General features: G+C 51.5%; 51 protein-coding genes and 1 other RNA gene (2 of these 52 running past the window's edge). 30 read left to right on the plus strand and 22 right to left on the minus strand.

Annotation, left to right across the window (positions count from 1 at the left end; genetic code table 11):
* The 6 genes from FDX19_RS14955 to ttrS all read right to left on the minus strand — a co-directional run.
* A protein-coding gene (locus tag FDX19_RS14955; protein ID WP_137383314.1) for a YdhW family putative oxidoreductase system protein crosses the window boundary here: on the minus strand, positions 1–35 show its 5' end (the start). It extends 634 nt beyond the left edge of the window; 35 of the gene's 669 nt are visible here — the first part of the coding sequence; its start codon is at positions 33–35; its stop codon lies beyond the left edge, outside the window.
* Between the two features lie 9 nt (positions 36–44).
* On the minus strand, positions 45–2,147 hold the full coding sequence (locus FDX19_RS14960) for an aldehyde ferredoxin oxidoreductase (RefSeq protein WP_137383452.1): 2,103 nt from the start codon (positions 2,145–2,147) through the stop codon (positions 45–47).
* 120 nt (positions 2,148–2,267) lie between these two features.
* Positions 2,268–2,894 carry a ferredoxin-like protein gene (locus FDX19_RS14965; RefSeq protein WP_005122832.1) on the minus strand — a complete coding sequence of 209 codons (627 nt, stop codon included), beginning with the start codon at positions 2,892–2,894 and terminating at the stop codon, positions 2,268–2,270.
* A 499-nt stretch (positions 2,895–3,393) separates the two neighbouring features.
* Positions 3,394–3,603, minus strand: coding sequence for a fumarate hydratase FumD (fumD, locus tag FDX19_RS14970; protein ID WP_040233753.1), 210 nt, complete (start codon positions 3,601–3,603; stop codon positions 3,394–3,396).
* A gap of 93 nt (positions 3,604–3,696) precedes the next feature.
* Positions 3,697–4,281 carry a tetrathionate respiration response regulator TtrR gene (gene ttrR, locus FDX19_RS14975; protein ID WP_137383315.1) on the minus strand — a complete coding sequence of 195 codons (585 nt, stop codon included), beginning with the start codon at positions 4,279–4,281 and terminating at the stop codon, positions 3,697–3,699.
* The gene (ttrS, locus tag FDX19_RS14980; protein WP_137383453.1) at positions 4,256–5,989 is read right to left on the minus strand and encodes a tetrathionate respiration histidine kinase TtrS; all 1,734 of its coding nucleotides are present in this window, start codon (positions 5,987–5,989) and stop codon (positions 4,256–4,258) included. Before ttrS ends, ttrR begins: the two co-directional genes overlap by 26 nt.
* A 226-nt stretch (positions 5,990–6,215) precedes the next feature.
* Between ttrS and ttrB the strand changes: the two genes are divergently transcribed.
* The 3 genes from ttrB to ttrA are packed head-to-tail and all read left to right on the plus strand — an operon-like array spanning position 6,216 to position 11,034.
* The gene (ttrB, locus tag FDX19_RS14985) at positions 6,216–6,950 is read left to right on the plus strand and encodes a tetrathionate reductase subunit TtrB (protein ID WP_368666077.1); all 735 of its coding nucleotides are present in this window, start codon (positions 6,216–6,218) and stop codon (positions 6,948–6,950) included.
* Positions 6,951–7,976 (plus strand): tetrathionate reductase subunit TtrC, encoded by a 1,026-nt coding sequence (gene ttrC / locus FDX19_RS14990; RefSeq protein ID WP_137383316.1) that lies wholly within the window; start codon positions 6,951–6,953, stop codon positions 7,974–7,976. It abuts the gene before it with no gap.
* Positions 7,969–11,034, plus strand: a complete 3,066-nt coding sequence (gene ttrA / locus FDX19_RS14995) for a tetrathionate reductase subunit TtrA (RefSeq protein WP_137383317.1) — start codon at positions 7,969–7,971, stop codon at positions 11,032–11,034. The genes ttrC and ttrA overlap by 8 nt, the downstream gene beginning before the upstream one ends.
* Positions 11,035–11,112: 78 nt before the next feature.
* On the opposite strand, the gene FDX19_RS15000 is transcribed toward ttrA, so the two are convergent.
* The 3 genes from FDX19_RS15000 to FDX19_RS15010 are packed head-to-tail and all read right to left on the minus strand — an operon-like array spanning position 11,113 to position 13,630.
* Entirely contained in the window at positions 11,113–11,925 is an 813-nt protein-coding gene (locus tag FDX19_RS15000) for a MetQ/NlpA family ABC transporter substrate-binding protein (RefSeq protein WP_137383318.1), read from the minus strand.
* Positions 11,926–11,946: 21 nt separating this feature from the next.
* On the minus strand, positions 11,947–12,615 hold the full coding sequence (locus tag FDX19_RS15005; protein WP_137383319.1) for a methionine ABC transporter permease: 669 nt from the start codon (positions 12,613–12,615) through the stop codon (positions 11,947–11,949).
* Positions 12,608–13,630 (minus strand): methionine ABC transporter ATP-binding protein, encoded by a 1,023-nt coding sequence (locus tag FDX19_RS15010; protein ID WP_137383320.1) that lies wholly within the window; start codon positions 13,628–13,630, stop codon positions 12,608–12,610. Before FDX19_RS15010 ends, FDX19_RS15005 begins: the two co-directional genes overlap by 8 nt.
* Before the next feature lie 508 nt (positions 13,631–14,138).
* Here FDX19_RS15010 and FDX19_RS15015 point away from each other — a divergent pair.
* The 7 genes from FDX19_RS15015 (at position 14,139) to lpp (ending at position 20,807) form a co-directional block, all read left to right on the plus strand.
* Positions 14,139–15,365, plus strand: a complete 1,227-nt coding sequence (locus FDX19_RS15015; RefSeq protein ID WP_137383321.1) for a PfkB family carbohydrate kinase — start codon at positions 14,139–14,141, stop codon at positions 15,363–15,365.
* A gap of 12 nt (positions 15,366–15,377) precedes the next feature.
* Positions 15,378–16,115 (plus strand): glutamine amidotransferase, encoded by a 738-nt coding sequence (locus FDX19_RS15020; RefSeq protein ID WP_137383322.1) that lies wholly within the window; start codon positions 15,378–15,380, stop codon positions 16,113–16,115.
* Between the two features lie 61 nt (positions 16,116–16,176).
* Positions 16,177–17,070, plus strand: a complete 894-nt coding sequence (locus FDX19_RS15025; RefSeq protein WP_137383323.1) for a proline iminopeptidase-family hydrolase — start codon at positions 16,177–16,179, stop codon at positions 17,068–17,070.
* A 20-nt stretch (positions 17,071–17,090) separates the two neighbouring features.
* A complete protein-coding gene (locus FDX19_RS15030) occupies positions 17,091–18,434 on the plus strand; it encodes an APC family permease (protein WP_137383324.1) in 1,344 nt (447 codons plus the stop codon).
* Positions 18,435–18,648: 214 nt separating this feature from the next.
* Complete coding sequence (locus FDX19_RS25495) at positions 18,649–18,843, plus strand: hypothetical protein (RefSeq protein ID WP_245163452.1); 195 nt, start codon at positions 18,649–18,651, stop codon at positions 18,841–18,843.
* Between the two features lie 7 nt (positions 18,844–18,850).
* Positions 18,851–20,263: a pyruvate kinase PykF gene (pykF, locus tag FDX19_RS15035; protein WP_137383325.1), complete on the plus strand. Its 1,413-nt coding sequence runs from the start codon at positions 18,851–18,853 to the stop codon at positions 20,261–20,263.
* A gap of 307 nt (positions 20,264–20,570) precedes the next feature.
* Positions 20,571–20,807 carry a murein lipoprotein Lpp gene (lpp, locus tag FDX19_RS15040; protein WP_003029373.1) on the plus strand — a complete coding sequence of 79 codons (237 nt, stop codon included), beginning with the start codon at positions 20,571–20,573 and terminating at the stop codon, positions 20,805–20,807.
* A gap of 67 nt (positions 20,808–20,874) precedes the next feature.
* On the opposite strand, the gene FDX19_RS15045 is transcribed toward lpp, so the two are convergent.
* The 8 genes from FDX19_RS15045 to FDX19_RS15080 form a co-directional block, all read right to left on the minus strand.
* Positions 20,875–21,879: a L,D-transpeptidase family protein gene (locus FDX19_RS15045; RefSeq protein ID WP_137383455.1), complete on the minus strand. Its 1,005-nt coding sequence runs from the start codon at positions 21,877–21,879 to the stop codon at positions 20,875–20,877.
* 123 nt (positions 21,880–22,002) lie between these two features.
* Complete coding sequence (sufE, locus tag FDX19_RS15050) at positions 22,003–22,419, minus strand: cysteine desulfuration protein SufE (protein ID WP_137383326.1); 417 nt, start codon at positions 22,417–22,419, stop codon at positions 22,003–22,005.
* Positions 22,420–22,431: 12 nt separating this feature from the next.
* Positions 22,432–23,652 (minus strand): cysteine desulfurase SufS, encoded by a 1,221-nt coding sequence (gene sufS / locus FDX19_RS15055; protein WP_137383327.1) that lies wholly within the window; start codon positions 23,650–23,652, stop codon positions 22,432–22,434.
* A complete protein-coding gene (gene sufD, locus FDX19_RS15060; RefSeq protein ID WP_137383328.1) occupies positions 23,649–24,920 on the minus strand; it encodes a Fe-S cluster assembly protein SufD in 1,272 nt (423 codons plus the stop codon). The genes sufS and sufD overlap by 4 nt, the downstream gene beginning before the upstream one ends.
* Positions 24,895–25,641 (minus strand): Fe-S cluster assembly ATPase SufC, encoded by a 747-nt coding sequence (sufC, locus tag FDX19_RS15065; RefSeq protein WP_137383329.1) that lies wholly within the window; start codon positions 25,639–25,641, stop codon positions 24,895–24,897. Before sufC ends, sufD begins: the two co-directional genes overlap by 26 nt.
* A 16-nt stretch (positions 25,642–25,657) precedes the next feature.
* The gene (sufB, locus tag FDX19_RS15070; RefSeq protein WP_061067803.1) at positions 25,658–27,145 is read right to left on the minus strand and encodes a Fe-S cluster assembly protein SufB; all 1,488 of its coding nucleotides are present in this window, start codon (positions 27,143–27,145) and stop codon (positions 25,658–25,660) included.
* Positions 27,146–27,153: 8 nt separating this feature from the next.
* On the minus strand, positions 27,154–27,522 hold the full coding sequence (sufA, locus tag FDX19_RS15075; RefSeq protein ID WP_137383330.1) for a Fe-S cluster assembly scaffold SufA: 369 nt from the start codon (positions 27,520–27,522) through the stop codon (positions 27,154–27,156).
* Between the two features lie 497 nt (positions 27,523–28,019).
* Positions 28,020–28,895: a LysR family transcriptional regulator gene (locus FDX19_RS15080; protein WP_137383331.1), complete on the minus strand. Its 876-nt coding sequence runs from the start codon at positions 28,893–28,895 to the stop codon at positions 28,020–28,022.
* 122 nt (positions 28,896–29,017) lie between these two features.
* Here FDX19_RS15080 and FDX19_RS15085 point away from each other — a divergent pair, with 122 nt between their 5' ends.
* Positions 29,018–29,869: a Vmh family MBL fold metallo-hydrolase gene (locus FDX19_RS15085; RefSeq protein WP_137383332.1), complete on the plus strand. Its 852-nt coding sequence runs from the start codon at positions 29,018–29,020 to the stop codon at positions 29,867–29,869.
* Between the two features lie 70 nt (positions 29,870–29,939).
* Here FDX19_RS15085 and FDX19_RS15090 read toward each other — a convergent pair whose 3' ends face one another.
* The 3 genes from FDX19_RS15090 to FDX19_RS15100 form a co-directional block, all read right to left on the minus strand.
* Positions 29,940–30,128 carry a YdiH family protein gene (locus tag FDX19_RS15090; RefSeq protein ID WP_005120249.1) on the minus strand — a complete coding sequence of 63 codons (189 nt, stop codon included), beginning with the start codon at positions 30,126–30,128 and terminating at the stop codon, positions 29,940–29,942.
* Between the two features lie 77 nt (positions 30,129–30,205).
* Entirely contained in the window at positions 30,206–30,616 is a 411-nt protein-coding gene (gene menI, locus FDX19_RS15095) for a 1,4-dihydroxy-2-naphthoyl-CoA hydrolase (protein ID WP_137383333.1), read from the minus strand.
* On the minus strand, positions 30,613–33,669 hold the full coding sequence (locus FDX19_RS15100; protein WP_137383334.1) for an FAD-binding and (Fe-S)-binding domain-containing protein: 3,057 nt from the start codon (positions 33,667–33,669) through the stop codon (positions 30,613–30,615). The genes menI and FDX19_RS15100 overlap by 4 nt, the downstream gene beginning before the upstream one ends.
* A 213-nt stretch (positions 33,670–33,882) precedes the next feature.
* Here FDX19_RS15100 and ydiK point away from each other — a divergent pair, with 213 nt between their 5' ends.
* The 9 genes from ydiK (at position 33,883) to FDX19_RS15145 (ending at position 43,280) form a co-directional block, all read left to right on the plus strand.
* Positions 33,883–34,992, plus strand: coding sequence for an AI-2E family transporter YdiK (gene ydiK, locus FDX19_RS15105; RefSeq protein WP_137383335.1), 1,110 nt, complete (start codon positions 33,883–33,885; stop codon positions 34,990–34,992).
* A gap of 188 nt (positions 34,993–35,180) precedes the next feature.
* Positions 35,181–35,288: antisense sRNA RprA (gene rprA, locus FDX19_RS15110), an RNA gene on the plus strand.
* Positions 35,289–35,482: 194 nt separating this feature from the next.
* Positions 35,483–35,839, plus strand: coding sequence for a YdiL family protein (locus tag FDX19_RS15115; protein ID WP_137383336.1), 357 nt, complete (start codon positions 35,483–35,485; stop codon positions 35,837–35,839).
* A gap of 146 nt (positions 35,840–35,985) precedes the next feature.
* A complete protein-coding gene (locus tag FDX19_RS15120; protein ID WP_137383337.1) occupies positions 35,986–37,206 on the plus strand; it encodes an MFS transporter in 1,221 nt (406 codons plus the stop codon).
* Between the two features lie 242 nt (positions 37,207–37,448).
* Positions 37,449–38,684, plus strand: a complete 1,236-nt coding sequence (locus tag FDX19_RS15125; protein ID WP_137383338.1) for an MFS transporter — start codon at positions 37,449–37,451, stop codon at positions 38,682–38,684.
* Positions 38,685–38,705: 21 nt separating this feature from the next.
* Positions 38,706–39,572, plus strand: coding sequence for a quinate/shikimate dehydrogenase (gene ydiB / locus FDX19_RS15130; protein WP_137383339.1), 867 nt, complete (start codon positions 38,706–38,708; stop codon positions 39,570–39,572).
* Positions 39,573–39,606: 34 nt separating this feature from the next.
* Positions 39,607–40,365, plus strand: a complete 759-nt coding sequence (aroD, locus tag FDX19_RS15135) for a type I 3-dehydroquinate dehydratase (protein ID WP_137383340.1) — start codon at positions 39,607–39,609, stop codon at positions 40,363–40,365.
* A 154-nt stretch (positions 40,366–40,519) separates the two neighbouring features.
* A complete protein-coding gene (locus FDX19_RS15140; RefSeq protein WP_137383341.1) occupies positions 40,520–42,115 on the plus strand; it encodes an acyl CoA:acetate/3-ketoacid CoA transferase in 1,596 nt (531 codons plus the stop codon).
* 13 nt (positions 42,116–42,128) lie between these two features.
* A complete protein-coding gene (locus tag FDX19_RS15145) occupies positions 42,129–43,280 on the plus strand; it encodes an acyl-CoA dehydrogenase (protein ID WP_040233722.1) in 1,152 nt (383 codons plus the stop codon).
* A 54-nt stretch (positions 43,281–43,334) separates the two neighbouring features.
* Here FDX19_RS15145 and FDX19_RS15150 read toward each other — a convergent pair whose 3' ends face one another.
* Complete coding sequence (locus FDX19_RS15150) at positions 43,335–44,225, minus strand: AraC family transcriptional regulator (RefSeq protein WP_137383342.1); 891 nt, start codon at positions 44,223–44,225, stop codon at positions 43,335–43,337.
* A 509-nt stretch (positions 44,226–44,734) separates the two neighbouring features.
* Between FDX19_RS15150 and FDX19_RS15155 the strand changes: the two genes are divergently transcribed.
* The 5 genes from FDX19_RS15155 (at position 44,735) to fadK (ending at position 49,811) form a co-directional block, all read left to right on the plus strand.
* Complete coding sequence (locus tag FDX19_RS15155) at positions 44,735–45,499, plus strand: electron transfer flavoprotein (RefSeq protein ID WP_137383343.1); 765 nt, start codon at positions 44,735–44,737, stop codon at positions 45,497–45,499.
* 21 nt (positions 45,500–45,520) lie between these two features.
* Positions 45,521–46,456: an electron transfer flavoprotein subunit alpha gene (locus tag FDX19_RS15160; protein WP_137383344.1), complete on the plus strand. Its 936-nt coding sequence runs from the start codon at positions 45,521–45,523 to the stop codon at positions 46,454–46,456.
* Positions 46,457–46,513: 57 nt separating this feature from the next.
* Positions 46,514–47,803: an FAD-dependent oxidoreductase gene (locus tag FDX19_RS15165; protein ID WP_137383345.1), complete on the plus strand. Its 1,290-nt coding sequence runs from the start codon at positions 46,514–46,516 to the stop codon at positions 47,801–47,803.
* Complete coding sequence (locus FDX19_RS15170; protein ID WP_137383346.1) at positions 47,800–48,093, plus strand: ferredoxin family protein; 294 nt, start codon at positions 47,800–47,802, stop codon at positions 48,091–48,093. The genes FDX19_RS15165 and FDX19_RS15170 overlap by 4 nt, the downstream gene beginning before the upstream one ends.
* An 80-nt stretch (positions 48,094–48,173) precedes the next feature.
* Entirely contained in the window at positions 48,174–49,811 is a 1,638-nt protein-coding gene (gene fadK / locus FDX19_RS15175; RefSeq protein WP_137383347.1) for a medium-chain fatty-acid--CoA ligase, read from the plus strand.
* 67 nt (positions 49,812–49,878) lie between these two features.
* Here fadK and ppsA read toward each other — a convergent pair whose 3' ends face one another.
* A complete protein-coding gene (ppsA, locus tag FDX19_RS15180; protein ID WP_137383348.1) occupies positions 49,879–52,257 on the minus strand; it encodes a phosphoenolpyruvate synthase in 2,379 nt (792 codons plus the stop codon).
* A 329-nt stretch (positions 52,258–52,586) separates the two neighbouring features.
* Here ppsA and ppsR point away from each other — a divergent pair, with 329 nt between their 5' ends.
* The 5 genes from ppsR to chuS form a co-directional block, all read left to right on the plus strand.
* Positions 52,587–53,420 (plus strand): posphoenolpyruvate synthetase regulatory kinase/phosphorylase PpsR, encoded by an 834-nt coding sequence (gene ppsR, locus FDX19_RS15185; protein WP_137383349.1) that lies wholly within the window; start codon positions 52,587–52,589, stop codon positions 53,418–53,420.
* A 126-nt stretch (positions 53,421–53,546) separates the two neighbouring features.
* Entirely contained in the window at positions 53,547–54,593 is a 1,047-nt protein-coding gene (aroH, locus tag FDX19_RS15190; RefSeq protein ID WP_137383350.1) for a 3-deoxy-7-phosphoheptulonate synthase AroH, read from the plus strand.
* A gap of 209 nt (positions 54,594–54,802) precedes the next feature.
* A complete protein-coding gene (gene hemP / locus FDX19_RS15195) occupies positions 54,803–54,991 on the plus strand; it encodes a hemin uptake protein HemP (RefSeq protein ID WP_137383351.1) in 189 nt (62 codons plus the stop codon).
* Between the two features lie 72 nt (positions 54,992–55,063).
* Positions 55,064–57,049, plus strand: a complete 1,986-nt coding sequence (locus FDX19_RS15200) for a TonB-dependent hemoglobin/transferrin/lactoferrin family receptor (protein ID WP_137383352.1) — start codon at positions 55,064–55,066, stop codon at positions 57,047–57,049.
* A 47-nt stretch (positions 57,050–57,096) separates the two neighbouring features.
* On the plus strand, positions 57,097–57,671 hold the 5' portion of the coding sequence (gene chuS, locus FDX19_RS15205; RefSeq protein ID WP_137383353.1) for a hematinate-forming heme oxygenase ChuS. Its footprint extends 454 nt past the window's final position; 575 of the gene's 1,029 nt are visible here — the first part of the coding sequence; it begins with the start codon at positions 57,097–57,099; its stop codon lies off the right edge, out of view.

The following is a 57,671-nucleotide window of genomic DNA, read 5'->3' on the forward strand; positions in this document are numbered from 1 at the left end:
TCTGCAGGGGCCAGGTCGTTACTCACGTACGTCATCTGCGTTCCTTACGCCGGCAACAGATTGTGTGCAGCCAGATCGGCTGCCACATCCTCAAGGCCGAGGCGGTGAAGGGTGTCGCGAGTTGGGCAGCCCAACGCCGGGTCCCAGCCCATTTCCTGATAGAACATCGTAAGCGACTGACGCATATCTTCCCGGTCCATCTTGTCGGTCCCTTCGGTAAAGACCGGGATCTTCGGATCTTTATCGAACACCCAGGAACAGATCAGGTCGTGCTCATTACGCATATCCATGGTTTGCATCAACTTGACGGTATAAGCACGATGCAGGGTAAAAATGCGCTCCGCGGCCAAATCCAGACTAGCCTGCGTTGTTTCATCCCCCGTTACGGCCTGGAAGAATTTCGCTTCCAGATCGAGGTCTCCGCGATAGTTTCGACTCTTCAGTGGCGAAACCGTCATAGGCCAGACCCAGTTGCACAGCGTAACCGCATTGTGCAGACAAACTTTCATCAGCGTCCATTTGGCGTATTTGATTTTGGCGGCATTAATCGGGGTGTAGTTTTTGGTTTCATCGTAGGCATCCTGTGAACCAAACAGTTCGCCCGCCACTTCACGCTGTAGCGCCAGCGGTAAACCAGAGCCGATAAAGTTGATATGGGTGTGCGTCATACAGTCGCGGTTGAACATACAGTTGGTGATCGCCCCCACCTGCGCCGAGGCTTCGTTCGCATGGTGAACAGGGAAACCAAACGGCGACCACAGTTTGTTCTTCGCGTAACCCCAGTACTCTTCGCCTAAATTCCAGCGTTCTGCAATCGCGTAGGAGCCATCTGCCAGGTGGCTGAGTTCACCCACGCGATGCGCCAGTCGATAGTAGAAATCTTTGATAAAGTTCGGATCGCCTGCTTCCAGTTGATCCCAACGGATCTCTGCATACTCTGCCGCAGGTAACACCCGCTTAAAGACGCCTTTGGAGTAGCAGTACGTAAAGTCACGATGCAACTGACCGTAGTTACACCAAATACCATAATCATCGAACAGGTTCAGGCCAACCAGGTTTCCTACGACGCGTCCATCGTCTTTATCGTCGAAATCTTTCGGCCCATTCGGGAAAATAGTGGTATGTACAAAGTTCGCCACGCATGTATTCCCGCCGGTACTCGGCACACCAAAATCTTTCACTCGGGGAACATTGAGTTGCGACATGCAGCGAATTGGACATGAATGGCAGCCACTCATTTTGACGGTGTACTTCTCAGCGGCCGGGCCGAGATCAAACACGGATTTATGGGTACGAAAACCGACCGTATTCTGGTTTCCCGGAGGAATTTCCCCCGTTTCGATTGGCCCTCCTTCCGCAGCGCCCCAGAACAACCCTTTGCGGGCCGTCCAGCGCGAATTCGGTGAAGAGTATTCAGCCCAGGCTTGTGGCGTGCTCGGCACAACATGGTTGTTGTTGGCGCCGATAAGCTCGGTCATCATGTAGTCATTAAGCCGCTTCATCTCTTTGCGATCGGCAATATTGACCCCCTGGGTCCCCTCTACCGCAATGGCCTTCAGGTTTTTCGACCCCATGACTGCGCCAGTGCCGGCCCCGCCGCTGTGGTTACGGCTGTTAATCATGCAGGAAAGCGGAACGAGGTTTTCACCCGCCTGACCAATGGCTGCAACGCACGTTTCCGGGCTGGTGATACGGCAAATTTCTTCGGTAGTTGCGCGCGTACCCTTACCCCATATGAAGTCCGCTTTTTCGATGCTGACCTTATCGTCTTTGATGTTGATCCAGACCGGAGACGGTGATTTCCCTTCGATAATAATGGCGTCGTAGCCCGCGAATTTCATTTGTGCGGCAAAGAAACCGCCCATATGGGCATCGACCACTAAATTGCCTTTGGTAAATGTCGATAATGAGGTGATATTGACGCGAGAACTGCAGGGTGCGCCTGAACCGGTTAGCGGCCCGGTCGCGAAAACCAGCTTATTTCCTTCATCAAAAGGTTTGGTGCCTGGCTGGACTTCGTCGTACATAATTTTATAGCCAAAGCCCATCCCACCGACAAATTTCTTAAATTTACTGGAATCTTCAACGGTGATATTACCCGTGGTGAGATTGACCCGTAAAATATTACCTGTCCAACCATTAGCCATCATGTTTTCCTTTGCAAGAAGGTCCGATAGATATACTCGCCACCTTTCAGGCAGTTCTTTTATTCAAAAACTGCAATTTTCTGGCATTAAATGACGCGTATCAGGCAGCCCTGCTATCCATCAAACAGTAATATCTTTCCACTCGATAATTTTTAATGCCCCAGTCGGACAAGCATTAGCGCATTCCCCGCATAAAACACATTTTGAGGATTTCTTCGTTACGGTATTAACGGTCGCCATCATCCATGGGCAGGCCGTGGTACAGGCACTGCAGCCAATACAGCGTTTATGATCTACGGCAATGCAACCGTCTTCCTGTTTCCAGGTAATTGCGCCAATCGGGCAGACTTTCATGCACTGGGGATCTTTACACTGACGGCAAGTGTCTGCGGTGTAGTTTAAATCGCCGTACAACCCGCCACCGGACCCGACTCCATCATCGCCAAAGAAGTAGTTACGATGAATTTTGATGCGGGAAAAGAAGGTGCCAACAGCGCCATCGTTATAATTAGTACAGGAAATTTCACAGCGATGGCAGCCAGTACAGCGGGCTCGTTGAGTCACCAGCACCCCTTTCGGCGTATTGATAAGTCCGACGGTGCCGCTATCGATATCTTCCTGCTTACAACCCAAAAGGGATAGCAGCGCGGGGGCAATCGTTAATCCTGCCAGACCTTTCCCTGATATACGCAGAAACTCAAGCCGCGTTAAACCACAATCTAAAAATGGACGATCAACCTGGTTCATTTATTTCGCATCCTCTTCGCAAACGCTGTAGTAGCAACAGATCCAGGCTAATTTTAATGAATGCAGATCAGGTCAAATCGGCCATAAATGTTGCCAACAACACGTGAATTTTTGCCCTAACCTGATCGCACAGATGACGGTGGTTAAACTGAATCAATCCATACCCTAAACACGGGTATAATCCTTTAGGGTTAGGCGGATAAATAATGTGGTTATTCCCCCGCTGTAACCTTGATCGTTATCAATTAAAAATCGGAAGGAAAATAATTAATGTGGAGTGATATTTATTATCATTAAGCGAGATTGAAATAACATTTCATATGCATGAAAAATATTTGGGAGTGCAATCACAAATACTGTGTTATATACCACTCGATATATAACAAAATACATAACGAAATTTGTAATTTTAGTGACCGAACTAAATTATATTTATTGGAAGATAACGAAAATGAAAATAAGAGGACGGCAGAATAATTCTACCGCCCTCTTTTATGGATTAACCGGCCAATGCTTTGATCACCGTCTCCATGGCCTGTTTTTCTAACTCACTGCGCTTCACACGCTGATTGGCGAGGGTTGTTCTCAGTACGCCAGCAATGACGATATGCTTAGGCTCTTGCCCCAGATCGCGCATTTCCAGCACTACTTTACCGACTACTCTGCACATCTCGCGGTACAGCTCGTCGTCTTTGGTCTGATTTCCCATATTCACCCGCTCGTCATTAACTCAAACCCACAGCATATATCACTCTGGCGAATTAGACAAAAATCCAATGAAAATCAAATAAATGTCACAATTTTACTGGATCCGCTGAAATCGATTTACCAGCTCGGCAAGGCTTCCGGCCTGCATTTTTTCCATCACCCGCGCCCGATGCACTTCAACCGTGCGAACGGCAATATTCATGGCATCGGCGATTTCCCGATTTATCAATCCCTTTGCAACCAGATTCGCCAGTTCTCGCTCCTTCGGCGTAAGTTGCTGATAGCAAGCAACGATTTCCTGCCGCGAAAAAGCCGCTGCCGAGGCCTGCAGAGCATTTTCCAGCGCAGCCTGTAGCGGCGCGGCTGAAACCGGCTTCTGTAAGAAATCGACGGCTCCGCGCTTCATTTGTTCAACCGCCATGGGCACATCACCATGCCCGGTAAGAAATACCACCGCCAGGGTGCTCTCGCGCTGACGCATTGCTTCATGCACGGCATGGCCATCCAGTACCGGCATGCGCATATCCAGCAGCAATACGCCGACCTGGTGCAGATCGGCCTGAGCCAAAAACGTTTCGCCCTGCTCCCAGCAACGTACCTCATACCCCATACTTTCCAGTAAAAATGCACAGGCCTGAGTCACCGCTATATCGTCATCCAACAGATGAATTATCGCCACAACGCCCTCCTTCCTGTGTTTGCTTAAAATATAATGTCACCACTGCGCCCGCCAGACCGTCAGGCGCAGGGTGATTTTTGATGCTAATGTCGCCATTTGCGTAGCGAACCAGTCGCTGACAAATGGCCAGCCCGAGTCCCATCCCTTCCTTGCGGGTGGTCATAAAGGGCTGGAATGCCTGATATAACTGCGCATCGTCGATCCCCCCGGCGTTATCCTGCACCAGGATGCGCACACCATGCTCCTCACTGCACGCGGAGAACCACACCGTTTTTGCCCCCGCCTGGGCCGCGTTTAGTACCAGATTAGCCAGAACCTGCTCCAGCAAAACGGTCGGCAGTGTAACCGTAAGCGAATTATCGACCTGCGTGTGTAACGCGACCGTCGGGAATTGCTGCGCCATGCGTAGTAACTGCCAGACATGATGGATCGCATCATGAACGTTAATGGGCTCCCAGTCGTCGGTCATCACCGGATTTCCCTGCGCCTGACTGACCCACTGACGTAAATTGCGTAGCGTATCGGCGCCCCGCTGCGCCTGCTCGTCAATCTGTTCCAGGGCGGGTAACAACGGATGCTGCTGATCCTGGCCGCGCAGACGAATCAGACAGCCCTGTGCATAGTGGCGGATAGCCGAAAGCGGCTGGTTAAGTTCATGAGCGAATCCGGACGTCATCTCCCCCAGCACACTCATTTGACGCGCGGTTTCCAGCGCCTGTTCCTGTTTGCGCAACAGCACATTGTTACGCTCAAGCAGTCTTCCGCGTCGGCGGACCAACAGCATGACCCAGATGTAATTGAGCGTCAGCAACAACAGGACGATACCCGCCGCCCCCATGGCCAGACGATGTTGAATAAACCAGCTTTTGACATCCAGCCAGAGTTGGCGCTGCTGTGGGTGCTGACGGACATCGCGCAGCAAGGCTTCTACTTCGCGGGTCGAGGCCGGCGCGCCCCAACGAAAGGCGGCGTTTTGTGGCGCGTTAAACAGTACCCGCGTCACGCGATCGGCGAGTTCATCACTGACCGCGGGCAAGGCAGCAAACGACCAGTCAGGATAGAGCGGCGTGCTGGTTACGCAAGGAATTGACGTTGGATAGGTAATCACGGGCCTAAAGTCCGCTTTGCGGATTAGCCCTTCTTCATCCATTTTTTCCAGCAGACACACGGGCACAATCACCGCCTGAACCGCTTTTTCACGTAATAAATACAGCAAGGCATCGGCAGGAAAGCCGGTAAACGTCAGACGTAAATCACGCTCAGGGCGCAAACCCGCATCGCTAAGTGCTTTGTATCCCAGCAAATAACCGCCAAATGCCTGAGCATCAATGGCACCTACCGTTTTACCAATCAGATCGTGAGCATTCACAATCCCACTGTCACGCCTGACGAGGACAGCACTGCCAATCACGTTGCTGGTTGCCTTTCCGCCACGCGTAGAGCGTAATGATGCCAGCCAGCGAAGCGCTGCATGGCTGTTTAGCTGCACGAATTGCGCAGGATTGGTGACCACAAACTGGACGGTTCCACGGTTAACCGCCTCCTGCATCTGCTGCAGATCCAGCGGTTGAATATGAAACTGTTCACCCGGGATTTGCTGATTTAACAGGGTTTCCAGCGGTTGCCAGTGGGTACGGGTAGAGACCTCACCACGCATCGCCAAAACACCTACATTCCACGAACCTGCCCATGCCACGCTGCCGAGCATCCACACGGAGGCCAATAGCGTCAGACAGCGAAAGACGTTACATCCCACTGAATTATCCCTGTCAATTATGTTGTTTTAGATCAACAACAAGCCGGGTATGTGGTTAACCACAATAGAGTACCCCCATCACGATTTTTACACTGTAAATCATTGAGATTCTTTATTCATCACACGCAAATTAACGGCGTGACCAATGTTTCGTTGTTGCATCGTGACGGGAGAAAATATGGACAGCAGTAAACGGCAGTTTCTCCAGCAACTGGGCATCCTGACCGCTGGCGCATCACTGGTTCCCCTGGCACAGGCCCAGTTTCCCTTTTCGCCTGAACGGCATGAAGGATCGCCTCAGCATCGCTACGGCATGCTGGTCGATCTGCGTCGGTGTATCGGCTGCCAGGCCTGCACCGTGAGTTGCGCGATTGAAAACCAGACGCCGCAAGGTGAGTTTCGTACCAGCGTGAATCAATATCAGGTGCAACTTGAAGGCCAGCAAAGCGTCACCAACGTCCTGCTGCCGCGCCTGTGCAACCATTGTGATAACCCCCCTTGCGTGCCGGTGTGCCCGGTGCAGGCTACCTTCCAGCGCGAAGATGGCATTGTGGTTGTCGACAACACCCGCTGTGTCGGCTGCGCCTACTGTGTGCAGGCCTGCCCATACGATGCACGGTTTATCAACCATGAAACGCAAACCGCTGATAAATGCACTTTTTGCGTTCATCGACTGGAGGCGGGCCTGCTCCCGGCCTGCGTCGAGTCGTGCGTTGGCGGCGCGCGCATCATCGGTGATATCAAAGATCCACACAGCCGGATTTCTCAAATGCTGCAGCAACATCATGACGCCATCAAGGTCCTGAAACCGGAAAGTGGCACCTCGCCGCACGTGTTCTATCTGGGCCTGGATGAGGCCTTTGTGACACCATTAATGGGGCGTGCCCAGCCCGCGCTCTGGCAGGAGGTTTAAATGAACCCGACCCTGATTATCGAAGAGGTTCTGACGCATCCACAGGACGTAAGCTGGTTACCCTGGGCGGTGCAATATTTCTTTTTTATCGGCATTGCCGCCTGCGCGGCACTGTTTGCCTGCGTGCTCCACTGGCGCAAAAAGGAGAGGCCGGAGTTAGAAAACCTCACGCTGCTGATAGCCCTGACCTGCGCGATTACCGCACCGTTGGCACTGACGGCTGATTTACACCAGACGGCACGCGTCTGGCATTTCTATGCCTACCCCACACCGTGGTCATGGATGCCGTGGGGGGCGCTATTTTTACCGCTGTTTACCGGGTTTTTAGGGCTGTGGTTTATCGCACAGCAGGTTAAGCGATTAACCGCAAAAAGTTACAGCGTCACGAAATGGTTGGCCGTGGGCAGTGCGCTGTCGGCGATTGGACTGTTGGTCTATACCGGTCGCGAGGTCTCTATTGTTGAGGCGCGCCCGATCTGGTTCAGCTACGCCTTCCCGGTCGCGATGTTCCTCAGTGCCCTGCAAACGTTCCTTGCCCTGCTTATCGCCACGGTGAAAAACGCAGGGACAACATTACCGCGTCAACTGGCATGGGGACAGATAGTCACGCTGTGCGCGCTGGCTATCGTGGTGGTGATATGGGCAAGTGGCAACACGCTATCGGGGTCGGCAATTCGCCAGTGGCTGGATGTGGCGGCTTCCGCACGGCATTACGCCCTCGGCTGGATTGCACTTTGGGTGACCTCACTGGGTCTTTGCGCCCTGGTGTTACGCCATCCGTTATCACTGCCATTCCGTATTTCGCTGGCAATCAGCGCAATGGCATTGTGCTGGCTGATGCGCTGGACATTACTCATTCAGGTACAGACCGTACCGAAATTTAACGCCCAGTTTAACCCCTATACCCTGCCCGGTGGCACTGATGGCTGGCTGGCTATTCTTGGCACTTTTGGCCTGTGGGTCGCACTGATCATTATGGTTCGTGAAGCCCTGAACGCGATCGCAAGGAGAATGCAACATGGCTAATTTAACTCGTCGTCAGTGGCTTAAAGTCGGTCTTGCCGTCGGGGGCATGGTGACCTTCGGCCTGAGTTATCGGGACGTGGCAAAGCGTGCGATTGATGGTTTGCTTGACGGAACATCAGGAAAAATAACCCGCGACCGTATCTTTGGTAATGCACTCATCCCCGAAGCACATGCCCGGCCGCGCTGGCAACAGAATCCGCAGCAGGTGATCTCCATGACGCAGTGTTTCGGCTGCTGGACGCAATGTGGCGTGCGTGTCCGTGTTGATAACGAACAAGGCAAAGTGTTGCGTATTGCGGGCAACCCGTACCATCCACTATCTCACGAACACCACATTGACTCCTCTGTTCCCTTTGCCGCCGCGATGGAACAACTGGCGGGCGAAACTGGCCTCGATGCCCGCTCCACCGCCTGCGCTCGCGGTGCAACGTTACTTGAAGGCCTGTACAGCCCACTGCGTATTCTGGAGCCAATGAAACGCGTGGGTAAACGTGGAGAAGGCAAATGGCAGCGCATCAGCTTTGAGCAACTGATCAACGAAGTGGTGGAAGGCGGCGATCTGTTCGGCGAAGGCCACGTTGACGGTCTGCGCGCGATCCACGATCCCGATACGCCGATTGATGCCCGACACCCCGGTTTCGGCCCAAAATCCAATCAGCTACTGGTCACCAATACCAGTGATGAAGGACGTGATACATTTTTGCGCCGCTTTGCCCTGAACAGTTTCGGCAGCAAAAACTTCGGTGCACATGGCGCGTACTGTGGTCTGGCCTATCGTGCCGGGTCTGGCGCGTTGATGGGCGATCTGGATAAAAACACCCACGTAAAACCCGACTGGGATAACGTCGAATTTGCGTTGTTTATGGGAACGTCTCCAGCACAATCCGGCAACCCGTTTAAGCGCCAGGCACGGCAACTCGCCAGTGCCCGTTTACGTGATGACTTCCGCTATGTTGTGGTTGCACCAGCCCTCCCCCTAACGACGGTGCTTGCCGACGATCGTGGGCACTGGCAGCCCGTACGCCCAGGGACGGACTCCGCACTGGCGATGGGGATGATCCGCTGGATAATTGAAAAGCAGCGCTATAACGCTGATTACCTGGCTATTCCTGACGTACAGGCCATGAAGCAGGTCGGGGAAAAAAGTTGGACCAACGCTACCCATCTGGTCATAACTGACGAAATTCCAACGCTCGCCGGTCAGCATTTAACGCTGGCGCATTTACGCGCAGACGCCGCCAACGAACCCACCGTCATTAACGAAGCCGGAGAGATCGTCGCCGCCAGCAGTTGCCAACGTGCCCAGCTGTTCATCTCCCGTGAAGTCACGCTGGCCGGGGGGCAAACGGTCACGGTAAAAAGTGGCTTCCAGTGTCTGAAAGAGTCCGCAGAGAAACTGTCCATGGCGCAATACAGCCAGCAGTGTGGCGTTTCTGAGGCAGACATTGGCGCACTGGCCGATGCGTTCACCCGTCACGGACGGAAAGCGGCAGTGATCACCCACGGCGGGATGATGGCGGGTAACGGTTTTTATAATGCCTGGTCGGTAATGATGCTCAATGCGTTGATCGGGAACCTGAGTCTCGAAGGCGGCGTGTTCGTCGGCGGCGGTAAGTTCAACGGTGCAACTGACGGCCCGCGCTACAATATGGACAGTTTTGCCGGGAAGGTGAAACCTAAAGGTCTGAGCATTGCCCGCAGCAAGACAGCCTATGAGTCTTCCGAAGAGTACCGCAACAAAGTCGCTGCCGGGCAATCGCCTTTCCCGGCCAAAGCGCCCTGGTATCCGTTTGTCGCAGGCCAGCTTACCGAATTACTGGTTTCAGCACTGGAGGGTTATCCGTATCCGCTAAAGGCCTGGATCTCCAACATGACCAACCCGTTTTATGGGATTGCGGGCTTACGCGGCGTGGCAGAAGAAAAGCTTAAAGACCCTGCGCGTTTACCGCTGTTTATCGCGATTGATGCGTTCATGAACGAAACAACCGCGCTTGCGGATTATATCGTACCGGACACGCATAACTTCGAAAGCTGGGGATTCAGCGCCCCATGGGCCGGTGTCGCCAGTAAAGCCACCACCGCCCGCTGGCCCGTGGTCAGGCCCGCCACCCGTCAGACCGCTGACGGTCAACCCATCTCGATGGAGGCTTTCTGCATCGCGGTGGCAAAGCGCATTGGTCTCCCCGGCTTTGGCGACAATGCCATTTCCGATCCACAGGGCAACGTGTATCCGCTCAACCGCGCCGAAGATTATTATCTGCGACTTGCCGCCAACATTGCCTTTATGGGCAAAGCGCCGGTGGCAGAGGCACGGGAAGAGGATATCACGCTGACCGGGGTGCAACGAATCTTGCCGGTGATGACCCAAACGTTAAAAGCCGATGAGGTGAGTCGCGTGGCGTTTATCTATTCGCGCGGTGGTCGTTTTGCGCCAGACAACAGTGGTCGGGTCGATAACCGCGTCGGCAATGCGTGGGAAAAACCTCTGCAAATCTGGAATGCGGATGTCGCGGCCCACCGTCATGCAATTACCGGCGAGCGCTACAGCGGCTGTCCGGCCTGGTATCCTTCGCGCCTCTCTGACGGGCGTTCAGTGGAGGAACTATTCCCTGAGCAGGAATGGCCGCTGAAGTTGATTTCATTTAAATCGAATACCATGTCCAGCGCGTCGGCCGTGATCCCCCGGCTGCATCATCTTAAGCCGGTCAATCTGGTGGCGCTCAATCCGCAGGACGGCAAGCGCTATGGTTTATCGCACGGCGATACTGTTCGCATCACGACGCCGGGTGGGCAGGTTGAAGCGCAAATCAGCTTACTGCAGGGCGTAATGCCGGGGGTAATCGCGATTGAGCATGGCTATGGACATAAAGAGATGGGCGCTGCGCAGCATACGCTCGACGGTGAGCCGATGCCGTTTGATAAAAAGATAAAGTCAGGGATCAATATCAACGATCTGGGTTTTGCGGATCCGACACGAAAAGTGGCCAACACCTGGCTGGATTGGGTTTCAGGAGCCGCGGTACGTCAGGGGCTACCCGCAAGGCTTGAGCGAGTGTAACTCGGGTGTCGGATGGCAACGCTAACGCGTTTTATCCGGCCTACAGCACAGCTGTAGGCCGGGTACGGCAAAAGCGGATCAGTTATTAACCGGGATAACCGCGCCTTTATATTTGGTGCGGATCCAGTCCTGGATCTCTTTTGAGTGCAGCACATCAACCAGCGCCACGATATCCTTTTTCTTCTCATCACCGCGATGAACGGTAATGATATTGGCATACGGGTTATTTTCACCGCTTTCTACAGCAATCGGATCTTTCACCGGATCCAGCCCGGCGTCGATGGCGTAGTTGGCGTTAATCACGACCGCATCCCCTTCTTCATTGTTATACATCTGCGGTAACAGCGCCGCTTCAACGTTAGGTAAGAACGTCAGCTTTTTCGGGTTCTCTACGATGTCGCTAATGCGCGCCGTCACTTTATCCACCCCCGGCTTCAGCTTGATCACGCCCTCTTTTTCAAAAATCGACAGAATACGACCTTCTTCAGATACCGCATCACGCATGATCACCTTGCCGCCTTCCGGCAGATCCTTCAGTGACTTCACCTTTTTCGAATAGATACCAATCGGCTCGATATGAATCGCCCCGGCGCTGACGAAATCATAGGATTTGTCGCCAGCATGATCTTTAATCACGCTATTCAGGTACGGGATATGCTGGAAATAGTTGGCATCGATCTCACGACCCGCCAGGGCGGTGTTCGGCAGAATGTAGTCCTGGAATGGTTTAATCTCCAGGTCTATCCCTTGCTTCGCCAGAATCGGCTTGGCCTGCTCAAGGATCTCCGCATGGGGTACGTTTGACGCGCCAACGGTCAGCGTATCAGCCCAGGAAGCAAAGCTCAGGGCACTTAGGGTTGCTGCTGCGAGTAATGTCAGTGATTTTTTCATAATGATGGTTTCCGTATTTTATTAGCGTTTATCTAACAGAGAGGTGATCACATCGCCGCAAAGCTGAATGATGAAGACGATGAGCAGAATCGTGACCGTCGCCACCAGCGTGACGTCGCTGTGGTTGCGCTGGAATCCTTCCAGGTAAGCCAGGTTCCCTAAACCACCGGCACCAATCACCCCCGCCATCGCGCTGTAGCTAACCAGGGCAATCAGCGTCACGGTGATCCCGGACACCAGAGCGGGTGAGGATTCCGGCAGTAAAACCCGAAAAACAAGCGTCGTCAGACGTGCGCCCATCGAGCGCGTCGCTTCAATAACGCCTTTATCTACTTCACGCAGGGCGATTTCGACCAGGCGTGCGTAAAAAGGTGCAGCGCCCACAATCAACGCGGGCAACGCGGCATTCGCACCAAGAATGGTGCCAACGATTGTTTTGGTAAAAGGTATTAACAACACGATCAGAATGATGAACGGGATCGAGCGGAAAATATTGACCACCAGCGAGATCCCGCTATACAAGGCGCGGTTCTGGAATAGTCCACCGCGTGCGGTCAGGAACAGCGCCAGCCCGAGTGCAATCCCAAGGACAAACGTTGCCGCGCCAGAAAGTGCCGTCATATAGAGCGTTTCCTGGGTCGCTGCCAGCAGTTGGTCCCACTTCAGATGGGGAAACAGATCTTCAGGCATGTTGAATCACCTCGCCTTCAATGTCGCTGTGGCGCAGGTCGGCCAGAATATTGCTGAGTTGTTCTTCGGTAGCCACGACGTGCACCCAAAGCTGACCGAACACGCCATGCGCGGTTTGCGTCATCTTGCCGTGCAAAATGTTAAACGGCAGGCCATAGCGCAGGGTTAATTCCCCAACAACCGGCCGGTGAGTGCGCTGCCCGGTAAAAGTTAACTTGATCACGACACCGCCCAGTTCGCTTGCCAATTGCGGATTAAACTCCTCTTCTTCGGTGTATTGGCTCACCTGCCGCACAAACTGTCGGGTAATCGGCTGCTGCGGATGGGTAAAGACAGTAAGTACATCGCCCTCTTCAACCACCCTGCCGTTTTCCATCACCGCGACGCGATCGCAGATTTTGCGCACCACATGCATCTCGTGGGTGATCAACACGATGGTTAAGTTGAAGCGACGGTTAATATCGAGCAGTAACTCCAGAATCTGATCGGTGGTTTGCGGGTCCAGCGCCGAGGTGGCTTCGTCACACAGCAGTACATCAGGAGTATTCGCCAGCGCACGGGCGATCCCTACGCGCTGCTTTTGGCCGCCGCTGAGCTGCGATGGATAGGCATTTTCGCGACCGCTCAGACCGACAAGGTTAATCAGCTCGGCCACCCGCGCCTTAATCGCGGCTTTCGGCGCACCGGCAATTTGCATAGAGAAAGCGATATTTTCACTAACGGTGCGTGACCACAGTAAATTAAAGTGCTGAAACACCATGCTGATTTTCAGCCGTGCCTGACGCAACGATTCCCCGCGGGCGGCGGAAATAGCGTGGCCGTTAATCGTTACGCTGCCGGAGGTCGGTTTTTCCAGACCATTGAGCAAACGTATTAAGGTGCTTTTTCCCGCCCCGCTGTAACCAATAATTCCGTAAATCTGCCCCTGTTCAACCGTCAGGTTGACGTTATCGACAGCGGTAATAGCAAGCCTGCCTGGCGTAAACACTTTCGAAATATTTTTCAGGACAATCATGTCGTTTGGGTATCCGCTGCTGCTTATTGTTATCCTGCTAGTGCTTTTGGCTATTTAGCAGTATGGATGTCCAAACGAGTGTAATCAGCGAGATGATGTTTTAAAATGAATTAAAACGAATTTGATATAACTTTAAGGAATATCCATACCGCAACAAGAGACTCAGCCCGCGGTCACTTTCACATCCGAGTGGGCTGACAGCATGAAAATTTTTCTGAAATATTTACTCACTGACTTACAACTGGCCAAAGCGTGGTTATTTAAAACTGAATCGAGCAAGCCAACACCTTTATAAGGAGCGTTCAAAAATTGCATCACTGAGATATGACAATCATCACAAACTGTAGCCCCGCAAGTGTAAGCATATAAGAACTAAAAAAATGAAATCGTCTTTTTATCCTGCGTGATAATTTGGTTTTGCTTCCGGTTTACAGCATGATCTGTGATTCATTTCACCACATGTCAACATTACTCTAAATACAATTCAACGAAATACACGGAGGCTTTAATGTTTAAAGAAGAAAGGCGCACCACTATTCTTAACTTGTTGATCAAAGATCATAGCGTAAGCGTAAGTAAACTTGCCGTTCTTTTTAATGTTAGCCGGGAGACTATTCGTTCAGATCTTTATTATTTTCAGAAAACAGGAATGCTGGTGCGTTGTTACGGTGGTGGTATTGTTAATCGTCAGGCGTTAAGCAAACTTATTACTGAAAATAAAATAGATATCTCCGGCACTATAGCAACTCCGGCAAACAAAGATATTCGCTTAAACAAAGAAGGGGCTAAAATGTCGGGCAAAGTTTGTATTTTAGGTTCATTTAATATTGACGTATCCGCTACTGTGCCGTGGCTGCCTCAGAGCGGTGAATCTATCCTCGCAAGCCAGTCCGGTTTTTATCCAGGAGGAAAAGGCGCTAACCAGGCTCTGGCCGCAAATAATGCGGGTGCTGATATTCATTTTATTTTTAAAGTTGGCAAAGATCAGTTCAGCACTTTCGCACTCAATCATATTATTCAATCGGGCATCAACTCCTATTGTGCCTATCAAACCGATGATGCCCCCACCGGGAGTGCACTCATTTATGTTTCAGCGGAGGATGGTGATAATATCATCGCCATCTATCCCGGTGCTAATATGTCGCTGAGCAAACAAGAAATTAATGAACAGCAGGGTTATATCTCTGAAGCCGATGTTCTACTGATGCAACTGGAGACAAATATCGATGCTATTGAAGAGTTCGTGCGCCTGGGTAAATTAGAAAACAAAACTATCATTCTTAATCCAGCACCCTATACTAAAAATATCCACCATTTATTATCTTCCATCGATATCCTGACACCTAATGAAACCGAGGCTTCGTTTTTGTCAGGTATTACCATTGCCGATATTGATGATGCAAAAAAAGCAGGAAATATCATTCTGCAGTCAGGTGTTAAGAAGGTCATTATCACTCTTGGCGCGCAAGGATCATTGCTGTGCGAACATCACCGAACGTTGTTTATCCCCGCCTGGAGTGCCGTCGTCAAGGATGCCGCGGGCGCGGGTGACGCATTTAATGGCGCACTGGCCACCTCACTTGCCCGGAAATCAGACCTTGTGTCAGCCATTCAGTATGCCTCTGCCTTTGCTTCACTGGCAGTAGAACAAGAAGGCGCATCGAGCATGCCGCAACATGAGCAGGTACTGCACCGGATGCGCACTCAATCGCATGAAATTGTTAATATCAAATAATAGGATATCAGTATGAAAATTTTATTTATCGGTGAGTCATGGCATATTCATATGATTCATTCTAAGGGATATGACAGCTTCACATCCAGTAAATACGAAGAAGGTGCTGACTATCTCTTATCCTGTCTGCGCCAGCAGAATATTACTATCGACTATATGCCAGCGCATATTGTACAAACCCGTTTTCCGCAAACCGCAGCGGAACTCGACGTATACGACGCGATCGTGATTAGTGATATTGGCAGCAATACCTTTTTGTTGCAAAACAAAACCTTTTATCAGATGAATATCATCCCGAATGCGTTAGCGCTGATTAAAGAATATGTCTCCAATGGCGGCGGTCTGTTAATGATTGGCGGATACCTGTCCTTCACCGGCATTGAAGCTAAAGCGAATTATAAAAACACCTTGCTGGCCGACGTTTTGCCGGTCGAAATGCTGGACTATGACGATCGCGTTGAAATTCCAGAAGGATGCAGCCCAATCAACACTGATGAGCAACATGTCATTACGCAAGATCTGACGCAGTGGCCCCCCTTACTCGGTTATAACAAACTGCACGCCAAAGTAAACGCGACAACGCTGGTCAAAATAAATGACGACCCGCTATTAGTTCTCGGTGAATACAATAAAGGGAAAGTCGGTTGTTTTGCCAGTGATTGTGCGCCGCACTGGGGTAGTCCACAATTTATGCAATGGGAACATTACACGCCATTCTGGTGTAATGTTCTGCAATCAATTAAAAAATAAGCGTCTGTCTGCAGGTGATTATTGAATCACCTGCCCTTTTCTCTCTGTATCGGTTAAAAATATGCAAAGCCACTACAAATATGGTGAAATGTTTTACGATGGCATATTAACCAGCTATCGTATCTACGGCGATCCGGCATCTTCATTAATGCCATTAATTATTTTACACGGCGGCCCATCAGGCGGTTTTGATTATCTTTTAAATTATCACCAGCTGTCTGATGATGGACGCATGGTGGTATTTTACGATCAATATGGCTGCGGTCGTTCCACGCATTTCCCGCTGGCGGAGGCCTCATTCTGGACAATAGAACGCTATCTTCAGCAACTCCAGCAATTAATCTGCCATCTGAATATTGGCCAGCGATATTCATTACTCGGACACTCCTGGGGAGGCATGCTGGCAGCAGAGCATGCCTGCACGCAGCCGGAAGGATTAGGTGGTGTGATATACGCCAGCTCTCCTGCCAGCATCCCACTTTGGCAAAGTGAAGTCCTGCGACTGTTTAAAGAACTCACGGCTGGCGCGGATACAATGCCAGACGATGTCATTATGCAGGCAAAAATCTATCAGCATCCGCCTGAACAGCTTATTGCCTATTACGCCAGGCATGTTTATTCCCTGCAGCAAGAACCGCTGCATATTCAGCGTGCTAATGCGCAATTCGCCGCCGACCCCACGGCTTACCATATTTTGTGGGGCGCCAATGAGCTGGCTGTCAATGGCACGCTGGCGCAGTGGGATATCACCGATTCATTGCACAAGATTCAATGCCCTGGATTAGTCCTTCATGGCGAGCACGATCAGGCGACATCGCAGGTCGTTCAACCGCTTATTACCCATATAACCCACTGTCGGGGCGTCACGATTCCTGACAGCAGCCATAACCCGCATGAAGAAAATACCGGGCCTTGCCTCACTGCGGCTCGTGCGTTTTTACGCGCCCTTGATTAACACGAATTGAGGTATTTACTATGAGTAAAATCAAAAAGTTATCTCTTACAGATTTGGTGTTGTACGGGCTGGTATTTATGGTTCCGATCGCGCCGGTTTCTCTCTATGGTGTGGTATATAATTTATCTCATGGCATGGTCGCGCTGGTGTATATTATTGGCGCTATCGCGATGTTTTTTACCGCCCACAGCTATTCAACATTGTCAAAGCGCATCTCCTCTTCCGGGTCGGCTTATACCTATGCGGGCGTGTGCATCAACCCCGCAGTGGGTTTTCTCACCGGCTGGATTTTGCTGCTGGATTATCTGTTATTCCCTACGCTGGTTGCCGTGCTCGGCGGTGTTGCTGTGCATGCCATACTTCCGCAAATACCGATTTGGGTGTGGCCGTTAATTTATGTAGCCATCGGAACGGGTATAAACTATTTGGGAATACAACAAACAGCTAAATTCGACAAGCTGCTGGTCTTTATTCAACTCGGTATTCTGGCCATTTTTGTGGTGCTGATTTTGCGTCTGCTGATGCTCGATAGCAGCCATGTGTCATTCTCTTTCAAACCCTTTTTTGACTCTCAGTGGTTTACGCCTGGCTTAATTGCTACCGCTATCTCTGTTGCGGCACTCAACTTCCTCGGGTTTGATGCCATCAGTACCTTAAGCGAAGAAAGCGAAGGCGGCGGAAAAGCGGTCAGTAAGGCAACTCTTCTCGCCCTGATCCTGGCCACCGTGCTGTTTATTATTGTGGTGACGTTTGCCGCATTCGCCACCGGCAAAATAGACAGCTTTGCCGACGGTACTGAAACAAACGAAGCCTTCTTCACGATTGCAGGTGATGTTGGCGGTATCTGGCTTAAAGTCGCATTTTCTATCATCGTGGCGTTCGTTTGCGCGGTCGGCAATATCATAACGGCACAAACCGCCGTATCCCGCGTTCTGTTCTCTATGGGGCGCGACAAAATGTTGCCCACATTCCTGGCACACGTACACCATAAAAGAAAAACACCTGACTATGCCATTCTGTTCACCGGGGCTGTGACACTCTTTCTTAGCTACCTGTTTTCCGGGAAAATTGAGTCCATATCCACCCTTGTTAACTTCGGCGCGCTTTTCGCCTTCTTTGTGGTAAACCTGTGTGTCTTTGTGCTCTACAACGTAAAGATGAAAGAACATCGTCGCCTTTTCCCACACGTGATCTCTCCTGTGCTGGGCATGGTCGTCATCGGTTATGTCTGTATGAATATGAACATTCACGCGCTGACGCTGGGGGTCATCTGGTCTGTCATCGGTCTGGCGATTCTGTGGTATCGGAAAGCGCATAAGCAGGACATCAATATCGATCTTGAGGGGCGCAAGCTGCTCGACTAAGTCGTCTGAATACTGAGTTTGCAGCAGGTTATTTTTTCTTGTTGCGCAACACCGCCTGACGTTAGGCGGTGTTTTGTTAACCAACCTGAAACAATTTAATGCAGATTCTTTGTGAAACTGCACAGAACTCTTTTGAAACGCTGTTTCCATTTTCCTTTTTGATAATTTTCAGCGTATAATGCGCGCCAATTGTCTCTTGAATGGTTTCAGCACATTGACCTGTAAAACTCAACGACTACAAAACTCACCATCCCGTTGGGCTGAAACGCAAGCACACATTCCTCTGCACGCTTTATCGATGTCACCTATTCTTAGAGCGAGGCATCACAACTTTCGTAACTCAGGTTTAGCTTTCCATCCGTGCGCGATGGAAGCCAGATTTCCATATCCTTCTCAACTTAAAGACTAAGACTGTCATGAAAAAGACGAAAATTGTTTGCACCATCGGTCCGAAAACCGAATCCGAAGAGATGTTATCCAAAATGCTGGACGCGGGCATGAACGTCATGCGTCTGAACTTCTCCCACGGTGATTACGCAGAACACGGTCAGCGCATCAAGAATTTGCGCAACGTCATGAGCAAAACCGGTAAAAAAGCCGCGATTCTGCTCGATACCAAAGGTCCGGAAATCCGTACCATTAAGCTGGAAGGCGGCAACGACGTTTCTCTGAAAGCGGGCCAGACCTTCACTTTCACTACCGACAAATCTGTTGTAGGTAACAACGAAATCGTTGCGGTTACCTATGAAGGCTTCACGAAAGACCTGTCTGTTGGCAACACCGTACTGGTTGATGATGGCCTGATTGGCATGGAAGTTACCGCTATCGAAGGTAACAAAGTTATCTGTAAAGTGCTGAACAACGGCGATCTGGGCGAAAACAAAGGCGTTAACCTGCCAGGCGTTTCCATTGCCCTGCCAGCACTGGCTGAAAAAGACAAACAGGACCTGATCTTCGGTTGTGAGCAAGGCGTTGACTTCGTTGCGGCCTCCTTTATCCGTAAACGTTCTGACGTCGTTGAAATCCGTGAGCATCTGAAAGCACACGGCGGCGAAAACATCCAGATCATCTCCAAGATTGAAAACCAGGAAGGCCTGAACAACTTCGACGAAATCCTCGAAGCATCCGACGGCATCATGGTTGCTCGTGGCGACATGGGCGTTGAGATCCCGGTTGAAGAAGTTATCTTCGCGCAGAAGATGATCATCGAGAAATGTATCCGTGCACGTAAGGTCGTTATCACTGCGACCCAGATGCTGGATTCCATGATCAAAAACCCACGTCCGACCCGTGCTGAAGCCGGCGACGTGGCGAACGCCATCCTCGACGGCACCGATGCCGTTATGCTGTCAGGTGAATCCGCGAAAGGTAAATACCCGCTGGAAGCGGTGACCATCATGGCCACCATCTGCGAACGTACCGACCGTGTGATGACCAGCCGTCTGGACTTCAATAATGACAGCCGTAAACTGCGCATCACTGAAGCTGTGTGCCGTGGTGCTGTTGAAACTGCAGAAAAACTGGATGCTCCGCTGATCGTCGTGGCAACCCAGGGCGGTAAATCTGCACGTGCTGTGCGTAAATACTTCCCGGATGCCACCATCCTGGCGCTGACCACCAACGAAACTACCGCTCGCCAGCTGGTGCTGAGCAAAGGCGTCGTTGCACAGGTTGTTAAAGAAATCACCTCTACTGATGATTTCTACCGTCTGGGCAAAGAAGTGGCTCTGGAAAGCGGTCTGGCACAGAAAGGTGACGTCGTTGTTATGGTTTCCGGCGCACTGGTTCCGAGCGGCACGACCAATACGGCATCTGTTCACGTGCTGTAATAATTCCATCGCGAATTAATTTGCTTAAAAAGCGCCCTTGCGGCGCTTTTTTATTTTCTTGATAGCCACGATTAATAAAAAATCAAATCGGATTTCACTATCTAATCCGAGATTATCTAAGATGAATCCGATGGAAGCTTTCTGTTTTCTCTCGGGTTTTTGGCTGTTTTTGCACAATTCGATGCTTCTTTGAGCGAACGATCAAAAATAAGTGCATTCCCATCAAAAAAATATTCTCAACATAAAAAACTTTGTGTAATACTTGTAACGCTACATGGAGATTAACTCAATCTAGAGGGTATTAATAATGAATCGTACTAAACTGGTACTGGGCGCGGTAATCCTGGGTTCTACTCTGCTGGCAGGTTGCTCCAGCAACGCTAAAATCGATCAGCTGTCTTCTGACGTTCAGACTCTGAACGCTAAAGTTGACCAGCTGAGCAACGACGTGAACGCAATGCGTTCCGACGTTCAGGCTGCTAAAGATGACGCAGCTCGCGCTAACCAGCGTCTGGACAACGCAGCTACTAAATACCGCAAGTAATAGTATCTGTGTAATAAAAATGGCGCACATTGTGCGCCATTTTTTTTGCCCGTTATTTCCTTCCCTGTTACTGCGTTGTGCGCATCTGCGCATCCTCCCCTGGCGCACCGTTCTGCGCTGACGTCACTTCGGGTCCATTGGCAACAACCGGTGTCTGCCCGGAACTAACGGTCACGGGATACCCCGCACGGCGATACAGCGCTCTCTCAACCAGACTGTTATCGACGGCCTTATTCTCTTTGAACTGATTAAAACCTGCCGGTAATACATAGGGCATGGTCTGAACGTTTTGTTCCTCTTCCGGTGACAACGGCCTGTGCACCTCAACATAGCGCATACCATTTGGCTCAACGGAGTACTTTATCGGCTCGTTGATTACTCTGACAGGCGTACCTGGCCGCACCTGCTCGAACAGCGCTTTGATATCCGGCGCGTTCATACGGATACAACCAGAGCTTACGCGCAGGCCAACACTGTCAGGTGCGCTGGTTCCATGGATCAGGTATTCACCATTTCCATGCGCCAGACGCAATGCAAAGCGTCCTAACGGGTTATTTGGCCCCGCAGGTACTACCGGCGGTAATGTGATGCCGCGCTCCAGAGAGCGCTTACGGATGCCCGGTGTAGGCGTCCAGGTCGGATTGGGTATTTTCTGCCCAATACGGGTTTCCATCACCGGTGTTTCCAGCCCCTGCAAACCAATGCCAATGGGGAAGACCTGAACAATTTTTTCTCCCGGCGGGAAGTAATACAAACGCAGTTCCGCCAGATTCACAATAATGCCTTCGCGTGGCACATCCGGTAGCAATAATTGCGAGGGAATGGTTATCAGGGTTCCAGGCCTGGGTACGGGGGCTATGGTGTTATTTGCTTCAAGGATCAGCATTGCAGCGGTGTCAAAACGCCGGGCTATCGCCTGGAGATTCTTATCGCCTTCCTGCACGGTGTAGGTTTGATTTTGCCCAACAAGACGGCTATTCGCCGCAGGCAACGGATAATCGACCGCCCAAGCGGCCTGTATAGCGCTGTAAGCGCCGATCAGCATTAACGTAATAATAGACGCGCGTTTCATACTCACTCACCCCCCTGGCGTTATTGCCGGATGACGGCAAGCGTCCGATCCGGCCTACGAGTCATTGCGGTGCCTTTCACGGAATCATTCCAGTCAGCCTGAAAGATGACGTGTTTTATCAGTTTAGCTAAGAGTTGCGGCTTTGGAGCGGATCGCCCGTATCATCGCTTCCAGTCCCTGTGAACGTGAAGGTGTGAGATGCTGTGCGAGCGCCATTTTTTCGAACCACGGACGCACATCAAAATTCACAATATCCTGAGCCGTCATCCGGTCATACAAAATGAAGACGACGGCGATAAGTCCTTTCACAATTGCCGCATCACTGTCGCCCTGTAATTCAATAATACCTTCAGCATTCTGCCGCATAACAATCCATACCTGACTTTGACATCCCTGAATGCTATTTTCCGGGCAGCGATCGTCGGCAGTTAATTCCGGCAGCCGCTGACCCAGTTCAATGATGTACAGGTATTTCTCTTCCCAATTAGCGCAACGCAGAAAATTACGCAACAGTTTTTCTTTATCCGGTAGCGCAGCCATAATGCCTCCCTGTTATCCCAGCAAGTGATGAATACGCTTGAGTCCCGTCACCAGGCGATCCACTTCTTCATGGGTGTTATACATGGCAATGGAAGCCCGGCACATCGCGGGAACGTGATAATAAGCCATCAACGGCATCGCGCAGTGATGCCCCGTGCGCACGGCAATTCCATAGTTATCAAGAAAGCTACCGACGTCATACGCGTGATGCTTGCCCAGGTTAAAGGCGATCACGCCTAAACGGTTTTCCGGGCCGTAGAGCGTCAGATTAGGTACCTCCGCCAGTTGCTCCAGCGCATAACGCATCATGAACTGCTCATATTCACTGATTTCAGTAAGCCCCAGCGCGCTAACGTATTCAATGGCCGCTCCCAGACCGATAATCCCTCCGGTGTTCGGCGTTCCGGCTTCAAAACGCCAGGGGGCTTTGGCCCACGTTGTTCCCTGGCTCAGACTGACGGTTGCTATCATCGAGCCACCGCCTTCCCACGGCGGCATTTCCTGCAGCAACGACTCTCTGGCATACAGCACGCCAATGCCGGTGGGTCCATACAGCTTATGTCCGGAGAAAACATAAAAGTCACAATCCAGTGCCTGCACGTCCACCGGGTGATGCATGACCGCCTGCGCGCCGTCTACCAGCACTTTTGCGCCGAACTGATGCGCCAGCTCAATCATCTCCGGCAGCGGGTTTTCCGTGCCCAGGACATTCGATACGTGGGTAATGGCCAGCAGTTGCGTGCGGTCATCAAACAGCGTCGGCAATGTTTCCAGTTGCAACGTCCCATCGGCATTCAGTGGGATAACACGCAGTTCCGCACCTACACGAGCGCACAGCATCTGCCAGGGGACAATATTGGCGTGGTGTTCCATTTCACTGATGATGATGTTATCACCCGCCCGGACATTGCTACTGCCCCAGCTGTTCGCCACCAGGTTGATGCCCTCCGTCGTGCCGCGGACAAACACCAGTTCTTCGGCAGAACGTGCGTTAATAAACAATGACGCCAGCTTGCGTACATTCTCCATTTTTTCCGTCGCCTGGGCACTGAGCGTATGAATACCCCGATGGACTGCCGCATAGCCATGCCGATAAAACTCAGCCTCGGCATCAATCACCTGGTTGGGCTTTTGCGCACTGGCAGCACTGTCGAGATAAGCCAGCGGTAAGCCGTTGACCTCACGCGTCAGGACCGGAAAGTCCGCCCGTACTTTTTCAATGGGAAATGTCATGCTACGCCTCCCGGCAGACGTTGGGCTATCCGCGCCAGTACCTGTTGTTTCAGCGTTTCATCGATCAGGGCTTCCGTCAGCTCAGCGGCAAACGCGTAGAGAATCATCTGTTGGGCATCCTGCTGGCCAATCCCACGCGAACGCAGATAGAACATCTGTTCATCGTCGATCCGCCCTACCGTCGCCCCGTGGCTGCATTTCACGTCATCAGCGTAGATTTCCAGTTGCGGCTTGGTGTCCACTTCTGCCAGTTTACCGAGCAGTAAATTATTGTTCGTCATCTGACCGTCAGTTTTAATGGCATGCTGCGCCACGTTAATCAGGCCATTAAACACCGCCCGGCCTTTATCACTGACAATCGTTTTATGTAACTGGCGGCTGTTGCAATATCCCTTATTGTGTTCAAGCCAGGTTCGGGTATCGCAAACTTCATTTTTCACCGGCATCGCCAGACTGTTAAGGCGCAGCGTGCTGTTCTCCCCATTAAGCTGGGTACTGGTGTTATGGCGTAAAACCGCACCACCGAGTAAGAAGCTGTAACTCATCGCCGTCGCATCTGCCCCTAACTGGATATCGTTATGCGCGAAATGGTGGCTAACCGGATTCTCAAACGCCAGTTTGAGATGGTGCAAATGGGCATTTGCCGCCACGTTCATCGTTAAGCGTGCGCCGGTAAAATGTCGATGCGCATTCAGGCTAACATAGTGCTCAATGACGGTAGCTTCTGCGCCTTCAGCCAGTTCAAGATGGTGGCGATAGTGCGCGGTATTCACTTCATCACCCGCCAGTCCCTGGGTGATGTGCATCAACAGCAGCGGTTTCGCTGGACGTTGATGTCGTTTGACCTGAATGTGCGTGACGCTGCGTGAAAGGCTTTCGGTCAGATGCAGGAACACCTCTGGCTGGATAGCCGCAGGGAGCGCCTGACGCGCATCATCAACGGTAATGTCAAAGCCGCTGCCGTCCATGCTGTCGCTAAGCGCCTCGCAGTACTGACCGTCAACAAACACCAGACGTAGTGCATCAATAGCGCCGCTCAACGCGTCGCACTGTGCTGGCGTTATTGCAGAAAAACGGCTGACAAACTGGCCGTTGGTTAACCCTTCCAGCGGCGTATATTTCCAGTCCTCATGTTTACGCGTCGGCAACCCCAGCCGCAACATCTGTTGCAGGTGTTGTTGCGCATGCTGTGAGCGACGCTCCCCCTGCGCTTCAAACAGATGATGCCACTGCTGGAGCACGTTACTGCTGTTCACTAAGCCAGCCATACCCTTGCTCCTCCAGCTGTTTAACCAACGTAAAATCACCGGACTTCACAATGCGCCCCTGGTAGAGAACGTGGACGTAATCGGGTTTGATATAGTCGAGGATTCGCTGGTAGTGGGTGACAATCACAAACGAACGCTTTCCGTCACGCAATGCGTTCACGCCATCAGCGACGATTTTCAGCGCGTCGATATCCAGACCAGAGTCAGACTCATCAAGAATGCACAGTTGGGGTTCCAGTACCGCCATTTGCAGAATGTCGTTACGTTTTTTCTCCCCACCGGAGAAACCGACGTTTACCGAACGCGTCAGCAGATCTTCCGGCATCTTCAACAACGCAATTTTCTCTTCCATCAGATCCTGGAAGTCAAAGCGGTCCAGCGACTCTTCGCCACGGTAGCTGCGCACCGCATTCAGTGCCGTTTGCAGGAAAAACTGATTGCTGACGCCGGGGATCTCCACCGGATACTGAAATGCCATAAAGATCCCTTCACCGGCCCGGTCTTCCGGTGACAGTTCCAGCAAGTTCTTACCGTTAAACTCAACCGTCCCGCCCGTGACTTCATAATCTTCTCGTCCGGCGAGTGTCGCAGACAACGTGCTTTTCCCGGAACCGTTCGGCCCCATAATGGCGTGTACTTCCCCGGGGCGAATCTCAAGACTCAGCCCACGCAGGATCGCCTTCTCTTCCACACTGACCTGTAAATCTTTAATGCTTAACATGTGCTTTCCTTAAATTTTAGCCGACGCTGTGTTCAAGACTTATGGCGAGAAGTTTTTGCGCTTCCACAGCAAATTCCAGCGGCAGCTCAGAGAACACGTCTTTACAGAAGCCATTGACGATCATTGAAATAGCATCTTCCTCGCTGATGCCACGTTGCAGGCAGTAGAACAACTGGTCTTCACCAATGCGCGAGGTCGTCGCTTCATGTTCAAGCTGAGCGCTGTTGTTTCGGCACTCAACATACGGGAAGGTATGTGCCCCACAGTCCGCACCAATCAGCATTGAGTCACATTGGGTGTAGTTACGGGCGTTAGTGGCGGTTGGCATAATTTTCACTAAGCCGCGGTAGCTGTTCTGGCTATGTCCGGCGGAAATCCCTTTCGAGATAATGGTCGATTTCGTGTTCTTGCCAATGTGGATCATTTTGGTGCCGGTATCAGCCTGCTGATGACCGCTGGTCAGCGCAACGGAGTAGAATTCGCCGATCGAATTATCACCGCGCAGAATGCAGCTCGGGTATTTCCAGGTAATGGCTGAGCCGGTCTCTGACTGCGTCCATGACATTTTGCTGTTTTCGCCTTCACACAGCGCACGTTTGGTCACGAAATTCAGGATGCCGCCGGTATTGCCATCGCCGGGGAACCAGTTTTGTACCGTGGAATACTTCACCTCAGCATCTTTATGGATGATCACCTCGACCACCGCCGCATGCAGCTGGTAACTGTCACGCACCGGCGCCGAACAACCTTCGATATAGCTGACGTAACTCCCCTCATCCGCCACCAGAATCGTGCGTTCAAACTGTCCGGTTTTTTCTGCATTGATACGGAAATAGGTCGACAGTTCCATTGGGCAACGCACGCCTTTCGGCACATAAATAAACGTGCCGTCTGATGCTACCGCCGCATTCAGCGCGGCAAAGAAGTTGTCATTCCCCGGGACGACGGTACCGAGGTATTTTTTTACCAGTTCAGGATGATCGTGAATGGCCTCGCCGAACGAGCAGAAAATAATACCCTGCTCCGCCAGCTTATCGCGGTAGGTCGTTGCGACTGACACCGAATCGAAAATGGCATCCACCGCCACTTCTTTGCCTTCACGGACCGGCACGCCAAGCTGCTCGAACGCGTCTTCAACCTCTTTGCTTAAAAACGCATTCGCGCCCGTTTGTTGCACCGCTCCCGGCTCAGAGGCGCAGGTTTCATCACAGTTGCCGCAAGAAGGTGCCGAGTAATAGCTGTAATCCTGGTAGTTCAGTTTGTCATAGTGCGCTTTTAGCCAGTGTGGTTCTTCCATCGTCAGCCACGCGTTAAACGCATTCAGACGGAATTCCAGCATCCAGTCGGGTTCATTTCGTTTGGCCGAAATTGCCCGCACCACCTCTTCGTTGATCCCTTTGGCCAGCTCATCGGTTTTGAGTTGGGTAAAGAACCCCTCTTTGTAATTGAGGTGCCCGCCAGCCCAGGTGTTGACATCGTCAGTTGCTTCAGTATTACGAGACATAGTACCGCCTATACCCCAAAGCTTTCGCCACAGCCACATTCGTTCTGGGCTTTCGGGTTATGAAATTTAAATAACTGATTTAATCCTTCACGCACGAAATCGACTTCAGTTCCATCGATAAACGGCATCGCCTGTAACGGGACATAAAGTCTGGCGCCCTCTGTTTCAAATAGCAGATCGTCTTTCTCAGGTTGCCTGACGGTGTCCAGCACATAGCCGAATCCCGCGCACCCGGTTTGTTTCACGCCTAATCGCACGCCCAACATATCGGGTTGCCTTGCCACCAGTTCACGGATATGCGCCGCTGCCGCTGGCGTTAACGTGAGCCCGCGCCACGCAAAATCGTTGGGATTAAATGTTCCTGAATGCAATTCCATAGGGTTACCTCGAGTCATTAGCTTGCAAGCTATAACACCATGTTAGTGATAATGATTATCACTTCAACCCCTCAACAGCAGGGGCATTCGGGTTAACCGCCCTTTTTGACGACTTTTATTAAGCATAGACCCTGCGGCGAGGGTTAACAGGGATGGATTTTTTTGTTCAATACATTGATTAATAATAGATTATGAATATGTAATCATTCCGGCAGGTCAAATGCTAAAAGATGTATAGATAATGTCTATTTAAGGGATAGGTGGGGATGACTACGGCGGGAGTAATGCGGTTCAAAACGCATGTGGGCCATAAAAAACCCTTAAGTCTGCTTGCGTTGCTGACAGACTTAAGGGTTCCGACCCCATCCGGCGCTTATCTCCGGCACTCATAATGGCTTAGCTCTTGAAGGGGCACTAGGAAGAATCTCATACCCTGAGAAATTTTTTTTAACACAAATTGCGCTTTGACTCTTTTATAAACACGCTCAATCACATCGTTAGCGCGGTGTCTCATTCAGTGCGTCCAACAACAGTCGCAGCCCCGCTGGCTGGTGATCGCGGGAAAGATATAAACCATAAATCGGCAGGCGTTTAGGCTGTAGTTGCGGTAGAAGCCGTATTAATCTCCCCTGCGCCAGCCCTTCTCTCGCCTCCTGCTCAGGAACCAACGCAATCCCCATCCCCGCCAGAGCGGATTCACATAGCAGCGACGAGATACCAGCGCTTAAATTACCTTTAATGGCCACCGTGACGGCTTGCCCTTGCGCATCGAGAAAATGCCATGACTTTCCGGCAAATCCGCTGTAATAAAGGCAATTATGCTGCGCAAGATCGTCGACGGTTTTTGGGATGCCGTGCTGGTTAAGGTAATCCACAGAGGCACATAACACCGATTCACAATCCCCTAAGCGCCGGGCAATCGTTCCGGGTTCGGGATTTTCCGTGATGCGGATCGCCACATCGATACGCTCCCCAACCAGGCTTACCGGTTGATTGTTGATCTCAACTTCAATGCGGAGTTCAGGATAGCGAGCCAGAAACGCGGGCAGCACCGGCGCCAGAATATGTATGGCAGTAAAATGTGCGCACGCCACCCGTAGCGTACCCGATGGGGTTTGCGCGAGCCCGGCGGCACCGATATCTCGCGAAAGTTGTGCCAGGGTGCGGGTTTTCACCAATGCCTCTTCGCCGGCAGGCGTGATTGTCAACCGTCGTGATGAACGATGGATAAGCCGCGCCCCGGTCCACTTTTCCATCTCATCCAGATAGCGACTGACCATCGGTCGGGAAAGCCCCAGCGCACGCGCGGCGGCACTCAAACTGCCTAAATCACAGATGTGGTTAAAAACGGTTGCCGCCATGACTCTGTCCATTGCATCCCATCCGATCGTTTTATGAAACTCAGCATGTCCTGATATGGGAATTCTAACAGATCCGAATTTCCTTAAAATACGGGAACGATCAAAAGACAATGTCCTGCACAAGGTTCCCCGTTATGAAAATCAATACACTGGCTATGCTGTTACCCCTGTTTGCCTCTTCGGCGTTTGCCGCTCCACTACAGCTGGATGTCTATAATCCGCAGGAAAAGGCTATTTTCCCGGTCTCTTCTACGCTGGTGTCCGGCCCGAAAGAAGCCATTTTGTTTGATGCCCAATTCAGCACCCAAGACGGTGAAAAACTGGTGCAAATGATTCGCTCCAGCGGTAAGACGCTGAAAGCCATTGTGATCACGTCTGGCGATCCGGATTTCTATTTTGGCCTTGAGCCACTCGTCAAAGCCTTCCCCGGTGTCAACGTGCTGGCTACACCGCACGTGGTGGATCATATTCGTGCCACCAAAGAAGCCAAATTACAGTTCTGGGGCCCACAGATGAAAGACGGTGCCCCCACTTCGCTCACTGTACCGCAGGCCACCACGCAAACACGCTTTACGGTTGATGGCGAAACGCTGGAATTACGCCATCCTAATGACTATGCGGCGTATGTCTGGATCCCGGCGAACCGCGCCATCATTGGCGGAACCGGTATCGCTTCAGGTATTCACGTCTGGACAGCGGACACGCAGTCATCAGCAGAGCGCACGGCATGGCGTAACGTGCTGAGCGAAATGCAGCAATTACATCCCGCCCAGGTGGTTCCCGGTCATTATATTGGTGAACGCCCGGCGGGTGATAAAGCGATTCGCTTCACCCAGGATTACCTTCAGTCGTTTGAACAGGCGCTGGGCACGAAAAAAGGTTCAGCCTACGTGATAAAAACAATGACCGCCGCATGGCCGGGTCTTGCTGACGAAAGCTCTCTGGAACTGAGTGCGAAAGTGAATACCGGTGAGATGAAGTGGTAAACAAGGTTTAAGGCAAAAAATAACCCCGAACACATGTGTCGGGGTTTTTATTACGACAGGCATACCGGAATCAATGAACGCCCAGGCGCCAGGCAAAATAGATCTCTTCTTTCAGTTCAGTCGAAGAGAGCGTTAATAAATCGGCAAACTCCAGCTCTAATTGTTTCAGTCTTTTCAGGTACTGAGCCGGTGAAAGATCGGTTTTATCACGACGTAAAAATTCTATTGCCAGTTGGGCCGGGTCTAATTGGGTAGACATATCATCCTCGCTTGTGTTCAGAACCTGCACAGTATAACACCATTACCTGCGCAGATAATGACCAAACTCAACATGCATCACAAAATAGCGGTCGTCAGTCGCGAGGTGCAGCATAACCGGCCCTGCTCATCAAAGATCTCGATTTGCCACACCTGATGACGTGAACCGGTATGCACAGGGCTGCACACCCCTCTGACGAGCCCTTCACGTGCAGAACGAACGTGGTTGGCGTTAATTTCAAGGCCTACCACTTTTTGATCGCCCTGCGTACACAGATATCCAGCCACCGAGCCAATACTCTCAGCCAGCACGACAGACGCCCCGCCGTGCAGCAAACCAAAGGGTTGTTTGGTGCGATGGTCCACGGGCATTGTGGCTTCCAGAGTATTGTCGCCAATATGCACAAAACGAATATCGAGCAGCCCTACCATATTTCCTTCACCCATGGCGTTGAGCGCCTCGAGTGTGACTTCACGTTTCCAGATCATCCTATAATCTCCAGTAATGCCTGTAATGGGTGGCGAACGCCCGTGCCCTCTACGCGTTTAACCTGGCTGCGACATGAATACCCGGCGGCCAGACAACGGTTACGCGGCAATCGTTGCATTGCCTGGTGCCATGATAACTCATAGATCCCTAAAGAGTTCTGATGATTCTTCACTTCATGGCCATACGTACCCGCCATCCCGCAGCACCCCACGCTGACATTTTCCAGTTTGGCCCCAAACCGGGCAAAAATCGCGGCCCACTGCGCAGGCGCTCCCGGCAGAGCTGTCACTTCGGTGCAGTGTCCGAAGAAGTACCACGGTTCGCCACCGATAGCGACCGGCGGTTGTGACACCAGTACAGCCGATAACCACTCATTGACCAGTAAGACATGGAAATCACCGCGCTGCTCGCCGAGCGCCAGCTTGTATTCATCGCGATAACATAGCACCAGCGCCGGATCGACACCGACCATCGGGATATTCAGCTTTGCCACCCGGTTGAGGAATTCAGCGGTCTTTTTCGCCGTTTTCGCAAACCGGTTTAAAAAGCCCTTTATATGCTGCGCTTTGCCGTTAGGCGAGAATGGCAACAGCACCGGCTGTAAACCCAATTTTTCGACCAGGCGGATGAAATCAGCCACGACCTGTGCATCGTAATAGCTGGTGAAAGGGTCCTGCACCACCAGCACCGTACGGGCTTTTTGCTCCAGGCTGAGAGCTTCAAGCTGTTCCAGCGTCATATTGGCCGAACGATGCCCGACCAGTTGTCGTTGTAATGATGGCGCAGACAACAGCGGCAAATCCACCATGCCGATGTGTTTTTTCGCCAGATTACGTACCAGCGGTTGATTGATGAAAAAGTTGAACGTTTTAGGTGCGCGCGCCATTAGCGGTGCATAACTCTCAACGGTGGCGACCATGTGATCGCGAAGCGGGCGCAGATAGCGCGTGTGATACAGCTGCAGGAAGCGCGAGCGGAATTCCGGAACATCGATTTTAATCGGGCACTGCGTAGAACAGGCTTTACATGCCAAACACCCGGACATCGCCTCTTTCACTTCATGTGAGAAATCATACTCGCCCTTACGCGCATGCCAGCTGTTGCGGGTTCGGGCGATTAGCGTACGTAAACTGGCACGTTTTTCTGGCAACTCTTTTTCCAGTTTCACGGGGTCGATCCCACGATCGGCCAACAGACGCAACCATTCCCGAACCAGCGTTGCCCGCCCTTTTGGCGAGTGAATGCGATTAAGGCTAATTTTCATCGACGGACACATCGGGCTTTTCGCATCAAAGTTAAAGCATAACCCGTTGCCGTTACACTCCATTGCCCCACGCCACTCCTGGCGAACGGCCAGCGGGATCTGGCGGTCATACGTTCCGCGCTTCACCGCGTCCACTTTCATCATCGGCGCATCAACACCTTCCGGTGGACAGATTTTCCCCGGATTGAGCCGGTTTTGCGGATCAAACGCCGACTTCACTTTACGCAGTTCGCGATACAGTTCTTCGCCAAAGAATGCCGGGCTGTACTCAGCACGGAAACCTTTTCCGTGTTCGCCCCACAGCAGACCACCATATTTTGCCGTCAGCGCCACCACATCATCAGAGATGCGTTTCATCAGCACTTCTTGTTGTGGATCGCACATATCCAGCGCCGGTCTGACGTGCAGTACCCCGGCATCCACGTGACCAAACATGCCATAGCTCAGGCCATGACTGTCGAGTAGCGCACGGAACTCGGCAATATAGTCGGCCAGGTGTTCCGGCGGTACGCAGGTATCTTCGGCAAATGGAATCGGCTTCGCAGAGCCTTTGGCATTCCCCAGCAGACCAACGGCCTTTTTCCGCATGGCGTAGATGCGCTCGACGCCGGCCAGTTCGGTACACAGCTGCCAGCCAATCACACCGGCTTCCTGCCGGGTAATTAGCCCGTCCAGGCGTTCACACAGCGCACTGACCTGCGAATCAATTAATGCTTCATCATCACCCGCAAACTCGACGATATTCAGCCCGAGCATCTCTTTATTCGGGACATCGGTAATCAATTCGCTGACGGAGTGCCAGACAATATCTTCCCGCGCCAGATTAAGTACTTTGGAATCGACGGTTTCGACCGACAGCGCACGCGCCTCCACCATCACCGGCGCATTACGCAATGCAGAGTCAAACGAATCGTATTTGACGTTGACCAGCCGCCGAACTTTAGGCAGCGGCGTGATATCAAGGCGGGCTTCGGTGATAAATGCCAGCGTACCTTCAGAGCCCGTAAGGATGCGAGTTAAATCAAACTCGGTCATCTCATCATTGAAGACGTGCCGCAGGTCGTAGCCGGTTAAAAAGCGATTGAGCTTGGGGAACTTGTCAATGATCAACTGCCGATTCTCACGACACCGTTCATAAACCGTTTTATAGATACGCCCAATCGCCGTATTGTTTTTACCGAGCATTTCGGCAAATTCAACCGGCATCGGCTGGGTATCGAGAATATCCCCGCCCATCAATACCGCGCGAATACCCAGCACATGATCGGAGGTTTTACCGTAGACCAGCGAACCTTGCCCGGAAGCGTCGGTGTTGATCATTCCCCCCAACGTCGCCCGGTTACTGGTGGACAATTCAGGCGCAAAGAAATAGCCGTAGGGTTTCAGATATTGGTTAAGCTGATCTTTTATCACCCCCGCCTCGACCCGCACCCAGCCTTCCTGCACATTGATTTCGATGATGCGGCTCATGTAACGGGACATATCAACAATAATGCCCTGATTAAGCGCCTGACCGTTGGTGCCTGTGCCGCCGCCGCGTGGGGTAAAAATCAACGACGAAAAGAGCGGTTCTGACGCCAGGCGGGCGATAAGCGCCACATCAGCCGTCGAGCGAGGAAAAACCACGGCATCAGGCAGAAGCTGATAGATACTGTTATCCGTCGACATTGTCAGACGATCGGCATAGCTCGTTGCCGTATCGCCCGTGAACCCTTGCTGCTCCAGCGCCTGCAAAAAATTGAGCACCAGTTGAACGACACCTGGCGCCTGAGAAATTTGTGGAATCATTATAGTGACCCTTTCCTGCGGTCTGTGTTGTGAATTTAATCGTTTGCGTGTTGCTTTGTTTGTTGTATCACATTTTTTTCTAATACGCTCAGCAGATTTACAGGCAGAATCCGCCTGTTCAAAACCGCTGAAATTGCTCATCATTATAGAGTGTGATTAACGTGTTCACGTCGCGTCAACGTTCTGACGCAAAGACAAAGGTGAAAAGTATTTATGGTAAATTTCCGTCAGCCCAGGGATATTGCACAAGTGCTGCTATCGGTGCTGTTTTTAGCCATCATGATTGTGGCCTGTCTCTGGATTGTGCAACCCTTTATCCTCGGTTTTGCCTGGGCAGGTACGGTGGTCATTGCGACCTGGCCCATCCTGATACGTATACAAAAATTGCTGTGGGGACGTCGTTCACTGGCCGTGCTGGTGATGACCCTATTGTTAGTTCTGTTATTCATTATTCCTATCGCCCTGTTGGTCAACAGCATCGTTGATGGCAGTGGTCCTTTGATCCATGCCGTTACCGCCGGCGATATGACGCTGCCGGATCTGGCGTGGTTAAACAGTATTCCGCTGGTGGGTGCCAAACTCTATGGCGCATGGCACAGCCTGTTGGATATGGGCGGTTCGGCTATCATGGCTAAGGTTCGTCCCTATATCGGTACCACAACCACCTGGTTTGTTGGTCAGGCCGCGCATATTGGCCGCTTTATGATGCACTGTGGCTTGATGTTGCTATTCAGCGCCCTGCTGTACTGGCGCGGTGAGCAGGTGGCGCTAGGTATTCGCCACTTCGCCTGCCGTCTTGCATCGAAACGCGGAGACGCTGCAATCCTGTTGGCAGCACAAGCCATTCGTGCGGTTGCATTAGGCGTGGTCGTCACCGCGCTGGTGCAGGCCGTCCTCGGCGGTATTGGTCTGGCGGTAACGGGGGTACCTTACGCGACGCTACTGGCGGTGTTGATGATCCTCTCCTGTCTGGTGCAACTGGGGCCTTTACCGGTGCTGATTCCAGCCATTATCTGGCTTTACTGGACCGGTGATTCTACCTGGGGCACGGTGCTGTTGGTATGGAGTGGCGTGGTCGGAACACTGGATAACGTTATTCGTCCCATGCTGATTCGTATGGGGGCTGATTTGCCGCTGATCCTTATTCTCTCCGGGGTTATCGGTGGGTTAATTGCATTCGGGATGATTGGTCTGTTTATCGGCCCAGTGGTACTGGCTGTTTCATGGCGCCTGTTCTCCGCATGGGTCAACGAAGCCCCGGCACCGGGCACCGACCCGGATCAAATCCTCGAAGAAATCGCTGAAATCGAAAGCAATAAGTAATACAGCATCAGGCGGCAACACTGCCGCCTGATTGTTTAATATCGCTGATAAACACATCACCGCTCCCCGAACCAAACCCAACGCCAGCCCTGTGGGAGTACTCATTTATGTCGCAAATTCTTTACAGTTTTTAAACTATTGAGATGAATCTGATCGACGTGAAAAACCCGCATGCCTACTATTACCCCAAGGCTTTAGATCAACACATTGATTTATAAGCATGGAAATCCCCTGAGTGAAACAACGAATTGCTGTGTGTAGTCTTTGCCCATCTCCCACGATGGGCTTTTTTTTATCCTGCACTCCACGTCCCCTAACGACCTACATCACATCAGCTCGCCAATTGTTTTATTTCACTCTCACGCCAAATGCACCGACTTCACAGATTAATAACAAATAATATTGCACAAGATACTGTGACTCTCTTCAAGCCGAAATATCCACAATAATGCTATTACTATTCCACCGTCTTTTATGAAGTGATGAAATAATGAACGCACTAGAATTGCAGGCTATCCGCCATATTTTTGCTATGACGGTGGAAGAATGCGCCACGTATATCGCGCGTGATGGCGACATTGTCGCCTGGCAACAATGGGAGCGCGGGGAAAAAGAAATCCCGGAAAACATCGTGCGCATTTGTGCAGAAATGAAAGCAAAGAGAAAGTTAAGAATTAACGCGATCATTGAAAAAATAAATAATCGTATCGGTAATAACACGATGCGTTTTTTCCCCGATCTGGTTTCTTTTCAGGCAGTTTATAACCACGACAATTTTCTCGACTGGAAAATCTACCAATCTGCGGCAGTGGAACTCTATGCACACAGCCTTGAGCGTTTGTGTTAGTCGGTCATAACGTCACCACTACGTTGCAACACGGGCACCCGACATTATGCCCTCGCTCACGCGCAGTCTGCATACTATTTGGGCTAATACCCCCTACGCGACACAGAACACAACATCCATTTAGCCTCTTCGCTGAGTAATACATTATGAAAAACACCTATTTCTCCACTGCGATAGGGCTGTACCTTAATTACCTGGTACACGGTATGGGGGTCATTCTGATGTCCCTCAATATGTCCTCACTTGAGCAGCAGTGGCAAACCAATGCAGCGGGGGTCTCGATTGTCATCTCCTCTCTTGGTATCGGTCGGTTAAGCGTCTTATTAGTTGCAGGCATGCTCTCCGATCGCTATGGCCGCAGACCGTTTATCATTTTTGGCATGATCTGCTACCTGGTCTTCTTTTTTGGCATCATCAATACTCACAGCATTGTGATTGCCTACGCTTTTGGTTTTTTAGCGGGAATGGCAAACAGTTTTCTTGATGCCGGAACCTACCCCAGCCTGATGGAAGCCTTCCCCCGCTCGCCCAGCACCGCCAATATCCTGATTAAAGCCTTTGTCTCCAGCGGCCAGTTTCTGTTGCCGATGGTTATCAGCCTGCTGGTATGGGCTGAACTCTGGTTTGGCTGGTCCTTCTTGCTGGCGGCGGGAATTATGGCGCTCAACGGCATATTTTTGTTTCGCTGCCGCTTCCCTGCACATCCGGGCCCGCAGCATTCCATCACGCCATCATCCGCATTACAGGAACCTGTTCAGCCGGAGCATCGTTGTTCCCTTCTTGATCTGGGGAGTTACACCCTGTATGGCTATATCTCGATGGCCACATTTTATCTGGTTAGCCAGTGGCTGGCACAGTATGGTCAGTTTGTCGCCGGTATGCCGTATACGTTATCTATCAAGCTGTTAAGTATTTACACCTGCGGTTCGCTGCTGTGCGTATTCATTACTGCTCCTCTGGCGAGAAAAGCGGGTCGTGCAACGTCTCTGTTGATGCTGTACACCTTTATCTCCTTTGTCGCGCTGCTGGCGGTTTGCCTGCATCCAACGACCTGGGTCGTGATTACATTCGCCTTTGTCATCGGGTTCTCTTCAGCCGGGGGCGTCGTGCAAATCGGTCTAACGCTAATGGCCGCTCGCTTTCCGCAGGCGAAAGGTAAAGCTACCGGTATTTACTACAGCGCGGGCAGTATCGCGACCTTCACGATCCCACTGATTACCGCCAGACTCTCCGAAACCAGCATTGCGCACATCATGTGGTTTGATGCAGGCATTGCTGCGCTCGGTTTCCTGTTGGCACTGTTTATAGGTTATCGCAGCCGGCTTGCAGCAAAGCGTCAGTTAAACATGGCGCCACTCGCCCAATAACGCGGGTGCAATATTATTCCCCTCTGCTGCAAAATAATTGGACGTATTTTTAAAACAACGGCAAAACGTCGGTCTGACGAATTAGGTTTCACAGTTTGATATGCAATATACCTGGTAACTTAAACGCCATGCTATGTAGGTACAATAACTACTGCCCGGTATATTAATCACAAGGTCGCCGAAATTTACACTACACCGACGAGCACAGAATAATTTTAAAATCCGCAAGGAGTTGTGAAAAAATGTCTCAGAAAAAGACCTTTAACACGCCATTTCTTCTGGCGATAACCTGTATTTATTTCAGTTATTTTTTACACGGTATTAGCGTCATCACCCTGGCGCAAAACATGACCTCCCTGGCTGAAAAGTTTTCAACCGATAATGCAGGGATTGCCTATCTAATTTCCGGTATTGGTCTTGGTCGACTGGTCAGTATTTTATTCTTTGGCGTTCTCTCAGATAAGTTCGGTCGCCGGGCTATCATTCTGTTAGGCGTTATTCTATATATGCTGTTCTTCTTCGGTATTCCCGCCAGCCCCAATCTGATGATTGCCTTTATTCTGGCTGTATGCGTTGGCGTAGCGAATTCGGCGCTGGATACCGGCGGCTATCCGGCGTTAATGGAATGTTTCCCCAAAGCATCCGGCTCGGCGGTTATTCTGGTTAAAGCCATGGTGTCGTTTGGCCAGATGATTTACCCCATCGTCGTCAGCACCATGCTGCTCAACCATGTCTGGTACGGCTATGCGGTCATCATCCCGGGTGTACTGTTCGTGGTCATCACCCTGATGCTGTTAAAAAGTCGCTTTCCCAGCCAGATGGTGGACGCGGGCCTCGCCAAAGATCTGCCACAGATGAACAGTAAACCCCTGGTCTGGCTGGAAGGCGTCGCTTCCGTGCTATTTGGGGTTGCCGCATTCTCAACCTTTTATGTCATCGTGGTCTGGATGCCGAAATATGCCATGGCATTTGCTGGCATGGCAGAAACTGACGCACTAAAAACCATCTCTTACTACAGCATGGGATCGCTGGTCTGCGTATTCATCTTTGCTGCCCTCCTGAAGAAAATGGTTCGCCCCATTTGGGCTAACGTTTTTAACGCTGGTCTGGCAAGCATTACCGCTGCGGTCATTTATTTGTATCCCTCTCCGCTGGTTTGTAACGCAGGATCGTTTCTGATTGGCTTCTCTGCTGCTGGCGGTATTTTACAGCTCGGTGTCTCGGTGATGTCGGAGTTTTTCCCGAAGAGCAAAGCCAAAGTCACCAGTGTTTATATGATGATGGGTGGTGTAGCCAACTTTATTATCCCACTGATCACCGGATACCTTTCTAACATCGGCCTGCAATACATCATCTTGCTGGACCTTGCATTTGCTCTGCTGGCATTCATCACCGCCATCATCGTCTTTATTCGCTATTACCGCGTATTTGATATCCCCAAAAATGATGTGCGGTTGGGCGAGCGTTATTTTCAATAAATTGTTTAGAAGGAGTATCAAATGGACGTAACTGCAAAATATGAACTGATTGGTCTGATGGCCTACCCTATCAGACACAGTCTGTCCCCTGAAATGCAAAATAAAGCGTTAGAAAAAGCGGGCCTGCCTTTTACCTACATGGCATTTGAAGTCGATAACTCAACATTTGCTAATGCAATTGCCGGTTTAAAAGCGTTAAAAATGCGTGGCACCGGGGTTTCCATGCCCAATAAGCAGCTGGCCTGTGAATATGTTGATGAATTAACGCCTGCCGCCAAACTGGTTGGCGCAATCAACACCATCGTTAATGATGATGGCTACCTGCGGGGTTACAACACCGACGGCACCGGTCATATTCGCGCGATTAAAGAAAGCGGCTTCGATATTAAAGGTAAAACCATGGTACTGTTGGGCGCGGGCGGCGCGTCTACAGCCATTGGCGCTCAGGCAGCCATTGAAGGCATCAAAGAAATTAAGATCTTTAACCGTAAAGATGAGTTCTTTGAAAAGGCGCAGGCATTCGCCAAACGTGTTAATGAAAACACTGACTGCGTTGTCACCGTGATCGACCTTGCCGATCGCCAGGCTTTTGCCGAAGCCCTCGCCAGCGCGGATATTTTGACCAACGGCACGAAAGTCGGCATGAAACCGCTGGATAACGAATCTATCGTGACCGACGTTTCCCTGCTGCGCCCGGAACTGCTGGTGACCGAATGTGTGTATAACCCGCATATGACCAGGTTATTGCAACAGGCACAACAAGCCGGTTGCAAAACGATTGATGGTTACGGCATGTTGTTGTGGCAAGGGGCTGAGCAGTTCAAGCTCTGGACCGGGAAAGATTTCCCGCTGGAGTATGTCAAACAGGTTATGGGTTTTGCAGCCTGATGGGCAGTATTTGTGAATAGTTAAAGGGTAATCAATGAAAACCGTAACCGTAAGAAACCTCGTGATTGGCGAGGGTGCGCCGAAGATCATTGTCTCGCTGATGGGTAAAGACATCACAACGGTAAAAAGCGAAGCACTGGCCTATCGCGAAGCGGATTTCGACATCCTGGAATGGCGTGTTGACCATTTCGCCGATGTCGCTTCCATTGACGCAGTGCTGGAAGCCGCACGTGCAATCCGTGATGTGATGGCGGATAAACCGTTGCTGTTCACCTTCCGTAGCGCACAGGAAGGGGGTGAGCAGGCACTGTCCGTCGAAAACTATATTGCGTTAAACCGCGCAGCAGTGGACAGCGGTCTGGTGGATATGATCGACCTGGAGCTTTTCACCGGTGATGAGCTGGTTAAAGCCACCGTCGAGCATGCGCACGCGAAAAATGTCTTCGTTATTATGTCGAACCATGATTTTCACAAGACACCTGCGGCCGATGATATTGTCCAGCGACTGCGTAAAATGCAGGAACTTGGTGCAGATATTCCCAAAATCGCGTTGATGCCGCAAAGTAAAGCGGATGTGCTGACATTGCTTAGCGCAACGCTGGAGATGCAGGAACGCTACGCCGACCGCCCAATTATTACCATGTCAATGGCGAAAACCGGTGTGATCTCACGACTGTCCGGCGAAGTCTTCGGCTCAGCGGCGACGTTTGGCGCGGTGAAAAAAGCCTCGGCCCCAGGACAAATTTCCGTAACCGATCTACGCACCGTTCTGACAATATTACACCAGGCTTAATGGTTAAATATTTTTAAATTGCAATAAATAACGCCATGCCCCAGATATTCGTTTCACCACGAATATCTGGCAGACGATTAAATATTTTGAAATAACGTAAAACTATTATCGAATATAGCGATAGGTATTCGCACGAATATAACCTGGAGTTTATATGAAACTTTCAAGACCAACACGTTTAAATGGTCGGGTACCGGTATTATCTGCAGCTGACGCAATTGATTACATTCCGGATGAAGCCACCCTCTGCGTATTAGGCGCTGGCGGTGGGATACTTGAAGCCACAACATTAATTAATGCACTGGCCGAGAAATATAAAAATAGCCAATCCCCGCGTAATTTGTCGCTAATTAGCCCGACAGGACTGGGCGACCGCGCAGACCGGGGAATTAGTCCACTGGCTCAGGAAGGTTTAGTTAAATGGGCGTTGTGCGGCCACTGGGGACAATCCCCACGTATCTCTGACCTCGCGGAACAAAATAAAATTGCCGCCTACAACTATCCGCAAGGCGTATTAACACAAACCCTGCGTGCCTCTGCGGCCCATCAGCCAGGTATTTTGAGTGATATCGGTATTGGCACGTTTGTCGATCCCCGCCAACAAGGTGGCAAACTCAATGAAGTGACCACCGAAGATCTGATCAAACTGGTAGAAATTGATAGCAAAGAGTATCTCTACTACAAAGCCATTGCGCCGAATATCGCCTTTATTCGCGCCACCACCTGTGACAGCGAAGGCTACGCCACCTTTGAAGACGAAGTGATGTATCTCGATGCGCTGGTCATCGCGCAGGCCGTGCATAACAACGGCGGCATCGTCATGATGCAGGTACAAAAAATGGTGAAGAAAGCCACACTGCACCCTAAAGCCGTGCGGATCCCTGGCTATCTGGTGGATATCGTCGTTATCGATCCTGAACAGACTCAGCTGTATGGCGGAGCACCGGTTAACCGCTTTATTTCAGGCGATTTTATCCTTGATGACAGCCTGCAAACTGCCCTGCCACTTAACCAACGTAAACTGGTAGCCCGACGTGCGCTGTTCGAAATGCGGAAAGGTGCAGTGGGTAACGTTGGCGTAGGAATTGCCGATGGTATTGGTCTCGTTGCGCGGGAAGAAGGCTGCGCCGATGACTTCATACTGACGGTTGAAACCGGGCCAATCGGCGGAATTACCTCGCAGGGCATCGCTTTTGGGGCCAACGTCAATACCCGCGCTATTCTGGATATGACCTCCCAGTTTGACTTCTACCACGGTGGCGGTCTGGATGTGTGCTATTTAAGTTTCGCCGAAGTCGATCAGCACGGCAACGTCGGTGTGCATAAATTCAATGGCAAGATCATGGGCACTGGCGGTTTTATTGATATCAGCGCCACCTCGAAGAAAATTATTTTCTGCGGCACCCTGACGGCCGGAAGTCTGAAAACGGATGTTGCCGACGGCAAATTGAATATCGTGCAGGAAGGTCGGGTGAAGAAATTCGTTAGCGAATTACCAGAAATCACCTTCAGTGGAAAAATTGCCCTCGAACGTGGACTGGATGTGCGTTACATCACCGAGCGCGCCGTATTTACGTTAAAAGAAGATGGCCTCCATTTAGTGGAAATTGCCCCAGGTGTTTCTTTACAGGAAGACATTCTGGACAAAATGGATTTCGCTCCCGTTATTTCTCCAGACCTGAAACTGATGGACGAAAGATTATTTATCGATACCACGATGGGTTTTGTTTTACCCGACGCCGCCAATTAAAAGGAGTACCCTGATGGACTTTTCATTAACTGAAGAACAAGAGCTGCTGCTTGCCAGCATTCGGGAACTGATCACCAGTAATTTCCCGGAAGAATATTTCCGCACCTGTGATCAAACCTCCACCTACCCTAAAGAATTTATGCGCGCGCTTGCAGATAACGGCATTTCAATGCTGGGCGTGCCGGAAGAGTTCGGTGGTATTCCGGCAGATTACGTCACGCAAATGCTGGCGCTGATGGAAGTCTCAAAATGTGGTGCGCCTGCTTTTCTGATCACTAACGGTCAGTGTATCCACAGTATGCGCCGTTTTGGCTCCGCGGAGCAGCTACGTAAAACCGCTGAAAGCACCATGGAGACGGGCGATCCGGCCTATGCGCTGGCGTTAACCGAACCGGGAGCTGGCTCAGATAACAACAGCGCCACCACCAGCTACACCCGCAAAAATGGCAAGGTGTACCTTAACGGACAAAAAACCTTTATTACCGGTGCCAAAGAGTACCCGTATATGCTGGTCCTGGCTCGCGATCCCGAGCCGAAAGATCCGAAGAAAGCCTTTACCCTGTGGTGGGTGGATTCGAAGAAACCCGGCATCAAAGTTAATCCGCTGCACAAAATCGGCTGGCACATGTTAAGTACCTGCGAAGTCTATCTTGATGACGTTGAAGTAGACGAAAGTGATATGGTCGGCGAAGAGGGTATGGGCTTCCTCAACGTGATGTACAACTTCGAAATGGAGCGATTGATCAACGCCGCACGCAGCACCGGCTTTGCCGAATGCGCTTTCGAAGATGCCGCACGTTACGCCAACCAGCGTATCGCCTTTGGTAAACCGATTGGCCACAACCAGATGATCCAGGAAAAACTGGCGCTGATGGCGGTTAAAATCGAAAACATGCGCAATATGGTATTGAAAGTCGCCTGGCAGGCCGATCAGGAACAATCACTGCGTACCAGTGCGGCGCTGGCAAAACTGTACTGCGCCCGCACAGCGATGGAAGTTATCGACGACGCGATTCAGATAATGGGTGGTCTGGGTTATACCGATGAAGCCCGTGTATCCCGGTTCTGGCGTGATGTGCGCTGCGAACGCATTGGCGGTGGCACCGATGAAATCATGATCTACGTCGCCGGACGTCAGATCCTGAAAGATTATCAAAACAAGTAAGCCGTTCTGTCATCCGGATAGCGGATAAACGCTATCCGGACTTACGCCAGAAAATCAGACTTCCGGCTGCAGGCATTCCTGCTCAGTCAGATTATTTTTAAACTGCTTACGATAATCGCTGGGAGTACAGCCTACGTGTCGCTGAAAGAGTTTGGCAAAGTGATCAACATTTTCATACCCTACCCGCCACGAGATTTCCGCTAACGACGCTTCCGTATTCGTCAGCGAAAATTTGGCTTCCGTCATCCGCCGTTGAATAACATAATTAATCGGCGAAATACGATACTCTTTAGTGAATTCGTGGCAGATATAACTCACACTGGCGCGAAACTTTTTAGACAACTGTTCAAGTGTGATTTTTTCGCGAAAGTTGTTATTCAAATACACCAGAACATCTTTAATTAACACGTCTTTTTTAATATACCCCTGCTCCGAACGATAAGCATTTTTAAAGTTTTCGTAATACAAAACGGTTAATGCGTAGGCAAAGGCATCATACGCAGAGGATGACAGATTATTTTTACACTGCGGAATCATAATACTCAGTTCATTAAAAATACTCTTAATAACCTCCTTTCCCTGGCCGACGCTGATGACCGGACACGAGTGTAACTGCAACAGCTGGTTATCCTGCCAACCATTGAAACGAAAACCGTACAGCGCACAGGTGTAGGTCGTGGCAGGTGCGCTGCTATCCGAGGCGACAGCATGTAACCGTCCTTGTTCTATCACCACAATATCCCCGGCGTGAGCGACGTACAGTGAAGAATCAATGATTAAGCGCGCGACACCTTTTTTGACATAGATAAGCTCTGTTTCATTGTCATGAACATGGTGGCCCGACTCCCAGTTTGGATCATCACTGATGACAAATCGCGAAAATCTGGGGGTCTTCCCCTGCTCAAAAAGGGTTTCCATGGCATTATCAAAACATCGTTGATACATGACAGCCTCCACCTTTAGATGGTAAATATGCGGAAATTAAATAGTGTTAAATGAAAACGATTAATCACGTTATACAACGATATTCTACCCAAGCGAAACAAAATTATTTGCGTCGTCTGCAAGATGACACTTCTTGCTCAAGAACGCTGTTAGCGTGCGTTATTTACGTTTTATACTAATTGAAAAGAATAAATGTTATTAATTCAACATTAACGATTTACATATCAGAAACAAATGCGGGCAGATATCGCTAAAAAATAGGATGTATTTCTCAATTACACCCTCGTTGACTGTTTTCACGGTGTAATCTTGCGTACACAATCTTTACCCCCCGCGTAGAAACCCCGCATCGCCGCTGCACATTTTTCTGCAAGATTGTTGGGAATGAAAACAGATTGCCCCGTCGAAAACAGGCCCCACTCTGCCGCACACTATTTTCAGTCAAATTTTCCCTACTGCCGATAATGACGCACATCGTCATTATCCGAACGTGACTCACTGGAGATGCCATGAAAATAATAACCTGCTTTAAGTTGGTGCCTGAAGAACAGGACATTGTTGTTACCCCAGAGCGCTCGCTTAACTTTGATCGGGCCGATGCCAAAATCAGTCAATTTGATCTGAATGCGATTGAAGCCGCCACACAACTTACCGCTGAAGGCGATGAGATTGTCGCCTTAACGGTGGGTGGCTCCTTGCTGCAAAATTCTAAAGTACGTAAAGACGTGTTGTCCCGCGGTCCGGATAGCCTGTTTATGGTGCAGGACCCACAGCTGGAGCACGCGCTGCCGCGCGATACCGCCCAGGCACTGGCTTGTGCGGCTAAAAACATTGAATTCGATCTGATGCTGTTCGGAGAAGGGTCCGGCGATGTCTACGCACAACAGGTCGGTTTGCTGGTGGGTGAGCTCCTACAGCTTCCTGTGATTAACGCGGTAAGCCACATCCAACGTAACGGCGACCGCATTGTGGTTGAACGTACACTGGAAGACGAAGTTGAAGTGATTGAACTGCCGCTCCCCGCCGTACTGTGCGTAACCTCAGATATCAATACACCGCGGATTCCGTCAATGAAAGCCATTCTTGGTGCCGGTAAAAAACCCGTCACCCCCTGGCAGGCCAGCGATATTGGCTGGACGCCAGCATCACCGCTGGCGGAACTAGTCAGCCTTAGCGTTCCACCGCAGACAGAACGTAAGCACATCATTCTGGAAAATGACTCAGCAGAAGCCATTGCCGAACTGGCCGAACATCTGAAAAAAGCCCTGAACTAAGCCCAACGGAGAACAATCATCATGAGTAAATTAGCCAACGTATGGGTGTTTAGCGATAACGTAGAACGCTATGCGGAATTAATGACCGGCGCCCGCCAGTGGGGCGAGCAGGTACACCTTATTGTGCAGGGCAACGAACAGGCCGATCAGGTTAAAGCACTGGGTGCCAATGACATCATCGTACTCGAACACGCCAGTGGACTGCAGCGTGTTGAAAACTACGCCGAGACTGTCGCCGCCTTACTGCAAACGCACACCGGCCTGTTGCTGATGCCTGCGTCTAAACGCGCAAAATCACTGGGCGCGCGGTTAAGCATTCAACTCAATGCGGCGATGGTAAACGACGCCACATCGGTCACTCTCGATGCAGGTACGCTGTTTGCAGAACACCGTATGTATGGCGGTCTGGCCTTCGGTAAAGAAAAACTGAATAGCGCGCTGGCGATTATCACACTTGCCCCTGGCATGTTTGAACCCGGAGAAGCCAATCCTGCGCATACCTGCCCTGTCGTCTCTGCACCTTATATCACGCCGCTTCATGAGATTGTTTGCCAGGAACGTCGCACCAAATCCCTCAGCAGCGTGGATCTCAGCAAAGCCAAACGCGTGGTTGGCGTCGGCCGTGGCCTGGTGGCCGAGAGCGATCTGCAGATGGTACGCAATCTTGCCGCCGTTCTGGGTGCCGAAGTGGGGTGTTCACGCCCTATTGCCGAAGGTGAAAACTGGATGGAGCGCGAGCGCTATATTGGCGTTTCCGGCGTGCTGTTGAAATCAGATTTGTACCTGACACTGGGCATCTCAGGGCAAATTCAACATATGGTCGGCGGGAACGGCGCGAAGATCATAGTCGCCATCAATAAAGATAAAAAAGCCCCGATCTTCAACTACGCCGATTACGGTCTGGTTGGTGACATTTACAAAGTCGTCCCGGCCCTTATCGAACAGCTCAGTCGCTAACTGCCACATTTAACGCACATATCCCGCTGCATTCGCGGCGGGAAAGGAGCAAAGAACATGTCAGATGAAAAATTTGATGCCATTGTGGTCGGTGCTGGCGTGGCGGGTGCGGTAGCGGGTTACGTGATGGCCCAGGCCGGGCTGGACGTGCTGGTTATTGAGCGCGGAAACAGTGCCGGCAGCAAAAATATGACCGGAGGACGACTCTACACGCATAGCCTGGAGCATATTATGCCCGGCTTTGCAGAGGAGGCCCCTGTCGAACGGAAAGTGACCCGCGAAAAAATCTCTTTCCTTACCGAAGAAAGTGCTGTCACCCTCGATTTCCATCGTGAAAAAGACATTAGCCCAGCGCAGGACTCCTATACCGTATTGCGCAACAGACTCGATCCCTGGTTGATGGAAAAAGCCGAACAGGCCGGGGCTCAGTTTATTCAGGGCGTTCGCGTCGATTCCCTGATCCGGGAAGGCAACAAAGTCACTGGCGTGCAGGCGGGTGACGATATCCTGGAAGCCAATATCGTTATCCTTGCTGATGGCGTCAATTCCATGCTGGGACGTTCACTGGGAATGGTACCGCCCTCTTCGGCACATCATTATGCCGTTGGCGTAAAAGAACTGATCGGCCTGCCGCCAGCGGTCATTGCAGATCGCTTTAATCTGTCAGGAAATGAAGGTGCCGCCTGGTTGTTTGCCGGTTCGCCATCTGATGGCCTGATGGGCGGAGGTTTCCTGTACACCAACAAAGACTCCGTCTCTCTGGGGCTGGTATGTGGTCTGGGCGATATCGAGCATGCGACAAAAAGCATTCCGCAAATGCTGGAAGATTTTAAACAGCACCCCACTATTCGCCCACTGATCGCCGGCGGTGAATTGCTGGAGTATTCCGCGCACATGGTGCCGGAAGGCGGCCTGGCGATGGTACCAAAGCTGGTGGATGACGGGGTGATGATCGTCGGCGACGCCGCTGGTTTTTGTCTGAATCTGGGCTACACCGTGCGCGGCATGGATTTGGCGATCGCTTCAGCAGAGGCTGCAGCCAAAACCGCCATTGCAGCGAAAGAACGTCAGGATTTCTCCGCCAACAGCCTGATGGACTACAAACGCGCCCTTGAACAGGGGTGCGTGATGCGTGATTTACAGCATTTCCGTAAGATCCCCGCGCTAATGGAAAACCCCCGTCTGTTTACCCAATATCCGCGCATGGTGGCCGATATCATGAGCGATATGTTCACCGTTGATGGCCGCCCGACCCCACCCATTCGCAAGACTATTTTGTCCCACGCGAAGCAGATTGGGCTGATGAACCTACTGAAAGACGGCATCAAGGGAGCAACCGCGCTATGAGTCAGGACAGCACCGTAAATGTTGACGTCAAACTGGGCGTTAACAAATTCAATGTCGATGAAGGGCATCCGCACATCATTCTTGCCGAGCATCCTGACATGAGAGAATTTCGCAAACTGCTGAAAGCCTGTCCTGCAGGACTGTATAAGCAGGACGAAAGTGGAAATATCCATTTTGATTCCGCAGGCTGCCTGGAATGTGGTACCTGCCGGGTTCTGTGCGGTTCCACTATCCTCGATCAATGGGAATACCCGGCTGGGACATTTGGTGTGGATTTCCGTTACGGCTAACACGTATCGCCTGTTGTACGCCGGATACAGACATCTGTCATCCGGCAGGACGTGTACCGAAATTATCCAGGGAAAAACTCATGAGTGTCACATTAACGTTTAATGCCGAACGTCGGGAAGCTTATCGACAACAAGGATTTTGGGGGGATGCATCGCTGGGTGATTACTGGAGCCAAACTGCTCAGGCGATGCCGGATAAAATCGCGGTGGTCGATAACCACGGCGATTCATACACCTACGCCGCACTCGACAGTGCGGCCAGCCGTCTGGCGACCTGGCTGCTAGCCTGCGGGATCCAGCCGGGTGACCGCGTCGCCTTTCAATTGCCCGGCTGGTGTGAATTCACCCTTATCTATCTGGCCTGTCTGAAAACCGGGGCGGTTTCCGTACCACTCCTTCCGGCCTGGCGCGAAGCCGAACTGGTATGGGTACTGAACAAATGCAAGGCAAAGATTTTTTTCGCTCCTACGCTGTTTAAACAAACCCGGCCGGTGGATCTGATCCTGCCCTTGCAAAACCAGCTACCACATCTGCAACAGATTGTTGCCGTCGATAAGCTGGCACCCGCGACAGACTCACTGGCACTCAGCCAGCTTCTTTTATCCCCCCCCTTAACTCAGCCAGTCAACGTGCATGCCGATGAGCTGGCTGCGGTGCTGTTTACCTCCGGAACAGAGGGGATGCCCAAAGGGGTAATGCTGACCCACAACAACATCCTGGCCAGTGAACGCGCCTATTGTGCCCGTCTTAATCTCACCTGGCTGGATGTATTTTTGATGCCTGCGCCACTCGGCCATGCTACCGGTTTTTTACATGGCGTGACCGCACCGTTTTTAATTGGCGCACGCAGCGTACTGCTGGATATTTTTACTCCCGCAGCCTGCCTCGAATTGCTGGTACAACAACGCTGTACCTGCGTACTCGGCGCCACACCGTTCGTCTACGACATGCTGTGTCGCGTGGAAAAACATCCCTGCGACCTCTCGTCGTTACGCTTTTTCTTGTGCGGCGGCACTACTATTCCGAAAAAAATAGCCCGCGATTGTCAGCAGCTCGGCATTAAACTTTTAAGCGTCTATGGCTCAACAGAAAGCTCGCCGCACGCGGTGGTCAATCTGGATGATTCGCTTTCCCGTCAGATGAACACCGACGGATATGCCGCTGCCGGCGTGGAAATTAAAGTCGTCGATAAGGCACGTAACACGTTGCCTGCGGATATGGAAGGAGAAGAGGCATCCCGCGGACCCAATGTCTTTATGGGCTACCTTGATGAACCTGAACTGACAGCCCGGGCACTGGATAATGACGGCTGGTATTACAGCGGCGATTTGTGCCGAATGGACGATGCCGGATACATCAAAATCACCGGGCGTAAGAAAGATATTATTGTGCGCGGTGGAGAAAATATCAGTAGCCGCGAGGTCGAGGATATTTTGTTGCAGCATCCGCGTATTCATGATGCCTGCGTTGTGGCAATGCCGGATGAGCGTTTAGGTGAACGATCGTGTGCGTATGTGGTACTAAAACCTCCTCACCATTCGCTGTCCCTGGAGTCTGTCGTGGCCTTTTTTAGCCGTAAACGGGTAGCAAAATACAAGTACCCGGAACACATCGTGGTTGTCGAGAAGTTACCGCGCACGGCGTCTGGCAAGATCCAAAAATTTCAGCTACGTCAGGATATTATTCAGCGTTTGAGCGTGGAGAGTATTACCGGATAAAGCGCCGGATGGCAATGCTAACGCATCTTATCCGGCCTACGTTGAATAGGCCGGATAAGGCATGATATTACTTGTTCAGTTCAGCCAGACTCAGCCAGGTTTGTACTACGGTGTCCGGGTTCAGCGACAGGCTGTCGATCCCTTCTTCCATCAACCAGGCCGCGAAGTCTTCGTGGTCAGATGGGCCCTGACCACAAATACCAACGTATTTGCCCTGTTTCTTAGCGGCACGAATCGCCATCGACAGCAGTGCTTTCACCGCATCGTTACGCTCATCAAACAGTTCAGAAACCACGCCAGAATCACGGTCCAGACCCAGCGCCAGCTGTGTCATGTCGTTAGACCCGATAGAGAAGCCGTCGAAGTATTCGAGGAACTGTTCAGCCAGCAAGGCGTTGGATGGGATCTCACACATCATGATGATCTTCAGTCCATTCTCGCCGCGCTTCAGCCCCTGACGTGCCAGCTCTTCCACGACCGCTTTCGCCTGGGCAACGGTACGAACAAACGGTACCATTACTTCCACGTTAATCAGCCCCATGTCGTTACGGACACGTTTTACGGCATCACATTCCAGCGCAAAACAGTCACGGAAGCTATCCGCAACATAACGACCGGCGCCACGGAAGCCCAACATCGGGTTCTCTTCATGCGGTTCATAACGCTCACCGCCGACCAGGTTGGCATATTCGTTGGACTTAAAGTCCGACATGCGCACGATGACGCGTTTCGGATAAAACGCCGCACCCAGCGTCGCGATCCCTTCAGTCAGGCGACCTACGTAGAACTCGCGTGGTGAATCAAACCCTTTCATCATCGCGCGAATTTCGTTTTGCAGTTCCGGCGTTTGATCATCGAATTCCAGCAGTGCACGTGGGTGCACGCCAATCATACGGTTGATAATAAACTCGAGACGCGCCAGGCCGACACCTTCGTTTGGCAGACAAGCGAAGTCAAAAGCGCGGTCCGGGTTACCGACGTTCATCATCACTTTCAACGGCAGATCCGGCATGGTTTCCACGCTGGAACTCTTCACGCTGAAGTCCAGCATGTCGGCATACACGTAGCCGGTGTCGCCTTCCGCACAGGAGACAGTGACTTTCTCGCCGTCTTTCATGCGTTCGGTCGCATCGCCACAGCCAACAACCGCCGGAATGCCCAGTTCACGGGCAATAATCGCCGCATGACAGGTACGACCGCCGCGGTTGGTGACGATCGCCGCCGCTTTTTTCATGATCGGTTCCCAGTCCGGGTCGGTCATGTCGGTAACCAGCACATCGCCGGGCTCAATGCGGTTCATTTCGCTGATGTCATGAATGACTTTTACCGGGCCAGCACCGATGCGGTGACCGATGGCGCGACCTTCCGCAATAATTTTACCCTGAGCATGCAGCGTATAACGTTCCATCACCTGGCCACGAGAACGCACGGTTTCCGGGCGAGCCTGTACAATGAACAGCTTGCCGGTATGACCGTCTTTAGCCCATTCGATGTCCATCGGACGACCGTAGTGCTTCTCGATTTGCACCGCCTGCTTCGCCAGCTCCTGCACTTCCTCGTTGGTCAGTGAGAAAATATCGCGTTGCGCCTGCGGAACGTCTTCAATGGTAACCTGCTTGCCATGCTCCTGAGTCGGCGCATAAATCATGCGGATTTTCTTAGAGCCCATAGTACGACGCACGATGGACGGACGGTTGGCCGCCAGGGTCGGTTTGTGCACGTAGAATTCGTCCGGGTTCACCGCGCCCTGCACCACCATCTCACCCAGTCCCCACGCGGAGGTGATAAAAACCACCTGATCGAAGCCGGATTCGGTATCAATGGAGAACATGACGCCGGAAGATGCCAGGTCTGAGCGCACCATCCGCTGAACGCCCGCAGACAGCGCTACGCCACGATGATCATAGCCTTGATGAACACGGTAGGAGATTGCGCGGTCGTTAAACAGAGAGGCAAACACGTGTTTGATAGCGACCAGTACCGCATCAAAGCCCTGGACGTTAAGGAACGTTTCCTGCTGGCCGGCGAATGACGCATCTGGCATATCTTCTGCGGTAGCGGAGGAACGCACGGCAAAAGAAGCATTGGCATCGTCCGCTGACAGCTGCGCGTAGGCATCGCGGACGGCATTTTCCAGTTCAGGCTGGAAAGGAGTGTCGATAATCCACTGGCGGATCTGTGCACCCGCTTTTGCAAGCTCGGTAACATCGTCGATATCCGTTTTATCCAGCAGCTCATAAATGCGCTGGTTTACGCCGCTTTGGTCCAGAAACTGGTTAAACGCATCGGCGGTCGTTGCAAAACCATTCGGTACGGAAACGCCCATACCTGAAAGGTTAGTAATCATTTCACCCAGGGAGGCATTTTTGCCCCCAACTCTGTCTACATCATTCATGCCGAGTTGGTTATACCAAAGCACCAGCGGTGACGAGCCATTGTTGGACATCGAACAATCCTTATATATGAACGAGGTTAGGAAACTCAATTTTGCGTAATTATCTTGGCATATTTACCTCAGCGAAAAAAACGGTGAATCGTTCAAGCAACTTTATTTTTTATTTTTTCAGATTCTTTCCGCATTTGCGCAAACCCGCGAACGGCACGGGATCACCACAAAATCAGTCGGTATAAACATTTGTTCCGAAAAATGAAATGTACTTTTCATTAAATATAAAAATAGCGTTTCATTTTATAAAATAGATACAGCAATATTCGCTTCTGACGAATTTTAATTTATGCTTTCAGAGAATTATGTCTGCCCCCAGGATGAGCAAAATGGATAATGCTGTTGATCGTCATGTATTTTATATTTCTGATGGCACCGCCATCACCGCAGAGGTATTGGGTCATGCGGTAATGTCGCAATTTCCGGTCACGATCAGCAGCATTACGCTGCCGTTTGTGGAAAATGAGAGTCGTGCTCGTGCGGTTAAAGACCAGATTGACGCCATTTATCAACAAACAGGTGTGCGTCCTCTGGTGTTCTACTCCATCGTATTGCCGGAAATTCGCTCGATCATTTTACAAAGTGAGGGTTTTTGCCAGGACATCGTCCAGGCACTGGTTGCCCCGCTGCAACACGAGATGAAACTCGACCCCACACCGATAGCACATCGCACGCACGGCCTGAATCCTGGCAATCTCAACAAGTACGATGCGCGTATTGCCGCCATTGATTATACCCTCGCGCACGATGACGGTATCTCGTTGCGCAACCTTGATCAGGCGCAGGTGATCCTGCTTGGCGTTTCCCGCTGCGGCAAAACGCCTACCAGCTTATACCTGGCAATGCAGTTTGGTATCCGGGCCGCTAACTACCCCTTTATTGCCGATGATATGGATAATCTGGTACTGCCCGCCTCTCTGAAGCCGTTGCAACACAAACTGTTTGGTCTGACGATTGACCCTGAGCGCCTGACGGCCATCCGCGAAGAACGCCGTGAAAACAGTCGCTACGCCTCACTGCGCCAGTGCCGAATGGAAGTTGCTGAAGTCGAGGCGCTGTACCGGAAAAATCAAATTCCGTGGCTCAACAGTACCAATTATTCAGTAGAAGAGATTGCCACCAAGATCCTCGACATCATGGGGCTGAATCGCCGCATGTACTAGAATGCTAGTGCATTGGTTCGATTTTTTGTTATTATGCTCGCCACCAGGCAGGATGAGTGTGATATTGTGATGTACATCACTTCCCGGTAGTCCTGCCGTTGAAGCAACAAATTTCTGAGATAAGTAATGAACAGAACCGATGAACTCCGTACTGCGCGTATTGACAACCTGGTCACTCCAGCAGAGCTTGCGCAACGGCATCCTGTTTCGTCCTCCGTCGCCCGTCATGTCACGGAATCCCGACGCCGGATAGAAAAAATATTAAATGGTGAAGACCCTCGCTTGCTGGTCATCGTAGGTCCCTGCTCGATTCACGATCTTGATGCCGCCATGGAATACGCCACGCGTTTGCAGGCACTGCGCACTAAACACCAGGCGCGTCTGGAAATCGTGATGCGTACCTATTTTGAAAAACCGCGTACCGTCGTGGGCTGGAAAGGCCTTATTTCCGACCCGGATTTGAATGGCAGCTATCGCGTAAATCATGGTATTGAGCTGGCACGCAAACTGCTGTTACAGGTCAACGAACTGGGTGTCCCGACGGCCACTGAATTCCTCGATATGGTGACAGGTCAGTTTATTGCCGATCTGATCAGTTGGGGCGCCATTGGCGCACGCACCACAGAGAGCCAAATTCACCGTGAAATGGCTTCCGCGCTCTCCTGTCCCGTCGGGTTCAAAAACGGCACAGATGGCAATACACGTATCGCCGTCGATGCTATTCGCGCGTCACGCGCCAGCCACATGTTCCTCTCTCCGGATAAAACCGGGCAGATGACTATCTATCAGACCAGCGGCAACCCCTACGGTCATATCATCATGCGCGGTGGTAAAAAGCCGAACTACTCTGCCGAAGATATTGCCGCTGCCTGCGATACGCTGCATGAATTCTCTCTGCCGGAGCATCTGGTGGTGGATTTCAGCCATGGCAATTGCCAGAAGCAGCATCGCCGTCAGTTAGAAGTGTGCGATGACGTCTGTCAGCAGATTCGCAATGGTTCGACGGCAATAGCCGGGATCATGGCGGAAAGTTTCTTACGCGAAGGTACGCAAAAAATCGTCAGCGGCCAGCCACTGGTTTATGGCCAGTCAATCACCGATCCCTGCCTGAACTGGGAAGATACGGAACTGCTGGTCGAAAAACTTGCCGCGGCGGTAGACAGTCGATTCTAACATCATGCCCGGGTGGCGGTTTCGCCTGACCCGACCTACGGTTCGTGCCCATCCAGGCCCGGTCAGCGTCATGCTACCGGGCTTTTTTAATGCAGCGCAATCCCGCAAATTTGATCCCGTCACAATTATTTCACAAAAAGGCTTGATGCAAATTCTTAGTTTATTGATAATGATTATCATTGTTACATTGATTGTTATTTTTAAACACTATGTCACGTATGGATAACACTACAGCAACGCCTGCAAAAGAAAAAACACCGCCCTCTGTCGCGTCTGACGAACGTCGGATTGACAGTAAAAGCCTGCTGGGAAATGAAGGACGAGTGATCATAGAACATGATGGTCAGCACTACCTGCTGCGCCAGACACATGCCGGTAAACTCATTCTGACTAAATAAATACCTATTACGCCAGCCACCCAGGTGATACCCAGGCAGCCAGCGCTTTCGATTTTCTAATGGAGAGTTGCTATGCCACACCTGCACACGACATCGCTGCGCCCATCGCTTTTGGCTCTGGCGATCGTAAGTCACCTTCCCGTCGCCGCCTATGCGGCGGCTGAAGATATGACTGTCACCGCCACCGGCAATGCCCGCAGTGCCTTTGAAGCGCCAATGATGGTCAGCGTGATTGATGCGACCGCGCCGGAAAACCAGACGGCCAGTTCAGCGGCAGATCTGTTACGTAAAGTGCCTGGACTTACCCTTGACGGTACGGGACGAACCAACGGTCAGGACGTCAATCTGCGCGGCTATGACCGCCGCGGAGTGCTGGTACTGGTAGACGGCGTACGTCAGGGAACCGACACCGGACACCTGAACAGCACATTTCTGGATCCGGCGCTCATTAAACGTATCGAAGTGGTGCGTGGCCCTTCGGCTCTGCTGTACGGCAGCGGTGCGCTCGGCGGGGTCATCGCCTATGACACAGCAGAGGCTAAAGACTTACTTGAAGCGGGTAAAAACAGCGGTTACCGCGTGTTCGGTACTGCTGCCTCGGGCGATCATAGCCTCGGCATGGGCGCCAGCGCGTTTGGTCGTACCGACACGCTGGACGGTCTGCTCGCCTGGTCAACTCGCGACCGCGGGGACTTACGCCAGAGCGACGGTACCACCGCGCCGAACGATGAAGCGATAAACAATATGCTGGCAAAAGGGAGCTGGAAAATCGACAGCGCCCAGACGCTGGCAGGCTCGCTACGTTATTACAACAATGATGCACGTGAGCCTAAAAACCCACAAACCAGCGCAGCAGATACCAGTAACAACCCGATGACCGATCGCTCAACGATCCAGCGTGACGCACAGTTGACCTACACGCTCGCCCCTGCGGACAATGACTGGCTGAACGCTGATGCTCGCATTTACTGGTCCGAGGCGCGCATTAATGCCCAGAATCCGGATGCAACTAATGAGTTTCGCAAACAAACCACCAAAGGCGGAAAAATTGAGAACCGCAGCCGGTTGTTTACCGACTCCTTTGCTTCTCACCTGTTAACTTACGGTGGTGAGTACTATCGCCAGGAACAGCGCCCCGGTGGTGCGACGACCGGTTTCCCTGAGGCAAAAATTGATTTCAGCTCCGGCTGGCTACAGGATGAAATCACCCTGCGGGATCTGCCAGTAACCGTGCTGGGTGGCACACGCTATGACTCATATCGCGGTAGCAGCGATGGTTACGCGGATGTCGATGCCGACAAATGGTCGTCCCGCGCAGGAATGACCGTCGCGCCGGCCGATTGGCTGATGCTGTTCGGCTCCTGGGCTCAGGCTTTCCGCGCGCCGACAATGGGCGAGATGTACAACGATGCAAAACACTTCTCCATCGGCCGTTTTTACACCAACTATTGGGTACCCAACCCTAACCTGCGTCCGGAAACCAACGAAACGCAGGAGTATGGCTTCGGTTTGCGCTTTGACGATTTGCTGATGGCAAGCGATGCGCTCGAATTTAAAGCCAGCTATTTCGATACCAAAGCCAAAGATTACATCTCCACCAGCGTCAATTTTGCTGCCGCGACCACCATGTCCTATAACGTACCCAATGCCAAAATCTGGGGCTGGGACGTGATGGCGAAGTACTCCGCCGACCTGTTCAGTTTAGACATGGCCTACAACCGTACACGAGGCAAAGATACCGACACGGGTGAATACATTTCCAGCATTAACCCGGATACCGTCACCAGCAAACTGAACATCCCCGTGGCACACAGCGGTTTCTCAGTCGGCTGGATAGGCACGTTTGCAGACCGCTCAACCCATATCAGCAGCAGCTACACCAAACAACCCGGCTATGCCGTAAACGACTTTTACGTGAGCTATCAGGGTCAACAGGCGCTGAAAGGTATGACCACCACGCTGGTACTGGGTAACGCTTTTGACAAAGCGTACTGGTCTCCGCAAGGCATTCCGCAAGATGGCCGTAACGGCAAAATTTTCGTGAGTTATCAGTGGTAATCCCCCTGCCCCGGCGAGCCGGGGCAGCAATCTGGAAGGAAGAGGCAATGAATCACTACACACGCTGGCTGGAACTGAAAAAAGAACATCCTGGAAAATACGCGCGTGACATCGCAGGGTTGATGAACATTAGCGAAGCTGAACTGACCTTCGCACGCGTCGGTCATGACGCGTGGCGTTTACGCGGCGAAGTGCGCGAAATCCTGGGCGCTCTGGAAGCCGTAGGCGAAACAAAATGTATTTGCCGAAATGAATATGCAGTGCATGAACAAACCGGTGCCTTTACCAACCAACACCTTAACGGTCATGCCGGGCTGGTACTGAACCCACGCGCCCTCGATTTACGTCTGTTCCTGAACCAGTGGGCCAGCGCCTTCCATATCAGCGAAACCACCGCCCGTGGCGAACGTCAAAGTATCCAATTTTTCGACCATCAGGGTGATGCGCTGCTGAAGGTTTATGTCACGGAGAATACCGATATTACCGCATGGGGTTCGCTTCTGACCCGTTTCATCTTCGCAGAAAACCCGCCGCTGACGCTGCAAACTGTCGAACCCGTCGTACCCGCCGTTAATGTAGACGCTGCGACAGTGGACAAAGAGTGGCGCGCCATGACCGATGT

The sequence above is a fragment of the Citrobacter sp. wls619 genome (genome assembly GCF_005281345.1).
GTDB lineage: Bacteria > Pseudomonadota > Gammaproteobacteria > Enterobacterales > Enterobacteriaceae > Citrobacter.

Bases quoted from the DNA above. Each gene is read 5' to 3' on its own strand.
- FDX19_RS14960 (WP_137383452.1), bottom strand. From the start codon at position 2,147: ATGGCTAATGGTTGGACAGGTAATATTTTACGGGTCAATCTCACCACG.
- FDX19_RS14965 (WP_005122832.1), bottom strand. From the start codon at position 2,894: ATGAACCAGGTTGATCGTCCATTTTTAGATTGTGGTTTAACGCGGCTT.
- fumD (WP_040233753.1), bottom strand. From the start codon at position 3,603: ATGGGAAATCAGACCAAAGACGACGAGCTGTACCGCGAGATGTGCAGA.
- ttrS (WP_137383453.1), bottom strand. From the start codon at position 5,989: ATGCTCGGCAGCGTGGCATGGGCAGGTTCGTGGAATGTAGGTGTTTTG.
- ttrB (WP_368666077.1), top strand. From the start codon at position 6,216: ATGGACAGCAGTAAACGGCAGTTTCTCCAGCAACTGGGCATCCTGACC.
- ttrC (WP_137383316.1), top strand. From the start codon at position 6,951: ATGAACCCGACCCTGATTATCGAAGAGGTTCTGACGCATCCACAGGAC.
- ttrA (WP_137383317.1), top strand. From the start codon at position 7,969: ATGGCTAATTTAACTCGTCGTCAGTGGCTTAAAGTCGGTCTTGCCGTC.
- FDX19_RS15000 (WP_137383318.1), bottom strand. From the start codon at position 11,925: ATGAAAAAATCACTGACATTACTCGCAGCAGCAACCCTAAGTGCCCTG.
- FDX19_RS15005 (WP_137383319.1), bottom strand. From the start codon at position 12,615: ATGCCTGAAGATCTGTTTCCCCATCTGAAGTGGGACCAACTGCTGGCA.
- FDX19_RS15010 (WP_137383320.1), bottom strand. From the start codon at position 13,630: ATGATTGTCCTGAAAAATATTTCGAAAGTGTTTACGCCAGGCAGGCTT.
- FDX19_RS15015 (WP_137383321.1), top strand. From the start codon at position 14,139: ATGTTTAAAGAAGAAAGGCGCACCACTATTCTTAACTTGTTGATCAAA.
- FDX19_RS15020 (WP_137383322.1), top strand. From the start codon at position 15,378: ATGAAAATTTTATTTATCGGTGAGTCATGGCATATTCATATGATTCAT.
- FDX19_RS15025 (WP_137383323.1), top strand. From the start codon at position 16,177: ATGCAAAGCCACTACAAATATGGTGAAATGTTTTACGATGGCATATTA.
- FDX19_RS15030 (WP_137383324.1), top strand. From the start codon at position 17,091: ATGAGTAAAATCAAAAAGTTATCTCTTACAGATTTGGTGTTGTACGGG.
- pykF (WP_137383325.1), top strand. From the start codon at position 18,851: ATGAAAAAGACGAAAATTGTTTGCACCATCGGTCCGAAAACCGAATCC.
- lpp (WP_003029373.1), top strand. From the start codon at position 20,571: ATGAATCGTACTAAACTGGTACTGGGCGCGGTAATCCTGGGTTCTACT.
- FDX19_RS15045 (WP_137383455.1), bottom strand. From the start codon at position 21,879: ATGAAACGCGCGTCTATTATTACGTTAATGCTGATCGGCGCTTACAGC.
- sufE (WP_137383326.1), bottom strand. From the start codon at position 22,419: ATGGCTGCGCTACCGGATAAAGAAAAACTGTTGCGTAATTTTCTGCGT.
- sufS (WP_137383327.1), bottom strand. From the start codon at position 23,652: ATGACATTTCCCATTGAAAAAGTACGGGCGGACTTTCCGGTCCTGACG.
- sufD (WP_137383328.1), bottom strand. From the start codon at position 24,920: ATGGCTGGCTTAGTGAACAGCAGTAACGTGCTCCAGCAGTGGCATCAT.
- sufC (WP_137383329.1), bottom strand. From the start codon at position 25,641: ATGTTAAGCATTAAAGATTTACAGGTCAGTGTGGAAGAGAAGGCGATC.
- sufB (WP_061067803.1), bottom strand. From the start codon at position 27,145: ATGTCTCGTAATACTGAAGCAACTGACGATGTCAACACCTGGGCTGGC.
- sufA (WP_137383330.1), bottom strand. From the start codon at position 27,522: ATGGAATTGCATTCAGGAACATTTAATCCCAACGATTTTGCGTGGCGC.
- FDX19_RS15080 (WP_137383331.1), bottom strand. From the start codon at position 28,895: ATGGACAGAGTCATGGCGGCAACCGTTTTTAACCACATCTGTGATTTA.
- FDX19_RS15085 (WP_137383332.1), top strand. From the start codon at position 29,018: ATGAAAATCAATACACTGGCTATGCTGTTACCCCTGTTTGCCTCTTCG.
- FDX19_RS15090 (WP_005120249.1), bottom strand. From the start codon at position 30,128: ATGTCTACCCAATTAGACCCGGCCCAACTGGCAATAGAATTTTTACGT.
- menI (WP_137383333.1), bottom strand. From the start codon at position 30,616: ATGATCTGGAAACGTGAAGTCACACTCGAGGCGCTCAACGCCATGGGT.
- FDX19_RS15100 (WP_137383334.1), bottom strand. From the start codon at position 33,669: ATGATTCCACAAATTTCTCAGGCGCCAGGTGTCGTTCAACTGGTGCTC.
- ydiK (WP_137383335.1), top strand. From the start codon at position 33,883: ATGGTAAATTTCCGTCAGCCCAGGGATATTGCACAAGTGCTGCTATCG.
- FDX19_RS15115 (WP_137383336.1), top strand. From the start codon at position 35,483: ATGAACGCACTAGAATTGCAGGCTATCCGCCATATTTTTGCTATGACG.
- FDX19_RS15120 (WP_137383337.1), top strand. From the start codon at position 35,986: ATGAAAAACACCTATTTCTCCACTGCGATAGGGCTGTACCTTAATTAC.
- FDX19_RS15125 (WP_137383338.1), top strand. From the start codon at position 37,449: ATGTCTCAGAAAAAGACCTTTAACACGCCATTTCTTCTGGCGATAACC.
- ydiB (WP_137383339.1), top strand. From the start codon at position 38,706: ATGGACGTAACTGCAAAATATGAACTGATTGGTCTGATGGCCTACCCT.
- aroD (WP_137383340.1), top strand. From the start codon at position 39,607: ATGAAAACCGTAACCGTAAGAAACCTCGTGATTGGCGAGGGTGCGCCG.
- FDX19_RS15140 (WP_137383341.1), top strand. From the start codon at position 40,520: ATGAAACTTTCAAGACCAACACGTTTAAATGGTCGGGTACCGGTATTA.
- FDX19_RS15145 (WP_040233722.1), top strand. From the start codon at position 42,129: ATGGACTTTTCATTAACTGAAGAACAAGAGCTGCTGCTTGCCAGCATT.
- FDX19_RS15150 (WP_137383342.1), bottom strand. From the start codon at position 44,225: ATGTATCAACGATGTTTTGATAATGCCATGGAAACCCTTTTTGAGCAG.
- FDX19_RS15155 (WP_137383343.1), top strand. From the start codon at position 44,735: ATGAAAATAATAACCTGCTTTAAGTTGGTGCCTGAAGAACAGGACATT.
- FDX19_RS15160 (WP_137383344.1), top strand. From the start codon at position 45,521: ATGAGTAAATTAGCCAACGTATGGGTGTTTAGCGATAACGTAGAACGC.
- FDX19_RS15165 (WP_137383345.1), top strand. From the start codon at position 46,514: ATGTCAGATGAAAAATTTGATGCCATTGTGGTCGGTGCTGGCGTGGCG.
- FDX19_RS15170 (WP_137383346.1), top strand. From the start codon at position 47,800: ATGAGTCAGGACAGCACCGTAAATGTTGACGTCAAACTGGGCGTTAAC.
- fadK (WP_137383347.1), top strand. From the start codon at position 48,174: ATGAGTGTCACATTAACGTTTAATGCCGAACGTCGGGAAGCTTATCGA.
- ppsA (WP_137383348.1), bottom strand. From the start codon at position 52,257: ATGTCCAACAATGGCTCGTCACCGCTGGTGCTTTGGTATAACCAACTC.
- ppsR (WP_137383349.1), top strand. From the start codon at position 52,587: ATGGATAATGCTGTTGATCGTCATGTATTTTATATTTCTGATGGCACC.
- aroH (WP_137383350.1), top strand. From the start codon at position 53,547: ATGAACAGAACCGATGAACTCCGTACTGCGCGTATTGACAACCTGGTC.
- hemP (WP_137383351.1), top strand. From the start codon at position 54,803: ATGTCACGTATGGATAACACTACAGCAACGCCTGCAAAAGAAAAAACA.
- FDX19_RS15200 (WP_137383352.1), top strand. From the start codon at position 55,064: ATGCCACACCTGCACACGACATCGCTGCGCCCATCGCTTTTGGCTCTG.